Source organism: Skermanella aerolata KACC 11604 (assembly GCF_000936425.1).
GTDB lineage: Bacteria > Pseudomonadota > Alphaproteobacteria > Azospirillales > Azospirillaceae > Skermanella > Skermanella aerolata.
The window spans coordinates 1-52,047 of sequence record NZ_AVFK01000043.1 but is presented as its reverse complement, the minus strand read 5'-3'; the positions used below and the strand labels follow the sequence as shown (position 1 = coordinate 52,047).

Annotated in this window: 51 protein-coding genes and 2 pseudogenes; 34 read left to right on the top strand and 19 right to left on the bottom strand. The window is 64.2% G+C overall.

Features of this window, described 5'->3' with window-relative positions:
• Window positions 1-185 precede the first annotated feature (185 nt).
• Entirely contained in the window at window positions 186-395 is a 210-nt protein-coding gene (locus tag N826_RS31855) for a hypothetical protein (protein WP_044435704.1), read from the bottom strand.
• Window positions 396-835: 440 nt separating this feature from the next.
• Here N826_RS31855 and N826_RS31850 point away from each other — a divergent pair, with 440 nt between their 5' ends.
• Window positions 836-1,216 carry a hypothetical protein gene (locus tag N826_RS31850; RefSeq protein WP_044435702.1) on the top strand — a complete coding sequence of 127 codons (381 nt, stop codon included), beginning with the start codon at window positions 836-838 and terminating at the stop codon, window positions 1,214-1,216.
• Window positions 1,217-1,267: 51 nt separating this feature from the next.
• On the opposite strand, the gene N826_RS31845 is transcribed toward N826_RS31850, so the two are convergent.
• Complete coding sequence (locus N826_RS31845) at window positions 1,268-1,546, bottom strand: HU family DNA-binding protein (RefSeq protein WP_044435700.1); 279 nt, start codon at window positions 1,544-1,546, stop codon at window positions 1,268-1,270.
• A gap of 189 nt (window positions 1,547-1,735) precedes the next feature.
• Window positions 1,736-2,848 (bottom strand): PAS domain-containing protein, encoded by a 1,113-nt coding sequence (locus N826_RS31840; RefSeq protein ID WP_084721349.1) that lies wholly within the window; start codon window positions 2,846-2,848, stop codon window positions 1,736-1,738.
• A 693-nt stretch (window positions 2,849-3,541) separates the two neighbouring features.
• Here N826_RS31840 and N826_RS31835 point away from each other — a divergent pair.
• From N826_RS31835 to N826_RS43555, 6 genes are all read left to right on the top strand, one after another.
• Window positions 3,542-4,633 carry an IS630 family transposase gene (locus N826_RS31835; RefSeq protein ID WP_044435698.1) on the top strand — a complete coding sequence of 364 codons (1,092 nt, stop codon included), beginning with the start codon at window positions 3,542-3,544 and terminating at the stop codon, window positions 4,631-4,633.
• A 396-nt stretch (window positions 4,634-5,029) separates the two neighbouring features.
• Window positions 5,030-5,740: a YsnF/AvaK domain-containing protein gene (locus N826_RS40755; RefSeq protein WP_052832409.1), complete on the top strand. Its 711-nt coding sequence runs from the start codon at window positions 5,030-5,032 to the stop codon at window positions 5,738-5,740.
• A 136-nt stretch (window positions 5,741-5,876) separates the two neighbouring features.
• Window positions 5,877-6,551 (top strand): phasin family protein, encoded by a 675-nt coding sequence (locus N826_RS31825; RefSeq protein WP_044435696.1) that lies wholly within the window; start codon window positions 5,877-5,879, stop codon window positions 6,549-6,551.
• Between the two features lie 1,083 nt (window positions 6,552-7,634).
• Entirely contained in the window at window positions 7,635-9,935 is a 2,301-nt protein-coding gene (locus N826_RS40750) for a PAS domain-containing protein (protein WP_052832406.1), read from the top strand.
• A gap of 71 nt (window positions 9,936-10,006) precedes the next feature.
• On the top strand, window positions 10,007-10,189 hold the full coding sequence (locus tag N826_RS31815) for a BLUF domain-containing protein (RefSeq protein WP_044435694.1): 183 nt from the start codon (window positions 10,007-10,009) through the stop codon (window positions 10,187-10,189).
• Between the two features lie 257 nt (window positions 10,190-10,446).
• Window positions 10,447-10,599 carry a hypothetical protein gene (locus N826_RS43555; protein WP_157599382.1) on the top strand — a complete coding sequence of 51 codons (153 nt, stop codon included), beginning with the start codon at window positions 10,447-10,449 and terminating at the stop codon, window positions 10,597-10,599.
• 135 nt (window positions 10,600-10,734) lie between these two features.
• Here the strand turns inward: N826_RS43555 and N826_RS31810 are convergent.
• From N826_RS31810 to N826_RS31805, 3 genes and pseudogenes are all read right to left on the bottom strand, one after another.
• Window positions 10,735-11,678 (bottom strand): annotated as a pseudogene (locus N826_RS31810) (IS1595 family transposase).
• A gap of 43 nt (window positions 11,679-11,721) precedes the next feature.
• Window positions 11,722-12,000, bottom strand: a pseudogene (locus N826_RS44930) (IS66 family transposase); the annotation flags it as partial.
• A 15-nt stretch (window positions 12,001-12,015) separates the two neighbouring features.
• Entirely contained in the window at window positions 12,016-13,122 is a 1,107-nt protein-coding gene (locus tag N826_RS31805) for a hypothetical protein (protein WP_211099434.1), read from the bottom strand.
• A gap of 255 nt (window positions 13,123-13,377) precedes the next feature.
• Between N826_RS31805 and N826_RS31800 the strand changes: the two genes are divergently transcribed.
• Window positions 13,378-13,578: a hypothetical protein gene (locus tag N826_RS31800; protein ID WP_044435692.1), complete on the top strand. Its 201-nt coding sequence runs from the start codon at window positions 13,378-13,380 to the stop codon at window positions 13,576-13,578.
• Window positions 13,579-14,415: 837 nt separating this feature from the next.
• Here N826_RS31800 and N826_RS31790 read toward each other — a convergent pair.
• Together N826_RS31790 and N826_RS31785 are read right to left on the bottom strand one after the other, a co-directional pair.
• Window positions 14,416-16,971 (bottom strand): YbcC family protein, encoded by a 2,556-nt coding sequence (locus N826_RS31790; protein ID WP_084721346.1) that lies wholly within the window; start codon window positions 16,969-16,971, stop codon window positions 14,416-14,418.
• A complete protein-coding gene (locus tag N826_RS31785) occupies window positions 16,968-18,596 on the bottom strand; it encodes an NADH-quinone oxidoreductase subunit L (RefSeq protein ID WP_052832403.1) in 1,629 nt (542 codons plus the stop codon). Before N826_RS31785 ends, N826_RS31790 begins: the two co-directional genes overlap by 4 nt.
• A 101-nt stretch (window positions 18,597-18,697) precedes the next feature.
• On the opposite strand from N826_RS31785, the gene N826_RS31780 reads away from it, so the two are divergent.
• Window positions 18,698-19,585 (top strand): LysR family transcriptional regulator, encoded by an 888-nt coding sequence (locus N826_RS31780; protein ID WP_044435688.1) that lies wholly within the window; start codon window positions 18,698-18,700, stop codon window positions 19,583-19,585.
• A 46-nt stretch (window positions 19,586-19,631) separates the two neighbouring features.
• Here N826_RS31780 and N826_RS31775 read toward each other — a convergent pair whose 3' ends face one another.
• Both N826_RS31775 and N826_RS31770 read right to left on the bottom strand, forming a co-directional pair.
• Window positions 19,632-19,847 (bottom strand): hypothetical protein, encoded by a 216-nt coding sequence (locus tag N826_RS31775; protein WP_044435686.1) that lies wholly within the window; start codon window positions 19,845-19,847, stop codon window positions 19,632-19,634.
• A 459-nt stretch (window positions 19,848-20,306) separates the two neighbouring features.
• On the bottom strand, window positions 20,307-20,687 hold the full coding sequence (locus N826_RS31770; protein WP_044435684.1) for a YkvA family protein: 381 nt from the start codon (window positions 20,685-20,687) through the stop codon (window positions 20,307-20,309).
• 299 nt (window positions 20,688-20,986) lie between these two features.
• On the opposite strand from N826_RS31770, the gene N826_RS31765 reads away from it, so the two are divergent.
• The 7 genes from N826_RS31765 to N826_RS40745 all read left to right on the top strand — a co-directional run bounded on the left by N826_RS31765 (window position 20,987) and on the right by N826_RS40745 (window position 29,686).
• Window positions 20,987-22,270 carry a DUF3422 family protein gene (locus tag N826_RS31765; protein ID WP_044435683.1) on the top strand — a complete coding sequence of 428 codons (1,284 nt, stop codon included), beginning with the start codon at window positions 20,987-20,989 and terminating at the stop codon, window positions 22,268-22,270.
• A 183-nt stretch (window positions 22,271-22,453) separates the two neighbouring features.
• Window positions 22,454-23,323, top strand: a complete 870-nt coding sequence (locus N826_RS31760) for a MurR/RpiR family transcriptional regulator (protein WP_044435681.1) — start codon at window positions 22,454-22,456, stop codon at window positions 23,321-23,323.
• 295 nt (window positions 23,324-23,618) lie between these two features.
• On the top strand, window positions 23,619-25,169 hold the full coding sequence (locus tag N826_RS31755; protein WP_084721345.1) for an ABC transporter substrate-binding protein: 1,551 nt from the start codon (window positions 23,619-23,621) through the stop codon (window positions 25,167-25,169).
• Between the two features lie 62 nt (window positions 25,170-25,231).
• Window positions 25,232-26,155 carry an ABC transporter permease gene (locus tag N826_RS31750; protein WP_044435679.1) on the top strand — a complete coding sequence of 308 codons (924 nt, stop codon included), beginning with the start codon at window positions 25,232-25,234 and terminating at the stop codon, window positions 26,153-26,155.
• Window positions 26,156-26,157: 2 nt separating this feature from the next.
• Window positions 26,158-27,054 (top strand): ABC transporter permease, encoded by an 897-nt coding sequence (locus N826_RS31745; RefSeq protein WP_044435678.1) that lies wholly within the window; start codon window positions 26,158-26,160, stop codon window positions 27,052-27,054.
• The gene (locus tag N826_RS31740; protein ID WP_044435676.1) at window positions 27,054-28,751 is read left to right on the top strand and encodes a dipeptide ABC transporter ATP-binding protein; all 1,698 of its coding nucleotides are present in this window, start codon (window positions 27,054-27,056) and stop codon (window positions 28,749-28,751) included. Before N826_RS31745 ends, N826_RS31740 begins: the two co-directional genes overlap by 1 nt.
• Window positions 28,748-29,686, top strand: coding sequence for a DUF6963 family protein (locus N826_RS40745; protein WP_052832401.1), 939 nt, complete (start codon window positions 28,748-28,750; stop codon window positions 29,684-29,686). Before N826_RS31740 ends, N826_RS40745 begins: the two co-directional genes overlap by 4 nt.
• Window positions 29,687-29,870: 184 nt before the next feature.
• Here N826_RS40745 and N826_RS31730 read toward each other — a convergent pair whose 3' ends face one another.
• The 6 genes from N826_RS31730 to N826_RS31705 all read right to left on the bottom strand — a co-directional run bounded on the left by N826_RS31730 (window position 29,871) and on the right by N826_RS31705 (window position 34,352).
• Window positions 29,871-30,107: an HP1242/YdcH family protein gene (locus N826_RS31730; protein ID WP_044435674.1), complete on the bottom strand. Its 237-nt coding sequence runs from the start codon at window positions 30,105-30,107 to the stop codon at window positions 29,871-29,873.
• Between the two features lie 47 nt (window positions 30,108-30,154).
• On the bottom strand, window positions 30,155-31,159 hold the full coding sequence (locus N826_RS31725; protein ID WP_044435672.1) for a TerC family protein: 1,005 nt from the start codon (window positions 31,157-31,159) through the stop codon (window positions 30,155-30,157).
• 744 nt (window positions 31,160-31,903) lie between these two features.
• The gene (locus tag N826_RS31720) at window positions 31,904-32,137 is read right to left on the bottom strand and encodes a hypothetical protein (RefSeq protein ID WP_044435671.1); all 234 of its coding nucleotides are present in this window, start codon (window positions 32,135-32,137) and stop codon (window positions 31,904-31,906) included.
• Between the two features lie 168 nt (window positions 32,138-32,305).
• A complete protein-coding gene (locus N826_RS31715; RefSeq protein WP_044435669.1) occupies window positions 32,306-33,049 on the bottom strand; it encodes a sulfite exporter TauE/SafE family protein in 744 nt (247 codons plus the stop codon).
• A 258-nt stretch (window positions 33,050-33,307) separates the two neighbouring features.
• Complete coding sequence (locus N826_RS31710) at window positions 33,308-33,913, bottom strand: exopolysaccharide biosynthesis protein (protein ID WP_044435667.1); 606 nt, start codon at window positions 33,911-33,913, stop codon at window positions 33,308-33,310.
• Window positions 33,914-33,983: 70 nt separating this feature from the next.
• Entirely contained in the window at window positions 33,984-34,352 is a 369-nt protein-coding gene (locus N826_RS31705) for a hypothetical protein (RefSeq protein ID WP_147041193.1), read from the bottom strand.
• Window positions 34,353-34,848: 496 nt separating this feature from the next.
• Between N826_RS31705 and N826_RS31700 the strand changes: the two genes are divergently transcribed.
• From N826_RS31700 to N826_RS31645, 12 genes are all read left to right on the top strand, one after another.
• Complete coding sequence (locus tag N826_RS31700; RefSeq protein ID WP_044435663.1) at window positions 34,849-35,673, top strand: universal stress protein; 825 nt, start codon at window positions 34,849-34,851, stop codon at window positions 35,671-35,673.
• Window positions 35,674-35,779: 106 nt separating this feature from the next.
• Window positions 35,780-36,295, top strand: coding sequence for a sigma-70 family RNA polymerase sigma factor (locus N826_RS31695; RefSeq protein WP_044435662.1), 516 nt, complete (start codon window positions 35,780-35,782; stop codon window positions 36,293-36,295).
• Complete coding sequence (locus N826_RS31690; protein ID WP_044435661.1) at window positions 36,292-36,798, top strand: hypothetical protein; 507 nt, start codon at window positions 36,292-36,294, stop codon at window positions 36,796-36,798. The genes N826_RS31695 and N826_RS31690 overlap by 4 nt, the downstream gene beginning before the upstream one ends.
• Window positions 36,795-37,592 (top strand): anti-sigma factor family protein, encoded by a 798-nt coding sequence (locus N826_RS31685; protein WP_044435659.1) that lies wholly within the window; start codon window positions 36,795-36,797, stop codon window positions 37,590-37,592. Before N826_RS31690 ends, N826_RS31685 begins: the two co-directional genes overlap by 4 nt.
• Window positions 37,593-37,751: 159 nt before the next feature.
• Complete coding sequence (locus N826_RS31680) at window positions 37,752-38,237, top strand: hypothetical protein (RefSeq protein WP_044435658.1); 486 nt, start codon at window positions 37,752-37,754, stop codon at window positions 38,235-38,237.
• 180 nt (window positions 38,238-38,417) lie between these two features.
• Window positions 38,418-38,636 (top strand): hypothetical protein, encoded by a 219-nt coding sequence (locus N826_RS43550; RefSeq protein WP_147041194.1) that lies wholly within the window; start codon window positions 38,418-38,420, stop codon window positions 38,634-38,636.
• Window positions 38,637-38,838: 202 nt separating this feature from the next.
• Window positions 38,839-39,228, top strand: a complete 390-nt coding sequence (locus N826_RS31670; RefSeq protein ID WP_044435656.1) for a hypothetical protein — start codon at window positions 38,839-38,841, stop codon at window positions 39,226-39,228.
• Between the two features lie 86 nt (window positions 39,229-39,314).
• A complete protein-coding gene (locus N826_RS31665; RefSeq protein WP_052832400.1) occupies window positions 39,315-39,695 on the top strand; it encodes an SPW repeat protein in 381 nt (126 codons plus the stop codon).
• A gap of 113 nt (window positions 39,696-39,808) precedes the next feature.
• Window positions 39,809-40,783, top strand: coding sequence for a DUF2333 family protein (locus tag N826_RS31660; protein WP_052832398.1), 975 nt, complete (start codon window positions 39,809-39,811; stop codon window positions 40,781-40,783).
• Between the two features lie 17 nt (window positions 40,784-40,800).
• Window positions 40,801-41,493: a YqhA family protein gene (locus N826_RS31655; protein ID WP_169789447.1), complete on the top strand. Its 693-nt coding sequence runs from the start codon at window positions 40,801-40,803 to the stop codon at window positions 41,491-41,493.
• A complete protein-coding gene (locus N826_RS31650; RefSeq protein WP_052832396.1) occupies window positions 41,493-42,452 on the top strand; it encodes a cation-transporting P-type ATPase in 960 nt (319 codons plus the stop codon). The genes N826_RS31655 and N826_RS31650 overlap by 1 nt, the downstream gene beginning before the upstream one ends.
• 158 nt (window positions 42,453-42,610) lie before the next feature.
• Entirely contained in the window at window positions 42,611-42,949 is a 339-nt protein-coding gene (locus N826_RS31645; protein ID WP_044435654.1) for an ATPase inhibitor subunit zeta, read from the top strand.
• A gap of 365 nt (window positions 42,950-43,314) precedes the next feature.
• Here the strand turns inward: N826_RS31645 and N826_RS31640 are convergent, their stop codons facing one another.
• Entirely contained in the window at window positions 43,315-44,628 is a 1,314-nt protein-coding gene (locus tag N826_RS31640) for an IS256 family transposase (RefSeq protein ID WP_373866665.1), read from the bottom strand.
• 734 nt (window positions 44,629-45,362) lie between these two features.
• On the opposite strand from N826_RS31640, the gene N826_RS31635 reads away from it, so the two are divergent.
• The 6 genes from N826_RS31635 (at window position 45,363) to N826_RS31610 (ending at window position 49,463) form a co-directional block, all read left to right on the top strand.
• Window positions 45,363-46,253, top strand: coding sequence for a replication initiator protein A (locus N826_RS31635; RefSeq protein ID WP_244619774.1), 891 nt, complete (start codon window positions 45,363-45,365; stop codon window positions 46,251-46,253).
• Between the two features lie 489 nt (window positions 46,254-46,742).
• Window positions 46,743-47,108, top strand: coding sequence for a site-specific integrase (locus N826_RS45470; protein WP_244619775.1), 366 nt, complete (start codon window positions 46,743-46,745; stop codon window positions 47,106-47,108).
• Between the two features lie 182 nt (window positions 47,109-47,290).
• The gene (locus N826_RS31625) at window positions 47,291-47,572 is read left to right on the top strand and encodes a hypothetical protein (protein WP_044435650.1); all 282 of its coding nucleotides are present in this window, start codon (window positions 47,291-47,293) and stop codon (window positions 47,570-47,572) included.
• Window positions 47,569-48,123, top strand: a complete 555-nt coding sequence (locus tag N826_RS31620) for a hypothetical protein (protein WP_044435649.1) — start codon at window positions 47,569-47,571, stop codon at window positions 48,121-48,123. The genes N826_RS31625 and N826_RS31620 overlap by 4 nt, the downstream gene beginning before the upstream one ends.
• Before the next feature lie 566 nt (window positions 48,124-48,689).
• Window positions 48,690-49,076, top strand: coding sequence for a hypothetical protein (locus tag N826_RS42160; RefSeq protein ID WP_052832394.1), 387 nt, complete (start codon window positions 48,690-48,692; stop codon window positions 49,074-49,076).
• Between the two features lie 126 nt (window positions 49,077-49,202).
• Window positions 49,203-49,463, top strand: a complete 261-nt coding sequence (locus tag N826_RS31610) for a hypothetical protein (RefSeq protein ID WP_157599381.1) — start codon at window positions 49,203-49,205, stop codon at window positions 49,461-49,463.
• 523 nt (window positions 49,464-49,986) lie between these two features.
• Here N826_RS31610 and N826_RS31605 read toward each other — a convergent pair.
• Both N826_RS31605 and N826_RS31600 read right to left on the bottom strand, forming a co-directional pair.
• A complete protein-coding gene (locus tag N826_RS31605; protein WP_044435645.1) occupies window positions 49,987-51,159 on the bottom strand; it encodes an ISAs1 family transposase in 1,173 nt (390 codons plus the stop codon).
• A 290-nt stretch (window positions 51,160-51,449) separates the two neighbouring features.
• Window positions 51,450-51,920 (bottom strand): hypothetical protein, encoded by a 471-nt coding sequence (locus tag N826_RS31600; RefSeq protein WP_044435643.1) that lies wholly within the window; start codon window positions 51,918-51,920, stop codon window positions 51,450-51,452.
• Between the last annotated feature and the right edge of the window lie 127 nt (window positions 51,921-52,047).

Genomic DNA, 52,047 nt, shown 5'->3' with positions numbered 1-52,047 from the left:
CCCTGGTTCGGACGCTGGAGCGCTCTTTCCTCGCAACCCGGAAACAGCTAGACCAGACGTGCCGGCAGGATCCGGCCTATCCGCGCGGTGACCCCGCCGCCGCCGATCTTGGCGACTTGGCTGAGGCAGTCCGGAATGGTTCATGAACTGGGCAGCACTCTGCGGCACCTGGGGAAAGGCTGACTTCAGCGCCTGCGCATGCCCTGGCGGAGGATGCGCCTCACTTCCTCCTCCGCCCGCTGAGGCGAGCGGAAGGTTCGGCGGTCCAGACCCGCAGTGCGGGATTCCGCCGCAAAGAACCGGTATTCCCCGCCGTTCTCCCGCAGCAGGATACCGGCCGCACTTCCATCGACCTCCAGAATGCACCGATCCTGGCCGTCGTGATCCCGATCCATGTCTCTCTCCTTCTATTCCGTCGGTGCGCGCTGCAGCCGGATCAGCCTGTTGTTTTGCTCCAGTACGGGGACGCACCGTAGCGGCGGCATCCTTAACAAGGACAAAAACAAGGACGAAGCACCGGCATAATCGAGGATGGAGGTCCGTCCGGAACACCCGGCCGATCGCAGGCGGGTTCATCACCGAAGCGATAGTCAACCCCATTCCCGGGCCGACCAGGTAGATAAGAGTGAGGTAAAGTTCAGCCGTTCCACAAAGTCATTGATGATGCTCGACTGGATGGATCAGGCATGACTGGCGCTGTCCGCCATTACCGTAACAGTCGGCGTGCTGACCGCCTCGGCAACCGAGCCGCTGCGTTTCCTGATCGCGCGCCGACTGCGGGCCCTACGCCCCGCAGTCTGTACCGGATGATCGCCATCAGCGGGAGCGCCTGGTGATGAGCGACGGAAAGATTGTCGATCCGGTCCAGGTTCGGGCGCTGCGCCGGCACGAGGCGGCAGTATTGGACATCCAGACTGCCCTCGGTGTTCTGCACGAGGGTAGTACCTCTCTGCACCAGCAGGCGGAAGTAATCGTCGCCGGTCTGACGCGGGTCACCGAGACCATGCACGGGCTTGTCGCCGAGTCCGATGACACGCTGCGGTTCTGCCGTGACTGCCAGCAAGCGTGGAAGGAGACCGACCTCGACGCGCTGATCCGCAACCGCGACCGTCTGGTGCTCGAGCTGGCGGAGAAGAAGCGATCGAGTCCGGCATCCGATTGGAACACCAGTCCAGGCTCCAGGTTTTCTGAACTGTTGCCCTCGATTACCCGGTGAAGTCCTACTCCATCGCGGGCACAAGGGTTTGGAGTCGCCGTGCCCATCGGGTTAACCGCCGTTAAGAGCGTCCTTGATCGCCTTGGCAGCCGAGAACCTGGTTCCCCGGGACGCCGCGATTGTGATCGTCTCGCCGGTCTGCGGATTGCGCCCCTGCCGCTCGCTTCGTTCGGCAACGGCAAAGGTGCCGAAGCCGGCGATGCGGACCTCATCACCCCGCTTCAGGGCATCGGCCACAACGCCGATCAGGGCATTCAATGTCTTGCCGGCTGTGGCCCGGCTCAGATCCGCCCGTTCGGCCAGTGCATTGATCAGTTCCGCCTGGGTCATGCTGCTTCCCCCTCCTGTCACGACTGCCGACACCGGCAGCCCCTGTCCTGAGTGCCAGTCAGCTGGCGGAGGTGCAAGCAAAACGAGATTCCCAATGCGGATTGCTGATCCCGGTGGATTGTTCGGAGCAACCGCCAAGCAAGCACCCTCTGCCAGATTGGTCCAGACACTCCAGCCCGGTCATATGGATCATAGTGGCTTTGGCGAACCGTCCAGCCCAACTGTAAAACAGCCGGCTGGCACGGTCAGCCTGATTGTCGGGCTTCCGGTTCGATCGAGAGCCAGCTCGGCGCCGATCTGCTCGGCCAGCACGTCGACGATGTCGCTCGGATGGAGCAGGTTGGTAGCTGGTTGCCCGTTTTCCCCAGCTGCGGTGATGCTGACGGCAAGCTCAACGATGCCGGCATCCTGATGGTGCCTGAGCACAACCCTGATCAGGCACTGGTCCGCCGCGGCGCTGCCGCTGACCTGGCGGAAGCATCCGGCGATCAGCTCGTTGGCGATCAGACCCAGGGGTGCCGCTGCCTCGATGTCGCACAGCAGCGATTCGGCCTCGACCGCCACCGCGATGCGCTCCTCAAACAAGGCTGCCAGCGCGGCGCAGGTTTCCCGCAGGTGGCGGCCGAAGTCGATCGCCGTCCACCGGCCGAAACTCTCCAGCTGCTCATGGATGCCGCCCAGCACCCGAACGCGCTGGGTGATCAGGCTGAACTGCCGGCGCAGGGACGGATCGGCACGCCTGGCTTCCAGGTTGAGAAGGCCGATGACGGTCTGGAGATTGTTGCGCACCCGGTGATGAAGCTCGTAGATCAGCTGCTCGCGTTCCTCCAATCTCTCCTCCAGCGCCGCATGGGCCTGGCGCAGGCGTCGCTCGCCCTCGACCTGCTCGGTGACGTCGTGCTGGTAGCCGACGAAGTAGGCCGGCCTGCCGACCCCGTCGAGGATCGGGCTGATGTGCAGCTGGTTCCAGAAGGTCGAGCCATCCCGGCGGTAGTTCAGCAGCCTGGCGCTGACCGGTCTCACCTCCTCGATCGCGAGGCGCACCTGGTGGCTGAGCTGCCGGTCCGTTTGCGGTCCGCCAAGAAAGCGGCAGTTGCGTCCCAGGATCTCGTCACGGCTGTAGCCGGTCAGCCGCAGGAAGGCGTCGTTGGCGAAGACGATCGGATTGTCGGGCAGCTGAGGATTGGTCAGCACCGTCGGTGTGTGCGATGCCTGAACCACCGCGACAAAGGGCCAGCTTTCCAGGCTGGGCTGGTCCTGGACAATGCTGCGGCTTGAGGGTTCATTGTCACGAGTGGGCACGTTGAACCAGTTGCACTGTTGCTGCGGTCATAAGTAGCAACAGCAGATCACCAAAGTCCGTGCCGTTCCGCATTGAAAAATTATCACGATCAGATGATTGCAAACACCTGCCAGATTTCCGCTCATGGGTTTCTATGGATATCTTGCGGAATTTTGGTGAAGAGAGATAACCCAGCGACATACACGGCGCATGGTAAATCTTTACTGGCCGGGGACTGCGGGAGGGTTTCCTGCGTGCCGGAGGACGACAGCTCGATTGTGGGTGCGGCAGGCACTGCTGGTTCTGCACCATTGCTTGAAGGTTCGTTCCTGACCAAGGCTGTCGAGCGGGCGCGGGTCGGCATTGCGCTGCTGCAGGAGCGGGACCATCGGTTCATCCACGCCAACCGGGTCTGTCGGCACCTGCTGCGACGCAATAACTCCCACATCGGGCAGCCGGCCGCAACCGTGTTCCCGGAGTTCGCTATCGCGGGGCTTCGGCACCTGCCTGATCCTGGGCCTGGTCCGTCAGCTCGGCGTTGAGCTGCGCACTAAAAATTCCGCTCCCGGCGCCCGCTGGACGTGAAAACCGCGCGGTGCTGATAAACCAGGTGCTGTGTGAACTCTATGCAGTTTTGATTGCCGGCCACCTTGCTAGTGTTTTGACCGAAACAGAGGATTCCCTGTTGGTAGGATCTGTGCGAGTCTGGGTGGATGAGAACGGGAATTACCGTCGAGCTTTCACCTGAGGATCGGGCACGGCTGGACAAAGTGATAGCGGATCGGAATACGCCGCAAAAGCATGTCCGGCGGGCGCAGATCGTGGTGCTTACGGCGGATGGTGTTGGCACCATGGAGATCATGGAGCGAACCGGGCAGTCGAAGCCGACGGTGTGGCGCTGGCAGGCTCGGTTCGCCGAAGCCGGGGTTGACGGCTTGCTGCGCGACAAGACGCGGCCGCCGGGCAAGAAGCCGCTGTCGGAGGCGACGGTGCGGCAGGTCGTGACCAAGACGACGACCGAACGGCCGGCGGATGCGACGCACTGGAGCGCCCGCGCCATGGCCAAGGCTGTGGGGATCGCGGTCAGCAGCGTGCAGAAGATCTGGCGGGCTCATGGGCTGAAGCCGCATCAGGTGCGCACCTTCAAGCTGTCCAACGATCCCGACTTCGAGGCCAAGCTGGTCGATGTCGTCGGCCTCTACCTCGATCCGCCGGACCGCGCGCTGGTGCTCTCGGTGGACGAGAAGAGCCAGATCCAGGCGCTCGACCGCACCCAGCCGGGGCTGCCGCTCAAGAAGGGCCGGGCCGGCACCCTGACCCACGACTACAAGCGCCACGGCACCACGACGCTGTTCGCCGCCCTCAACCTGCTGGACGGGAGCGTGATCGGGCGCTGCATGGACAAACACCGGCATCAGGAGTTCATCAAGTTCCTCGGTACGATCGATGCCAATACGCCGGCCGATCTCGACCTCCATCTGATCGTTGACAACTATGGCACTCACAAGCATGCCAATGTCATGGCCTGGCTGGAACAGCATCCACGCTTCCATCTGCACTTCACCCCGACTGCGTCGTCCTGGCTGAACATGGTCGAGCGCTTCTTCGCCGAGATCACGCGCAAGCGCATTCGGCGCGGCGTCTTTAAAAGCCTCACCGACCTGGAAATCGCGATCTACAAATACCTCGCCGAACACAACGAACATCCCAAGCCCTTCGTCTGGACCGCAACGACCAACGACATTCTCGCAAAGGTCGATAAAGCTCGCGATGCCCTCAAGGCTGTCGTCGGTATCAAGCGTTAGAGTCGGAACACTAGGGAAAAGGCACGCTGCACCGCAACTGCAGTGCCAAGCGCTTAATTGTGCGAGAATGTTGAGAAAATACAGGGTGATCACATCCAGATGACCGCGCCCGACAGGTAAATCGCTGCTCCAGGACAGATAATCATATGTTACCGTTAAATTACACACGGAACCATAATGGGTATAACCACTGAGTAGTTATTATTCACTTCAGTCATTGCCATAAATGGGCTCACCACTTCCTGATCTTTGCTGAAACGTTGTTTTGAGGACGGAGAGAATTCCATTTACCGCAGCAAAGATCAGGAACTTTGTGCAACGCACCTCGTTTGCTGCATGTGCGAGATCAATCCCGGAAGTTCGGGACACCACTCAACCACCGCAAGGACACTGGACATGACCACCGCCATCATCGGGCTGTTTGAGACCGGCGACATCGCCGGCAAGGTACTCGGCGAGCTGACCGGAGCCGGCGTCAGGAAGAACGCGATCGAGATCCTCCAGGATGTTGCGGCGTCCAGGATCTCCGGCCGCCTGGTCGAAGTCGGCTACGACAAGGACAAGGCCGGACGTTACGGCCAGGCGATGCAGCGGGGCGGCGCCCTGGTCGTCGCCGAAGTCGCCGATGACAAGGCCGACGAGGCGCTGAGCCTCATGCGCCGCTTCGAAGTTCTGACCCCCGAAGCACTGCTGGAAAAGGTCGGCAACGGTGCACCGGAAGAGACTGAGACGGCGCAGGTGATCGAGGAGGAACTGGAGGTCGGCGTTGCCCGCACCACCGGCGGCAAGCGCCTGAAGACAGAGGTCAGTGAGCAGGAGGTTCAGGAGACCGTCACCCTGCACGAGGAAACGGTTGAGGTCGAGCGCACCCGGGCCGACCGGGTCCTGAAGCCCGAGGAGGCCGACAAGGCGTTCCGGGAGACCACGGTCGAGATGACCGAGGTTTCCGAGAAGCCGGTCGTCTCCAAGCAGGCCCACGTCGTCGAGGAAGTCTCGCTGAGCAAGAACTCGGGCGAGCGCGAGGTCACTGTCAGCGACACCGTGCGCCGTCAGGATGTCACCGTCGAGGAGATCGACGGCAAATCCAGCACCGGCAAAAAGTCCTGAAGCCCGGCATTGACGGGAATTAACGACCAGTCCGGGTGACTGTCGCGCCTGATCGAAGATGCCAGGGGATCGGCACAGTAATCCGGATCGCGGACAGCGCCCGGATGGGCTTTTCTTTACGATGGAGAAATTGTTTATGGCTACCACCACGACCAGGTCCGAGACCCGCAAGGCGGTTCAGGATGCCAGCGATGTCCTGGAGAAGACTGGCGAAGCCGGCGCCGCTGCCGGCCGGAAGAGCGTTCGGGACGCCGCCGAAGCCGGCGGTGTGGCGGTCCGTCATTCCTCCGCATCCGCAGCCAACGGCGGCGACATCAGCCGCCGGACCGCGGATGCCGCCGAGCACAACCTGCAAGCGGCCGCCGGAGCCCTGCGCGGGACGATGGAGCGCCCGGTCGAAGCAGCCGGCGAGGTTGCCGGCGCGGTTCGGGAGATGACCGGGCGGGCGGTTGAGCAACTTGGCCAGGTGGCGGCGACGCAGGACCGGGCGGTCAGGGAGGTGGCCGGCCGTACCCAGGGGAACCTGGATGTCATGATGCGGACCGGTATTGCGCTGGCCGGCGGGTTCCAGGCGGTCATGCGGGAATGGGCCGACACCACGCGGAACGTCATGCAGTGCAATGCCAGCGGCCTGAACGGCATCCTGCATGCCCGCACCCCGCAGGATCTGATCGCGGCGCAGACCGAGCTGCTCAGCGCCGAAGTCAAGGTCCTGCTGAACGGCAGCGTCAGGATTGCCGAGGCGAGTGCCCGAGCAGCCCGGAAAGCGGCGGAAAGCCTGGACAACCAGACGCGGCAGCGATACTCCTGAGGCGTAGCCCCGGCAGCGGACGGCGCCAAATGGCATGAGTATCAGCGATGGTATCTCCGGCAGCCAGGCGGAGGCGCCAGTTCGCGAAGCCGTTCAGCGATACTCGCCCACAGGATTCATCTTCCTGTTCGGCATCCTGTCGGACGGCACTCTGACAGGAGACACCAGGCAGGCACCCGAAGCGGATTCCTCCGCACCGGGTGTGGCCTTGCGCGTTGATGCTGCGGTCCGTCATCGCAGCTCAGCGTGCCGGCTCACTGGTCAGCGCGAGCACTGCCGCTGCGGTTGGAACAGCCTGTCCGGATCGTTGATCCAGATGGCCGGAATGGCGTGGGCCTCGGCATGGCGGAATGCTTCCGCGAAGGCCTGCGTCACCGGAGCCTTGCTGGAGCTGAAAGTATGTAACTATAGATTGTTCCGCCGTCCCGCAGGGTGCGATAGACTGTCAGGATGAGGAAGGGATCAGTGCCCGGTTCGGCCCGGTTGGGGGTGATCCCGATCATGGTTCCGGCCTCTGCCACATATATCATTGATTTATACCGTGTGTGGTTCCAACGGCCCAGCTGTCACAGTATCGGTTCTGAGTTCAATACTGGAATGTTCCAAGTCACAATCATTCGTGCTAATTATTACGCAAACGCATTCAGCGGCTCACAACAGGCTTGTACTTCCGGGTACAGGCGAAAGCGGCTTTTCCCTGTCCCGAAATCGTTTGTACGATGAGCCATGGCTGCGTTGCTGAAAGTTCTGCCGACTCCCTGCCTCGCCCTTCCACCGCGCCCATTCCGGCAGGTTTGCCGGGACGTGCGCGGCTGGACCCGCATCACCGACGCTCCGTGCGACACCTGCAGGCTCCTGGTTCTATGCCGGCCGGACCAGCCCAAGGATGATGCCACCTGTCGGGATGCCAATCACCCGGCGGCCGATCTCTCCCGCTCTCCGTTTTCCGCGGAAACAGGAAATGCGCCCTGGTCCGGGGGCGGAGACTCCAAAGATCAGGTTCGGTGGGAAAAGGCGATCGAGTAAAAAGAACCGCGATATGATCCTGGGCTGCCAGTTACCGACGCTTTGGAGGTCTCACCGATGACGCGGCACCACCGGCCCTTCAAGCCGTCGACCGACCGGTCCCGAATCCCGCTCAAACTACGGCAGCCGGACTCAAGCTCCATCAGCAGCGGCCCGATGCCACTGGCTCGGGACTTCGACCGGGTAAGGGCGCTGCTCGACCGGAGCGCCAGGGAGTTGACACGGCTTCAGAGCAGACTCGAACAGCACGATGCGGTTGCCGGAATGGCCTGCTGGCCGTTGGACACAAATGCCGAAGCAGCACATCCGGTTGAAGGGCAAAGGGTCGGGGACCTCCAGGCTGTCGTTGAGGAATTGCGGATTTCCAACAGCGAGCTGGTTCGGGCGAATGCTGAGCTGGAACGCCGGGTGGCCGAGCGCAGCGCCGCGATCGAGGAGAGCGAGCGCCAGCTGTCGCTGGCCCAGCTGTATGCCGGGGCCGGCACCTGGGACTGGCGGATCGACACCGATCGGGTCCACTGGTCCGACAGCTGCCGTGACCTGTACGGTCACGATCCCAACAGCACCAGCACGTGCCGCGCCGACTGGATCGCCAGCCTCCACCCGGCCGACCGTGGGATGGCTGACCGGGCCATCCAGGACTGCCTGACACGTGGCGGGACCCATTTGCACGTCCTGTACCGGATCACCCACCCGGACAAGGGACTTCGCTGGCTGGAGGGGCGCGGCCACGTCACCTATGACGAGGCGGGCCGGCCGCTCCGGGCAACCGGTCTCGCCATCGACGTGACCGAGCGCCGGCTTGCCGAGGAAGCGGTGCGCGAGAACGAGGGCCGGCTGGCGGCGATCTTCGCCCAGGCCGAGGTCGGGCTGTCCGAGATCGGGCTCGATGGCCGCTTCAGACGGGTCAACGACCGGCTCTGCGCCCTGCTGGGACGATCGCGCGACGACCTGCTCGGGCTCGGTGTCCAGGATGTTACCCATCCCGACGATCTCGCCCGCAATCTGCCGCTGTTCGCCAGCCTGGTCGAGGTCGGCGACGTGTTCAGCATCGAGAAGCGCTACCTGCGTCCCGACGGCACGCACTTCTGGGCGGTCAGCAGCGTCAGCCGGATCCTGGGTGCCGGCGGCGAACCGCTCGGCGTCATTGCCGTAACGGTCGATCTCACGGAGCGCCGGGATGCCGAGGACAGGCTGCGCGCCGCGCACGACGAGGCGGTCCGGGCGCGGGCCGGGGCCGAGGAGGCCAACCGGGCGAAGTCCCGCTTCCTGGCTGCGGCCAGCCACGACCTGCGCCAGCCGGTCACGGCGGCCAACCTGTTTATCAACCTGCTGCGCCGGCGTCCACTCGGTCCGGCGGAGATCGCGCTGGTCGAGCCGCTGGCGAGCAGTCTCGGCAATCTGACCGGGATGCTCAACGGCCTGCTGCAGGTGGCCCGGCTGGAGGCCGGCATTCTCAGCGCCGAACCGCGGGACTTCCCGCTCGACGAGCTGCTTCAGCGCCTGTTCGACGAGTTCCGGGAAGCGGCACGGCTGACCGGCCTGTGCCTGCAGGTGCCGCCGGTGAGGCTGAATGTCCGGTCCGATCCCCTGCTGGTCGAGCTGATCCTGCGCAACCTGCTCTCCAACGCGCTCAAGTACACCCGGGCCGGCAGCGTCTCGGTGCTGGCTCGGGCGGGCGATGGTCACGTGGCCGTGGCGGTGACCGATACCGGGCCGGGCATCGCACCCGGGGACCTCGAGCGTATTTTCGAGGAGTACTACCAGGGCGCCGATGTCGCGCGCGATCATTCCCGCGGCTTCGGCATCGGTCTGGCCACGGCGCGGCGGGTGGCCGCCCTGCTCGGCACCCGGATTGAGGTCAGCTCAGAGCCCGGTCGCGGCTCGACGTTCTCGCTGTGCCTGCCGTTGGGCGCCATTCCGGATGCGGCCAGTCCCGCGACCGTCCTGGATACCGCTCCCGATCTCCTGGCCGGCTGCTCGGCTCTGGTGATCGATGACGAACCGCTGGTTCTGCAGGCGATCGAGCTGATGCTGGCGTCGTGGGGAGTACGGGTGCAGGTCGCCCGCACCCTGGAACAGGTCGGGGCGGTGCTGGCCGGCCTCGACCATCCGCTCGACATCGTGGTTGCCGACTACTCGCTCGGGCATGGGCAGTGCGGTACCGACGCGGTGGCTGCCGCGCGTCGCCGGGGTGCCTGGGCCGCGGTGCTGCTGACCGGCGACACATCGCCCGAGCGTCTGGCCGAGGCCAGGCGGAGCGGTTGCCACCTGCTGCACAAACCGGTGACGGCCGAGGTTTTGGAAACGCTGCTGAGGACAGTCTGCCGGGAACGCCGGGAGGTTTCGTCGAGCTGATCGGCTGGTGGTTAATCCGGCATTATGAACCTGTCGTTAGTCCGGAACTGGTCAATTCGGGCTGCAGGGTGATGATCAGTCCGGTATACGTGAGTTCGGCAACCCGGCACTTCAGCCACGGCGAGCTGATGGGCCTTCTGGATGTCAGTCGGCGGAACAACGGGGCGGCCGGTACCGCCGGCCTGCTGCTCCACAGCGCGGGCAATTTCGGCATTATGGTGCTGTTGCCAAAGGCAACCAGTTTCGCTTGTTGATCTAATTCCGGTAGGATTTCCTCATCTTAAAGTAATCATGAGAAGACCGTGAGATCGAAGATTGCGTTATCGGCACCCGAAGCAGGAGCGGCGATTGGTCAAGCGGACTCCGTGGTTGCCGCTTTACTGGAGAAGCGCAGTGCTCTTGCTGCCGATCTGGCGGTTGCAGAGGACACGGTAACCTGCCTGCGCCGTCAGATCATGGCCCTGTCCGAGACCTTGAAGACGTTCGGGCATCTGAACCCGAGCGCGACAGGGTGCCGGCGGCGGTCAGGCATAAACGCTCCAGGGAGGGCTTCCGCAAAGGCGAGTTGACCCGCCGGGTGCTGGAGAAGATCCGCGATGCGGCGGAACCGGTCAGGTCCCTCGACGTGGCGCGGGCCATCATGGTCGAGTGCCTGATGGATTAGGGCGACCGGAAGCTCGCCGTCGCCTTCCAGCACAAGGTCCACAACGCCATCCGCCGGCAGTGGCAGCGCGGCATTGTGGAGCGGGTCGGCGCCGGGGACGGCTGGAACGCCCGGTGGAAAGTGGCCGGCTGGTGATCAGGCCGCGTGCTGCCAGCGCCGCCAGTAGCCCCGCCAGTCCACTGAATGGCCGCGGCCCAGAGTCAGGGACACCACTTCGCTGGTCAGCCGGCTGTTGTCAGTCGCCCGCCTGTCCTCGCGCCAGCTCATTTCCGCGGCGTAGCGCCGGAGGTAAAGGCCGGCGATGTGGTGATGGATCCCGACCTCGGCCCGGCGCATCCGGCTGAAGAAACTTTCGGCCTGGTTGGTGCAGGCGCCGTCCCTGGAGTAGGCTTCCTCGTGGTTGATCCGGGCCATGACGTAGCGGGCATGCAATTCGTCGAAGGCGGCACCCTCATCGGCATGGATCACGCCGCCGCGTTCGACCTTGCGCCGCACGAAGGCCGAAGCCGCTGTCTCGCTCGCGATGACGGCCGTCACTGTCCCGCCGGCGCGCTGGCGTACCACGACGACGCACTGACGCCTGCCGGTCCGGTTCTCCGTCAGCCGCAGATCGCGGCGGTTCTCCTGATGGTTGGCCGGCTTGCCGTAGCCTCCGAAGTAGGCGGTGTCAGTCTCGCACTCGGTTCCCTCACCGCCCAGGAGACGCCGGGCCTGCTCGGCCTCCAGGCATTCCCGAAGCTTGTGCAGCAGCACGAAGGCGACCTTGTAGTCGCAGCCGACTTCGCGGGACAGCTGAAGAGCCGTCAGGCCCTTGACCGCATTGACGAACAGGAAGATCGCCAGCAGCAGATCGCCGAAGCTCATGTTTCGGTCGGCCAGGATCGTTCCGGTGGTGACGCTGAACTCGTAGCCGCAGCTCTTGCAGATCCACCTGCGTCGTGACGACCGGACATAATGGAACATGCCCTGGCTTGGGGACAGACCGGATCGCCTCCAGTTACCGCCCAGCGGATCCTGCAGAAGGCTCGCCACGCCTGATCCTCACATGCGGAGCGTCGGCCAACCCCAACGATATCAATTGGGTACTGGTTTTCAGGGTACCTGGGGCAAAAGTTCGGGCGCTCAGGCAGTCGCTGAGCGGAGCCTGACGAGGTCTGGCAGGTAAGGGGCATTGGCCTTGGCGACCCCGAGGCGGTGTCCGAGGAAGTCCCAGAACGAGACGCCCAGTTTGGCACAGGTCAGCAGCAGGCCGAGGAAAGCGTCGCGGCAGTCTCGGCCCTGATCGGAGCGGGTCCCGCCGGAGATCTTGCGCTTGATCACGTGCGGCCGCAGATCGCGCTCGGAGCCGTTGGTGTGCAGCGGCACCTGCGGACGATCCAGCACCCTCAGCAACTTGTCCTTGTTGGCGTATAGCCGTTACAGCAGCCGGTCGAGCGTGGCGAACCCGGTGCGACGACGGAAGATCCGGTCGAAGCGGGCGCGCAGTGCCGCCCGCCGACGTGGGTCAGGATCGCGGCGGTAGGCCTTGAGATCGGCGTAGAACCACCAGATCAGGGCGCGCAGGCGCTGCTGAGCGGCGTGTTGCTTGTCGGTGAAGGTGTCGAGCTTGTGGATCAGGCGCTCGGCATGGACCCAGCACAAGGCGCGGTCCTCGAGCGCGAACTGCCCGGCGTCGTCGGACCGAACCACGGTGTCGGGCAGCAGCCCATGGGCCTTGATCGCGCCCCACAATGCACCTTCGGTGGCGATGCGGACCGGGTCGGGATTGGTCTTCAAGTCGGTGATGACGGGACCGGCCAGGGCACGCTGGCGCATGTAGGCCAGCGCCTCGGCATTGATCACGTAATCGGCGTAGCCGGCCCGCAGCACCTCTAGGAAGTTCAGCCGGCTCTTCGAGTTGGTGGTCGTGAAGGCGGCGAAGTGATCGTTGCCGATCTGGGTGCAGTAGCCGTTCTGGTGCCGGTGGCGGGCGCCAGTATCATCCACACTGATCCAGGGGGCCGTTTCCAGCCCGGCCCGCAGCACGGCGCGGGCCTCATCGACGAAGGGACCGGTGTCCGCGTTCAGCAAACGGACGAGTTGACGCTTGGAGATCACAATGCCGATCGCCCGGAGTTGGCTCACCAGGCGCGCCATGGTGACCTGGCCCTGGTGGTATTGCAGCAGCACGAAGCGGCGCAGCTCCGGCCCAAAGTGGCCGGCAACTTCGGCCGGCATCGGCGCGAGAACCGTCTGCCCGTCGGGCGTGATCCAGCGCTCCCGGCGGATGCGCACGACATGCGGGCGCAGCACCAGATCCTGGACGACGAAATCCTCGTATCCCTTGAAGCGCGATCCGGCCGGCACGTCGGCCTTGATGACGCGCTCCTCGTGAATGACCAGTCGCTCGGTCTTGCGCTGCTTGGCGCCGCGCTTGCCGGCCTTATCCGTCGGCTCCGTCTTCTGCTCCATGCCGCTCAGCCGGAGCACCGGACGCCCCGTCACGCCCTTGAGCTTGGCAATTTCCGCACGCAGTTCCGCCACCGCCTGCTTCAACTCGGCGTTTTACGCCAGCAGGCGTTCGGTCAGGGCCTCAAGCTCGCCACGCGACAGCCCGCAAAGGGGAATTTTCTCTGGAACCGACATGCCAGGAACAAATCGGGTCCGCAAAGAGCCGACGCAACCTCACTCAACCTCATACCTGCCCGGCTTTTTGCTCCAGGTACCCTGAAAAGAAAGCGGGGCCAAACGCCGGGAAAAGGGCTGGCCCGTTCCGGCAACGCCCGGGGCCGGCGCGGCATGATCCAGCTGGCCTGTCGCTTCCTGATCTTCCAGAAGGACAGCGCCCTGGCGCAGTGGTACCGGCGACGGACCGAAAACGCCCGCGGCACCCGCAAGACCATGATCGTGGCGCTGGCCCGGAAGCTGCTCCTTGACCTGTGGCGGTTCGCCACGATCTGGACGGTGCCGGAGGGCGTTGCGCTGCGTTCGGCGGCGTGACCGCCGACGTCGAGCCGAACAGAGAAGTTCAGCGTTCCGTCGGCATGACGTGACGGAGTGCTGGTCAGGATCCGAGGTGGCGGGGTCCCGCGTGATTGCATGGCCATAGTGCCGACCGTTGAGAATGGGTCCGCCGCCCCGGAGCTTCGCCCCCGATGCGCATGGCTGCATCATGGTTCGGGTCCCCCGAGGCCCACCGAATACAAGATTGCGGCGCGATGATCCGCGCCCGATGGCGGACTCCCCTCGGACAGACGGTAGAAAACCGCTCGCCGCGAGGCAGCTCCGAAAGCCGACAAGCTTTCGGAGCAGACAGTAACGTGTTCCGGGCCGGCGTCCGCCTCAAGAGCGCGCCGCACCACTCGGTGCTGTCGCGCCGACCGGGCGCGCTCTTGACCCGGCCACCAGCCCTGTAGCGCAACCGAACTGAAGGAGCTCGATAACGATTACCGGCTTGACACCAAAAAACCCCATACAAGCAATCATTTGCCGTTAAACCCTTCTACTATCTATTCGTCCAGCATTGCTGTAATCGTCGCCTGAGATCTCTGTCTTAACAGAAGACATAGTATCTCCAGATCATTTAGAACGTGTACAGAATCGCGGTGCTGCGCCGCCTGCAGTGCTGTCTTGAGCCACACGCTCATTCCCGAGTGCTTCAAGACCCACTCGATCCGTTGCTCAGCCTCTCTCAGTTCTTTACTGGACTGCTCGGATATACCCATCTGAGTCTCTCCCATGGCCGAACGTCGCTTCATGGATTGCACTGGCCGCAAGCTGCGCGCAGGGTATGGATCGCCTCGGATTCCAACCGCGCCGGATGCGAAAGCCGAGCAGTCATTCGACCGTCTCCCAGGTCAGACTGCGGGCATAGCGGCGGATCGTGCGGCCGTCCTCATCGATGCGGAACAGATGCACCCAGCCATTGTCGACGAGCTGGCGAACGCTCGCGTGTATCTCGATCATCTGGTTGAGTACTTCCTCGGGCGCTTCGATGAACACGTTCAGCCGCAGTGGTTCGTGGACGAAGCGCTCGCCGTCATGGACCGCCTGCCAGGGTAATCCCACCTTGAGGTCGCCGGAATTGCCCTCCAGCACCCCCAGTTGCCCGACCACATTATGAAGCACCTTGTTGCCGCTGCCGAAGGCGCGGTTGTTCACGGTCGAGCCGTAATACTGAAGGTTGATCCAGCTGGCGACGACCATTGGCGCGGTTATGATCAACGCCAGCACGCCGAACCCATCGTCCCTGCGCCAGTCATAGTCATGGAGGAAAGCGCGTCCCCCGAGGTCGAGCCCACGCGTCCGTGCCCGCGGTGCGGCGATGAACACGGCATTGCCGGCGAGCCCCCATTCGGGACGAACCTGCGCCCAATCGCGGCTCCGCGCCTTCACCGCGTGATCGACGTCGGCGGTTCTGTCGATGCCGAGCAGCAGCGCGCGCTCGGCACGCGCCAGCGACGAAGCTTGGGCGAGGACCACGCGCAGACCGGCCAGATCAGCGGCAAGGGACTTGGGGAGGTTATCGGCATCGAAGATGCGGACTTCGTCGGTGGTCGTGTCGTGCAGGCAGCCCAGGAACCGGGTGTCCTCAGGGATCACGATCCCCTTGCCAGCGAGGCCGGTGCGCACCCCGGGATCGTTGAGGATGGCGGCGGCAACGCGCGCGTTCGCCTCGCCGGTGTGCCCGCCGCACGCACCGCAATCGAGAGCCGAGGCATGCGGATTGTTGACGGTCGTACTGCCGTGCCCGGTGAGCAGAACCAGCCGCGCGAAGTCCTGCGTCATGGACATGGCGCGCAGGACGGCCTCGGCCATGGCGACGCGCTGCCCGTCGTCGAAGCCGGTGAGCCGGCCACCCACCGCACGGGGCTCGAGACTCGGACCAATCCGGCCAATGACGCCCTTGTCGAGGCCGTCGGTGGTGGGATCACTGACCGTCCGGGTCAGGCCGGCGCTGTCGCCGACGAGCTTGCCGGCGAACAGCAGTCCCGCCGTCTCGACATAGGTGAACGACGACACCGCCGAGAGCTTGAATGCCTTCCACGCCCTGGCCGCGCGGCGGCGCAGCAGGCGCAGGTTGAGGATCGCCGCCTCCTCTGGCTCGGTAGCACCGGCGACCGCCTCACGCACGACAAAAGTCGGCTTCAGCAGCACCGGACATTGCGCACCGCCGCTGTTGCGGCCGATCGGCACGTACTCGATCGGGAAGCCGAAGAAGCCGGCGAAGCCGATCGTCCCGACATCAGGACAGACCGTCTCGAGCGCGCGCCGATAGACCTCGGAGCGCACGTCGATGCAGAACGCCGCCTGGAACGCCCTGCGCGCTCCCTCAGGGACTGCCGGGGGCGCTGCGAAGTGCTGCGCGAGCCGCGCCAGCAGTTGCCGCTGGTACGATGCCTCATAGGCTTCATGCAGAATGAGATCGAGCGCGAGCTCCGGATCGTCCCCGAGCCGCTCGTCCCCGGGCAAGGTCGCCGCATCGGCCATCGCCTTCACCCATGCCGCGGTGAACGTCGGGTCGGCCCGTTCGAGGAACAGCGCGTAGCCCCACACCACCCGGATCGCGAGCAGCTGGACCAGCGTGTCGTCATCACGCCCGTAGAGTGCGTTGTCCCAGGCCCGATAGCGGGCATGGGCGGCCCAGCCACCAATGTCAATCAGAGCGCGGTGTAGATAATCCTCGACCGCACGCTCGGGGATGCCGAGAGCTGCCACGACCGCGACGATCGCCTGACGCGGATCGTCGGGCATGGCGGCGACGGCTTTGCGGAAGCCCTTGATCCCCATCGTCTCCGGGTTGCGATCGAACCGGATCGTTGCGCGCCAGGCGGCGTAAGGCGGCAGCGCCCTCAATGGCAGCTTCCACGCAGCCTGACCCTGGTCGAAATAGGCCGCGCTCCACTTCGAGATCTCGTCGATCATGAATGCCGTGCGCGAGGCTTGGCGATCCCCCGCCGCCAGGCCATCGAGAACTTCGGCAACCGTCGCGACCACCGCCTTCGGCCTCTTCGCCACCGGTTCCCGCGCTGCCGCCCGACGCAGCGCAGCGACATCGCTCATCATCGCGCGAGGGCCGGACGTTGCAGCGATCGCCGCCTCCAGATCGCGGTCCTCGATCTGGCCGTTCGCCAGCGCTTCGCGGTAGAACCGGCGCGGCATCAGCATGTCGACACCAGCGAGGCGGCGCAGCGTCGCGCATGTCGCCGAAAAGCTCTGGTCGCTGAAGCCGAGGAACGGGTTGACCGCGACGAAGTGCTTGAGCGGCCATACCGGCGCGATCCTGTTGCACGCGCGGTCGATGGCGGCGTCGATCACCGGCCGTTGGGGGCTGGTTGATCGCTGCGCGGCATGCGCCGGTTCCGGCGGCTCGATCACAGGGGCGTGGCTCATGAAGGAACTCCGCTGGCCGGGGTGGAGGCAATCATCGGCCTCGGCGGCGGCGGTGGACCGGGCCACAACCGCAGCACCAGCCGGTTGGCGAGCGTGTTGACATAGAGGCCGTTGGCGAGATGGACGTAGAGCGCCTGCCATAGCGGCGCGTCGGCCTTGCCGGGCAGGACGCTCTGGAGGACGGTCACTGCCGCGAAGGCGAGCGCGACCAGGACGACGATGATGAGGTCCAGCGGACCGCGGAGCGCCTGCACCGGCGGCAGCGACCCGGCGAGCAAATGCTCCACCGTCCATTGCAGCCCGAAATAAGCGAGCGCCACCACGACGGCGAGCGCGACGGTCCGCCCGACCACATAGACGCTTGGCCGCTCGTCGAAGGCCTGGGTGATGAGGTGCGCGAGACCCAACATCACGACCGCGCCGAGCACGAACACGCCTGGCTGCCCGGTGATCGTCGCACCGAACAGCGTGCCCGCGACCAGCGCCGCCGCCAGCACCAGGCCGACGATCATCGCCATGCGGGCCGGGTGCGGCTGGCCGCCAGGGCTCGGCGACCACGACGCCCGCGCCAGATCGATGACGCTGCCCGACGAGAGGAAGGCGTGCGCTTTGTAGAGCGAGTGGGCGACGATGTGCAGCAGCGCGGCGGCGAACGCGCCGAGGCCGCATTGCAGCATCATGAACCCCATCTGCGCGATGGTTGAGTAGGCCAGCGAAACCTTGACGCTGGTCTGGGTCAGCATGACGACCGATCCGAACAGCGCGGTCACGCCGCCAACGACAACCAGGACTTCCATTGACGGCGCCGAGAGCGAGATGATATCGGCAAAGCGCAGCACGAGGAAGCCGCCGGCATTGATCACGCCGGCATGCAGCAATGCCGACACAGGCGTCGGTGTCTCCATCACTTCGGTGAGCCAGCCATGCAGCGGGAACTGCGCGGACTTGAGCAGCGCGGCGACGGCCAGGAGCACCGCGACAGCATGGATTGCGGCCGGAACTTCCTCCCCGACGCGTATCGCCTCGGCGCCGGCGAAGAGGACCGCGTAGTCGAGACTGCCGAAGGCCTGGTGGAGCAGGACCATCGCGGCGAGCAGGCAGAGATCGCCGAGACGGCTGGCCAGGAATTTCTTGCGCGCCGCGAGCACCGCCGCCTGGCGCTCGGGATAGAAGAGCAGCAACTTGTCGAGCCCGAGGCTGGTCGCGACCCACGCCAGCGCGAACTGCAACAGATTGCCCGAGATGATCAGCAGCAGCACCGCCGCCAGCGTCAGGCAGAGCCACTTCGTGAAACGGGCCTGCCCGGGGTCGCCGTCGAGATAGTTGCGGCTATAAAGGACGACGATCAGGCCGACGAACGCGACGAGCGCGACCATGATTGCGGTCAGCGCGTCGATGTAGAACCCCACGCCGATGCCAGCGATCCCCAGGGTGGTCGTTGCCAGGGGACCATTCACCGCAACGCCGACGCCCGCGGCCACGGCCAGCACCAGCGCAGAACCAGACGCCAGCGCGGCACCCCTTCCCACCCATCGATGCCCCGACCTGGCGCTGCCAGCCGCCAGTCCGGCGACGGCGAGTGTGAGCGGTCCGAGAGCGAGGCACCAGGTCAAGTTTGGCAACATGGCTGTCTCCAGCGATTAAGCGACCTACCACTTAACGCCTTCAGCCGGTTCTTAATAATACAAAGATTGCAGGACTTCGTTCGCTTTTGTAAAAGACATCGATGGCCACCCTCAACTATCACCACCTGCGTTATTTCTGGGCGATCGCTCATGAGGGCAGCCTCACCCGCGCTGCCGAGCGGCTCAACCTGTCGCAATCGGCGCTCTCGGTGCAGCTCGGCAAGCTTGAACTGCAGCTCGGCCATCCCCTGTTCGATCGAGCCGGCAAGCGCCTCATCCTCACCGAGGCCGGACGTATCGCTCTCAACTATGCGGACACCGTATTCCAGGCCGGGGACGAGCTGGTGAGCACGATGAAAGGGCGGCCGGTGGACCGGCGGCAGGCGTTCCGAGTGGGCGCGTTGACCACACTCTCGCGGAACTTCCAGTTGGAGTTCCTGAAACCGCTCGTGGGCCGGGTCGACGTCGAACTGATCATCCGCTCGGGCACCATGCGCGACCTTCTGACCCAGCTGGAAGCGCATGCGATCGACGTCGTCCTCGCAAACAGTCCCCCGCAGCACGACGCGCGGTCCGATCTGCGCAGCCACCTGCTCGATCAGCAGCCGGTCGCACTGGTCAGACGACCCGGCGTCGAGCCTGTTCCGTTCCGCTTTCCGGAAGACCTGCGGTCGCAGCCTGTCCTGCTACCGGGTCTCGACAGCGAAATCCGGGTTGCGTTCGACCGAATTCTGGAACTTGCCGGTGTGCGCCCGATTATCTTTGCCGAAGTGGACGACATGGCCATGTTGCGGCTTCTCGCCCGTGATAGCGACGGTTTGGCGCTTGTGCCGCCAATCGTGGTGCGCGACGAGCTGGCGGCCGGCCTGCTCGTCGAGGTCTGTTCGGTTCCGAACCTCAGCGAGACGTTCTACGCGATCACACAGAAGCGCCGCTTTCCGAACCCCCTGCTTGGGGAGTTGCTCCTGCGGGCGACAGACGGAAAATGATTACGTCGCTTCCGGAGCCGATTATCCCCATGGCGCCGTCCGGCTTTCAGCTTGGCCGGGTTTCTGACTCGAACGCCAGGACCTCTTTGGCGATGCCGACGGCATCGATCTCGGCCATGGCCTGCACAAGGAGCCCCAACCGGGCGCCTTCGACGAAGCGATGCTTTCCCCAGGCTCCGGCCGCCGTGCCGATATCAACCGCCATCGGGTGGGCCTGCCGCAGGCCTGCGGTTATGATACCCTCCTGGCGGAACAGTGCCATCAGCTCATCCTGCGATGGCCCATCATTGCCGGCGGAAGGGCTGCAGACTGGAAGTGCGCGCAGTCGTAGATACCCCTGGGACGGCCGGACCGGCGGCATCGTCGGTAGTGTGGATCAATCGAGCCGCCTTCCTCCACTGGTTACGACAAATGTTCCGGCGTCATTTGCCTTTGCAAAGGAGCATTACAACAGTCATTGGCGCTGGTCCTCAGCGTCTTGATGCTGGTCCTCAGCTTCTGCCACTTTTCCTCGGATGCACTGTCCTGACAGGATGCTGCTTTGACATGGCTGATCGCTCCCTCCTACCTGCAACCTTTGGTATGCAGCAGATAGAAGCTCATGCAACAGGGCCGCCGAAGCGATGATATTGAAAAGGCCCGGCCGTTATGGTGGTAACGGTTGTTCGACCAATTGCGCCAGTCAGCCGGTAGATTTTCCATGTCATCGCATACGCGACAGTTATCGCGCGACCTGTGGCCACCACCACCAGATCAGCGCGCCTGCTCCCAGTAGCCACACTGTTACGATGAGGGCCGCGCCTGCGCGGCTGACAGGTTTCCCCTCGGCCCCGGCAGCGGCGGCGCGATGCTCAGCCATCAGATCCGGAGGCATCATCCGGACAGCCAGCATAATCGCCAGAGGCAACAGGATCACTTCATCCAGGTAGCCGATGACCGGAATGAAGTCAGGGATCAGATCGATCGGTGACAGGGCGTAAGCGGCAACCGCCAGCGCGAACGCCTTGGCATACCAGGGGATGCGCGGGTCGCGGGCGGCGAGCCAGAGGGCGTGAACATCCCGCCGGATCGCCCTTGCCCATTCCCTGATCTGTCGCAGCATCCGTTCGGTTCCACACCACTTTGCCCCTTATCCCACGCCAGCGGGTGACTATCCATCACATTGTCGGCAGCTTCGCCCTACCGGTGTTTCCTGTGCCGTCGATATTGAAAGTCAGTGAAGGTTCTTTGAAGAGGGTGGCGCCACCGCCTGCCGGCATAGCGCTCGACGGCCTGCCGCGGTCGCTGTAACGTCGTCGCGGCCAACCTGCCGAGGCGCTCCCGGCGACATCGGATCGTGTTCGGGCGTGACCGCGATGTGCCGGCTGGCAACGATTTTACCGACGGATCGGACGGGTCAGCATGAGGGTTCCCCAGGATCATCCGCATCGTCTGCAGCTTTATGACGAGGCGCATGCCCGGCCGGCCGAAGCCCTGGTCGCCCCGCTCCGGCTGTCGTACCTGGCGTTGGTCTGCGACGAGGCGCGCAGCGAACAGGCGGCACGGATGGTCGATGATCTGGCCCGCCGCTTCGGTGCCGCACCGCCACCGCCCGGCGCCAATCATTACCGCGCCGACCTCGGAGCCTTCCGGCTGAAGTGGGAGCGCCACACCGAGTTCACCCGCTACAAGTTCATCGCTCCGGACAGGGTTGGTGATCCGTTCGCGGAGCCGGCGCTCAGCGCCGTTCCCGCCGACTGGGTGGCAGCCCTTCCCGGTCAGCTGACGGTGGCGACGCATGTGGTGCTTCAGCGTGCCGACGCCGCTCCGTCCGATCTCGACCGGATCGCGGGGCAGTGGTTCGGCGGCAATGCCCTGGTCGGCGCCGGGATTGCCGGAGGAGCCGCCCTGGCGGTCACCGACTATCGCATCCACGGCGACGGTTTCGGCAGGCTGCTGGTGCGCGATCACGCCATGACGCCGGGGCAGGCCGGACGCATGATCCAGCGGCTGCTGGAGCTCGATACCTACCGTCTTCTGGCCCTGCTGGCTCTGCCGGTGGCCCGTGAGCTGGCCTCGCCGCTTTCCGGGTGCGAACGCGAGTTGGCACGTATCACGGCCGCCCTGATGAGTGTCCGCGAAGCGGATGAGCCGCTGCTGCTCGAGCAGCTGACGCGGCTGGCGGCCGGGATCGAGAACCGCCAGTCGGACAACCTGTACCGCTTCAGCGCGGCCGCCGCCTACTACGAACTGGTGCGACGGCGAATTGCCGAGTTGCGCGAGGAGCGGATCCAGGGCCTGCAGACATTCCAGGAGTTCATCGAGCGGCGCCTGGCACCGGCGATGAACACCTGCGACTGGGTCGTGGCGCGGCAGGACTCGCTGTCGCAGCGGGTGGCGCGGGCGACGCGGCTGCTGTCGATCCGTGTCGCAATTACCCAGGAGCGTCAGACCCAGGCGGTGCTGGAGTCGATGAACCGGCGGGCCCGGCTGCAGCTGCGGCTGCAGGAAACCGTCGAGGGCCTGTCGGTGGCGGCCGTGACCTACTACGTCGTTGGCCTGGTCGGCTACGCCGCCAAGGCTCTGCGGCAGGCCGGCATCGACATCGATCCCGAGCTGGCGATGGGTGTCAGCATCCCGATCGTCGCGCTCCTGACGGCGCTGGGCGTGCGCCGGATCCGCCGGATGGTCGCGCGGAGCACCTGACCAGGCAAGCAGCGTCCCGTGTCGTGATCCGACAATTCTGTATCGGCTTTCGATCCGATCAGTCTGCTCATGACAAGACATTGGTCCCGAGCTTCCCGGCTACCGCATAGTCTGCGGCTTCGGGTTGCCCGTGAAAAACCACTGAGTCATACTTCGCGAAGTTTCAGAATTGAAAAACAGAGAATGGCTTTGGATCAGTCGAAGACGTTGCCGCTCCCCCAGCGCATCCTGGAAACCTACGACGATCTGACAAGGAGTGAGCGGCGTCTGGCTGATCTGCTCCTGGAGAACGCGGACGCACTCGTGCTCTATTCGGCCTCGATGCTTTCTGTACGGGCCGGAATTTCAAAGGCAACGACGGCACGGTTTTTTCAGCGTCTCGGCTACCCGAGTTTCAAGTCCGCCCAGAAGGAAGCCAGAAAACCGGCGGCTCCGGCATCTCCTGAGACTGTCAGAATTGGGCGGTTTGCTTCGAGCAAGGCGGACCTGGGAGATCATCTCGCATCCGACATGCAGAACCTGGTACGCTCGGTCGAACAGCTGCGTTCCGACGAGATCGCCCAGGCCGTCAACCTGCTCGCCCGCGCTGAAAAGCTCTGGGTTGTCGGTTTTGGGGACAATTACGCGCTGGCGCACTTTGCCCGGGCACTGCTGATCCGCGTCAAGCCGGACATCCGCATGGTGCCGATCGGCGGCTTCTCGGTTCCGGAAGAGTTCGCTTCGATCCGTTCGACCGATGCCATGCTGGCCCTCGGCATCGGTCGGCGGACACGGAGCCTTCGCTCGATCATGGCGTCAGCGATGCGGGCTGATGCTCAGGTTCTGCTGGTCACGGACCAGGCGACGCGAGCGGCTACCGAGGTTGCGACGGTTACTCTGCGCTGCCGGACCAAGGGTTCGGGAGTCTTCGACAGCGTGGTCGCGCCGGTTTCTCTGCTGACATATCTCTGCTCCACTCTGGCACTGCGGATTGGCCAGTCGGCAATCGACCGGTTGCAGTTTATCGAACGCATCCATGAGGAATGGGGTGACATCCTGTCCGGCGATATCTGAGTGGTCCGGATCTGCTGAAATCTGACTGAAGATCAGCCATTTATTCAACACAAATGAAAATGCTCTCCCCGGTAATGAAATTTTGTTGACTCGAATTTTCACGCGCCTCAGGCTGGACATCTCAACGACTGTAAAACCTGATCCCTTTCGGCTCAGACCTCAAGCGATCAACCAAGCTGTCCGTCGTGCCGCGATAGTTCGTCAGGCCCTGGGTGCTGCGTCCCAGCCACAACCTTCGGCTGGGAGGGGATAGGCCCGAGCGCGAGCTGTTGACCAGACGGCAGGGGGAGCGAGTATGAAACAGAGCATCCGAAAAGCCCTGGTATCGGCCGCGGCGACCATCCTGCTTGGCGGCATCGCCCCGGCGGCATCGGCCAGGGATATCGTCTGGGCACGCTACGGCGACATGGACACACTTGATCCGCACCGCGCGACGAGTACGTTGTCGCTTCAGGTCTGGAGTCTCGTCTACGACACCCTGCTTGCCGTTGACGCCACCGGAAAACCGGTGCCGAATGTGGCCAGGTCCTGGACTACCAGCACCGACGGCACCGAGTACACGTTTAAGCTCAATGAGGGGGTGGTATGCCACGACGGCACACCGCTCGATGCCAACGACGTTAAGTACACTGTCGACCGGGCCTTCGATACCAGCAATCCCAGCCTGACCAAAGCGAGCTGGGGACCAGTCACGTCAGTGGAGGTGATTGATCCACTGACCGTCACGATCAAGCTCGACAAGCCGTTCGTGGCCCTGGTTCCATTTCTCGCCGACAGTTTTTCCTCAATCATCTGCGACAGCAGCAAGGACGCACCCGGGTTCGGGTCGACAGCTGCCATCGGTTCCGGACCCTGGAAATTTGTGTCATGGACCAAGGGGGACAGGATCGTCCTGACGGGAAATACCTCCTACAGGAACTTCGGAAAGCTCGCGGAGAATAAGGGCGCTCCCTATATGGAAGGTCTTGTCATCACAACGGTTCCCGAGCCACAGGCCCGTCTGGCGGGCCTGAAGACCGGCGCCATTCAGATTGCGGAACCGCCGCTCGACGATGTGCCGGCGCTTAAACAATCCGGTGACTTGAAGATCGTGATCGCCGGGAACACCGGACAGAACGTGTTCTGGGAATTCGCCGTCCACCGTCCGCCGTTCAACGATCCCCGTGCCCGCCGGGCTGTGGCGCACGCGACCGACGCCGCTGCTGCGATCGACCTGATCTACGGCGATCTCTCGCTGCCGGAAAAGTGCCCGATCTCGCGCGGCGTGTTTGGCAATGATCAGGAATTCTGCGCCCGGCACGGCCAGTCCTACGATCCGGAGAAAGCGAGGGCGCTCCTTGCGGAACTGGGCTACGGTCCGGACAAACCGCTTGAGGTCACGATGATCGCCTGGACCGGCGGCAAGCGCGACAAGCTCGCCGAAGTGTTCCAGAGCCAGCTTGCGGAGGTGGGGATCACGGCCAGGATTGAGATCATGGACATCGGAACCATGAATGCCCGGGTCCGGCAGGAGAATGAGAAGCGCGACGGGATCGGCAGCCTGGATATGATGACTTGGTCCTGGTTCGACCCGGATATCCTCTACGCCCTCTGGCATTCACCGGGTGCCTATCGCGGCTACACTTCGTCCGAACTGGACGCAATGCTCGAGAAGACCCGTGTGCTGAGCGATCAGGCCGAGCGCGAGGCCGCCGTGCGTGACGTCATGGCCTATCTGCTCGAGAACGCCATCCACGTGCCCCTCTACACACCCGGCTGGGAATGGGTCTTCGCGGTGCGTCCCGAGGTGACGGGTTTCAAGGTGGCGCCGTTCGTCTACCCCGTCTTCAACGACGTCAGGTTCTGAACCGGTCGGGTCTCCCCGGGCGGGACCCGGCCGTCTTTACCATATCCGCGAGGGGTTGCCGCATGTGGCAATTTATCGGCCGGCGCGTCGCACTGGGCGTTCTGACGATCTTCATCACCACGGTTGCCGTGACGCTCCTGATCCATCTGGTGCCGGGAGATCCCGTTCAGATCATGTATGCCCAGAGTCAGGGCACGACGCCGGAGCAGATCGAGCAGATCCGGACATCCCTGGGTCTCGACCGTTCGATCCCGGAACAGTATGTCCGCTTTGTCGGGCGCTTGCTGGAAGGCGATCTTGGGGTGACCGTGCGCGGCCGGCAGCCGGTACTCGACCTGCTGCTTCAGCGGCTTCCAAACACGCTGGCGCTTGCCTTCTCGGCCATGGCCGTGGCCGCGGTTCTCGGTCTTCCCCTGGGATTTCTGGCCGCTTACCGGCGCGGAACCATGCTCGACACGGCGCTCATGACGCTGGCCATAGCGGGCGTGTCAGTTCCCCACTTCTGGCTGGGGCTGCTGCTGCTTTTCGCCTTTGCGGTGGAACTCCAGTGGCTGCCTGTTGCGGGCACCGGGCCGCTGAACCTCGTGCTTCCGGCCCTGACGCTGGGTCTATCCAACGCGGCGATCGTCGCCCGCATGACCCGCTCCTCAATGATTGACGTGATGAGTCAGGATTTCGTCCGCACCGCCCACGCGAAGGGCCTGCCGAAGGCCATGGTGCTCGAACGCCATGTCCTCAGGGCCGGGCTCGTTCCGATCATCACGATGGCGGGCCTGCAGTTCGCCGCCATGATGGGCGGTGCCATCGTGGTCGAGAACATCTTTGCCTGGAACGGCGTCGGCCGGTTGGCGATCGAGGCGATCTTCCAGCGTGATTATCCGATGATCCAGGGCTTCATCCTGGTCTTCGCCACGGTCGTGGTCGTCATGTCCATCCTGCTGGATGTCGTCTATGCCCTGGTCGACCCGCGTATCCGGAGAGGATGACAATGCTCGCGGACCAAACGACAGCCGACCTCGCTTCATCGCCTCTGGAAACGGGCCGGCCCGAAGCCCGCAGCGGTTTTGCCGCACGCCTGTTCCGGTCGCCGGGTGGCATCATCGGCCTGGCCATCATTGCCCTGCTGGTCATTCTGGCCGTGTTCGCGGACAGCCTCGCCCCCTTCTCACCGACCAGGATGGGAGCCGGCCGGCGCCTGCTGGAGCCGTCCTGGCGGCATCTCGCCGGCACCGACGAATTCGGCCGCGACATGTTCTCCCGCATCGTGCACGGAGCCCGTCTGACACTGAAGATCGGGGCGATCGCCGTCGGCATTTCCCTGGCTGCCGGCCTGACCATCGGGCTGATTGCCGCCTACGCCCGGGGCATCGTGGAAGCCGTGCTGATGCGGCTGTCGGATGTCCTGTTCTCCTTCACTGAAACCCTGATCGCTCTGGCCTGTGTCGCCGTCCTGGGACCGAGCCTGGAGAACGCCATGGTCGCCGTCGGACTGGCGGGCATTCCCTATTATGCCCGCACCGCCTACGCCTCGGCCCTGGTGGAGGTATCGAAACCCTACTTCGAAGCGGCAATCGCCGCCGGCGCGGGTCCGGTCCGCCTCGTGCTGCTCCACCTCCTGCCCAACATCCTGCCGACCATGGTCGTGGTCGCGACTCTCGGCCTGTCCTCAGCAATTTTGGCGGCGGCGGGTCTCAGCTTTCTCGGTCTCGGCGCTCAGCCGCCCGCGCCGGAATGGGGCGCCATGCTCTCGGCCGGGCGCGACTTCTTCAACCGGGCACCCTGGCTGATGCTTTATCCCGGTTTGTCGATTGCACTCGTCGTCCTGGCCTTCAACCTGCTGGGCGACGCCATGCGCGAAGCTCTTGATCCGCGGGGAGCCGACTGATGAGCAACTCTCTGCTTGACGTTTCATCCCTGTCGGTTGCATTCGGCAGTCGGACGCCGCGGACCGTAGTCGATCAGGTGAGCTTTAGCGTAGCACCCGGAGAGACCGTCGCGCTTGTCGGCGAGAGCGGCTCCGGCAAAAGCGTGACGGCGCTGGCGATCATGGGGCTGCTGCCTACGCCTGTGGCGCGCCAGAGTTCCGGACGCATCCTGTTCGAGAACCGCGACCTGGGTGGTTTGTCCGACGGGGAGAGGCGGCGGTTGCGCGGTGGCAGGATCGGCATGATCTTCCAGGAACCGATGACGTCGCTGAACCCGGTGCTGTCGATCGGCCGCCAGATGACCGAGGCGCTGGAGGTTCATCGCGGTCTCAGCCGGGCTGCAGCGAAGCGACGTGCCGCCGGGATGCTCGACCGGGTCGGGATCGCTGATCCGGAACGGCGGCTGCGGCAGTTTCCGCACGAGTTTTCCGGTGGCATGCGCCAGCGCGTGATGATCGCCGCCGTCATGGCCTTGGAGCCGCTTCTCGTCATTGCTGACGAGCCGACCACCGCGCTCGACGTCACGATCCAGGCTCAGATCCTCGACCTGATGCGTGCTGTTACGCACGAGGCCGGGACCAGCCTCCTTCTGATCACGCATGACATGGGCGTCGTGGCGGAGATGGCCGACCGCGTGGTCGTCATGCGACGCGGGCGCGTCGTCGAAATGAAGACCGCCCAGCGGCTGTTCCGGGAACCGGAAGAGGATTACACGCGCCACCTTCTCGCGGCAGTCCCCCGGATCGACGGCGTGACCCGTGAGCCATCTGCAGCGGGCACAACCCAGGCCGCGCTGTCCCTGTCCGGTGTCACAAAGAGCTTTGACCGGGGATCGTGGTTCAGGAGAACTCCACGCGCTTTGGCGGTCGCCGACGTGTCGCTCCGCATTGCCGCCGGCGAAACCCTGGCGCTGGTTGGCGAGAGCGGATCGGGCAAGTCGACGCTCGGCCGGATCGCCGCCCGGCTGATCGATGCCGATTCCGGCCATATCGAGGTTTGCGGCACGGATCTGACGGCGCTCTCGGGCGCACCCCTTCGCCGTGCCCGGCGCGCGGTTCAGATGGTGTTTCAGGATCCTTACGCGTCGCTTGATCCCCGTTTCACAGTGGCCCGGACACTGGCGGAACCGATGCTGATCGCGGGCACCATGGACCGCTCGGGCATCCGCCGGGACGTTTATCGCCTACTCGACCGGGTTGGGCTGCCTGCCACCGCGGCTGAGCGCCTGCCGCACCAGTTTTCCGGGGGTCAGCGTCAGCGCATCGCGATCGCGCGGGCGCTCGCGGCCAGACCCGCCATTATCATCGCCGACGAACCCACATCGGCGCTGGATGTATCGATCCAGGCGCAGATCCTCGAGCTTCTCGCCGAAGTCCAGTGCGAACGGGGGCTCGCCTTCCTGTTCATTACGCATGATCTGGCGGTTGTCCGTAAAGTCGCGCACCGGGTTGCCGTCATGCGGGCCGGCAGGATCGTCGAAATGGGTTTGACCGGCACTGTACTCGATACTCCGGCGCACCCCTATACCGCCGCCCTTCTCTCGGCGGTGCCGGTTCCCGATCCGACCGTTCGGCAGAGAACCAGGCTTCTCTGCCCACCCGATGTTCCCAGCGGACCGCTCCGCGCCCTCTCGCCATCACACTGGGTCGCATCATGACGATCGGTATCGCCGCACACGGGCCCCTGGCCGGTCGTGCCATCCTTGATGGGCTCGCTCTGGCTGAGCGGATCGGCAAGGGCGCCGTTGGAGGCTTCGTCAGTCTTGTTGTCATTGGTGTAGATGGCCGTCTGCACCGGGCCGAGACCCAGCAGGGCGGCACGACGTCCCTTTTTGGCGGCGGGACCATTCCTGTGGTCATCGCCGAAGCACAGTTCGCCGCACTGATGTCGAGCGGACCCGACCGTCCCGCTCCCCTGTCGCAGTTTACCCCCGCTGATGCTGGTATCGGCCTGGTGACAGGGCACCGCCTGCCCAATACGGTCGGGTCCAACGGGATTGCGCTCAACGTCGAAGTCCTGGCCCTGATGCGGAGCGGACTCGGACCCGCAGAGGCGGTCGAGCAGGTTTTGGCCGAAAATCCAACAGTAGACGGGGGCATCATAGCCATCTCGGTCGATGGCAGGATCCACGCGGCCGACACCGCCTATGTGGCGATGTTCCACGATGCTGGCAAGGCTGTTCTCCATTCAGCCTTTGATCCTGGGATCACCGTGGCTGTCCTTCACAACGCGATCCGGCCGTGGCGCGGTCTGGGGCTCGTCGTCGCCGAGACCGTTCTCGATGTGATGGATCCACCGGATGCAGCCGACCGGGAGGTCCACCTGGTATCGGGCATTCCCGTTGTTTCCGGTCCTGGGAACTCCATCCACGTCGATGAGAGCGGCGCTGCCATCCGGCTGACCGTGTCGAATCGCAAATTCCTTACCGGCGAATGGCATCTGGGACTGGGGCCACATGCAAGCATCGTCGTTGCCAACAGAAATGTCGGCGTCGCTCTTTACGAGCCGTACCTGGTGCTCTCCGACGGGTACTTACGGAGCGTCGATGGAGTTGATGAATTCGAATTACCGGTGCGATGCCGTCGACAATGATGGCAGCCTGTATAGGGGATCCAACTCTGCCAGTGGCAAAAACCGAAGTGCCGCAGCGTGATCCAGCAGGCAGGCCGCGACGTTTCAGTCACCCTGTTGTGCGAAATTGTTCCATCCGCTTGCTTGTCCCAGGAGAATTGTCGTTAATATAGTCCGATGAAGTAGCTGTTTTGTGGGGCGGGATTTATCCGACCGGAATGCTCCTGCCGGTTCCCGGTGCGGCTGCTGATGTCAGTCGCCTCTCGAGTGCGACGATCTCGTCCCTGACCGCGAGGCGCGCCACCTTCAGGCGCTTGAGCAGCAGTCCATCGGGGTACCGGCGACCGGCCTCGGTGTCGGCGGCCTGGTCGTAGCGCCGGTGGAGATCACGCAATGCCTGCAGGCGGGTGCCGATCTGATCGAGGGGGAACAGTCTGGTCATCACGAATAGCCTCCCTTGGCGTGGTGGATGGTGAGCATGGGGTGGGGTCAGGTTGGTTCCTCGTTGCCGACGCCCGGGGTCTGCTCGCCGCGCGTCTTCCACAGCGAGTAGAGGACGCCGGCGGCCAGCAGCCCGAAGGTCACCGACAGTGAGATGGCGGGATCCAGCTTGCCGTAGAGCTGGTTCCAGAAGATCTTGCCGCCGATGAAGATCAGCACCGCCGACAGCGCGATCTTGAGATACTTGAACCGGTGTACCATCGCGGCCAGGGCGAAGTAGAGGGCGCGCAGGCCGAGGATGGCGAAGATGTTGGAGGTGTAGACGATGAAGGGATCGGTCGTGATCGCGAAGATCGCCGGCACCGAGTCGACGGCGAACACCAGGTCGGCGAACTCGATCAGCAGCAGGGCCAGCAGCAGCGGTGTTGCATGGCGCGCCAGCCGCCCGGTCGCCGGATCGGGCAGGGTGACCCAGAAGCGGTTGCCGTGCAGCTCGGCGGTGACCCGCAGGTGCCGGCGCAGGAAGCGCAGCAGCGGGTTGTCCTCGACGGCCGGCATGCTGTCGCCGACCGCCAGCATCTTGATGCCGGTGACGATCAGGAAGGCGCCGAAGATGTAGAGCACCCAGGAGAATTCGGTGACCAGCGCCGCACCCAGCCCGATCATCAGGCCACGCAGCACGATCACGCCCAGGATGCCCCAGAACAGCACCCGGTGCTGGTAGAGCCGCGGCACCGCGAAGTAGCTGAAGATCAGGCCGATGACGAAGACGTTGTCCATCGCCAGCGCCTTTTCCAGGGCGAAGCCGGTAAAGTACTCCATGCCGGAACCGGGGCCGAAATACCACCAGACCCAGCCGCCGAAGCCGGCGGCGATGGCGATGTAGAAGGCCGAGAGCCACAGGCTTTCGGCGATGCCGATCTCGTGGTCCTTTTTGTTGAGGACGCCGAGATCGAAGGCCAGTAGGGCCATGACGATGCCGATGAACAGCAGCCAGATCCAGGTGGGCTTGCCCAGGAACGGGTCGGCGAGAACGGCCGCAATGAGTTCCATGTCATCCTCTGCGGCAACGGCGGCGGCTCACCCTAGAGCCGCCGCGGCGCGTCCGACATCGCAACCGGGGAAGGTTGCCAGAGGGGCCCGGACGATTGATGCTTCAGGTCGGGAGCAGCATTGCTGGCAGTTGGTGGCGCATCAACCTAGCGGGATAGGCGCCGGCCGAGCCGACCGTTTGCTGCTCCGGTTTGCCGGTCAGGCTGGTGACGGCTTCCCGTGCAGTCCAACCTGCCAAGCCGCAGGAACCCGGAATAGTAAGGAAGTACGGACCAGATGCCTGGTCAGGGAGTTGCCCCGCCGGCCACGGCGTGTGGCGGCGAGAGGATGGCAAAACCTGAGGGTGTGCATGACAGGGTCCTCCTCGATCGAGCTGGAAAGCTGCGTCGCAAGGAGTCCGACATCGCGGAAGCTTGATCGCTGCCGCCAGAGGGGCCCGGACCCGAGACATCCCAGCAGATGTGAAAGGTATTCCTCATTGCAAGGGGTGACCTGCAAGAAACTTCTTCGTCGCTGAAGACAACGGTGCTGAGGGTAGGACGCGGGAGGATCATCGCCGGCTCGGGAGTGGTTTCCTGACGTGATCGTGGGGGTGTTGTCGGGATCCCTCAGGCGGTACCGGCCAACTCCACTCCATGTTCATTCAAGCCGGTTTGCTATCGTGCGGTAGGCCCAAGGGGCGACGCATGAAACGGACCGTCACATCCCATAAGCCCATTTGATGCGTCGCTCCTGGATCGTGGTTCAATCGGTTTGTTTCTTCTGCACGGCGGCATCGGCGCACCGATCACATTCATCGGCGAGATGCCGGAACACCCTGGCCAGTTCCCTGGCCCCACTATATTGGGTACACCCGGCAATCGCGACACCCAGCATGGTTTCCAGAATGTAGACCTCCTGGTGCCCATCCTCGGTCAGCTTGGCGATCGTATCGGTCAGTGTGGCCTCAATAGCTTCAACCTGCATTTGCGTCTTCATGGCTGCTCCCCCTCAGTCTGCCAGCTGTAACGGGCTCAGCCGGTAATCATTGCAGACCATTCAGTTCGCGGGTTCACCCATATTACCGCTGGATATAGTTCCAGTACATTGAGACTAAATTTTTCACGCGTCGCTCCGGATGTACCCCGAGGACGGTTGGAGCAAAGCTCATGACAGCGCCTGCACCAGCCCGCGCAGGCTGAGCAGGACGATCACCACCCCGACCAGGATCATCAGCGGCCGGTCGGGAACCCGGCAGGTCAGGTACGCCGCGAACGGTGCCGCCAGCACACCGCCGAGCACCAGACCGAGGATGATCGGCCACAGGTCCAGCCCGATGGTCAGGAAGAACGTCGCCGAAATCGCCGTGGTGACGAAGAACTCCGACAGGTTGACCGATCCGATGGCCAGGCGCGGCGTTGTGCCCTGACCGATCAGGGTCGAGGTAACGGTGGCGCCCCAGCCGCCACCGCCGATGGCGTCGAGAAAGCCGCCGACTAGTCCGAGGGCGGTCAGGTGGCGGGGTGGGTCGGACCGCGGCAGAGCGGGACGCACGGCCTTCCACAGGATCAGACCACCCATCAGAAGCAGGTAGAGGCTGACCACCAGGCGGACGATGCCGCCCGGCAGGCCAACCAGGACAACAGCGCCCAGGACGCCGCCGATCACGCCCGGTACCGCGAGGCGGCGCAGCAGGGTCACGCAGACATTGCCGCGCCGCCAGTGAGCCAGGCCCGAGGCGCCGGTGGTGAAGACCTCGGCGGCGTGGACGCTGGCGCTGGCCGTCGCCGGCGGCACGCCCAGTCCGAGCAGCACGCTGGTTGCGGTCACGCCGTAGGCCATGCCCAGCGCCCCATCGACAATTTGCGCCGCGAAGCCGACGGCGATAAAGAGCAGGAGGTCCGTTCCCATCGCGCTCACCCTCAGGACAGCAGGGGCAGCAGGTGTGCGGTCGGCTCCGTGGGTTCAACCCCCAACATGATCATGAGCACGGTTCGGTCGGAACAGTGCACGATTTCGTTATGGCGCATGCCTCGAAACGCCGTGACGGAAGCGTCGTTGCCGCTTTCGGGAGTGGCAGGAGCAACAGGCAGAGCTTGGCGGCTTGCGGTGAGAGCAATGAGCCGAACGGCACGCTGCTCTCACCGGTCAGGAGCCCCGGGATTGTACTCAGAAGGCGACACCGATCGCCCCGAACAGCCCGAAGATCAGGGCAAGCAGCAGCACGGCGGCGAGCAGTCCGAGACCATGGCCAACCAGCACGTAAACACCGTCCCGCCCCAACAGGCCCAGCGCCAGAACCACGATCGCGGCACCGGGGAAGGCGTTGCCGAAGGGGACCGGAAACGCCAGGATCACGCCCTGGGCAACGATCATGAGACCGGCTGCCGTCGCCCCGGCTCCTGAGCTGAAGCGCACCAGCCGCGGCCGCATGCGCTTTTCGGTCCGGCGCAGAAACGGGATGGCGCGCCGAAGCACCGCGTCGAGCAGTGCCCGCGGCAGCCGCCGGGAAGCGACGAAGGCGGGCGGAGCGATGTCGCCGCCGCTGATCAGCATCCGGGTGACGATCACCGCGACCGTGCTGCCGAGAACAAGACCAACCGGCAGTCCGGGGGAGGGGACCAGCGCCAGCAGTCCAAACAACAGGACCGTCACCATCGTGGCGCCGCTGCCGAAGTGGGCCATGGTCTGGCCGACGGTCGGTCCCATGTCCCCCGCCAGCCTGCGGATGCCGATCAGCTGACGGGCCAGTGACTGCGTGCTCAGGCTACTCATCGCGTCTTCCCCGGTCAGGCAGCGTGCTGCATCGTGATCGGCAGCCCGGTCAGGGCGATCCCGGAACGGGTCAGGCCGGCTCGACCCGCTCCCGGGCCGTGTGGGAAATGGCTCCTCCGGCAGGCGGCTCCTGCGGCGGCGGCAACCAGGCCAGGGATGGCAGGGACTGACTGCCCCAGGTCACCAGGGCGTGGCTGCGCACGAGACGATGAACATCCTCGATCAGCCAGGCGCGCCGGCATCCGATCAGATCGAGCTGACGATCCGACAACTGCTCAAATACAGTGTGGATCTTCCAGACATCGCGGTCGAAGCGCCAGTCGCGGTAGCGCTCCAGTGCCGCCTCTTTCACGTGCAGGCACCAGCCGCCGGCACGCCGTGCCAGGGTCATTGGCGATGCTGGGGGGGGCTCCGGCTGGAAGTCAAAGGTCGAGACCATGGCAAGCTCCTTTCGATCCGGTCAGAAGTTGCCAACAAACGCCCCAGCCCGGCCTTTCATTCAGGGGCCGGTAAAAATATCCAGGTTGGGCGCTGATGCCCGACGGTTCACGACAGGGCGGAACCGCCCGCAACCGGGATCCGGCGACACCCCGCAGCGGATGCTGCCGGCACAGCCACGCCGCAGGACCACGCAGCTTCAGGAACGTCGTGGATCGATCCTCCGCGAACCCGCCGCGAGCGCGGCGCCGGGCAGCGGAAGGGAGCGTGACGGTGACGACGGATGTAAACAGGAGTTCAGGCGTTCTTTCCCGCTCAGCAGGCAGCTTCCAGCAAGGGGGCTGGAAGCGTGAGCCCCGCGGTTCACCCGCCGCCTGCCGGTCGGAAAACAGGCGCTGCTGCCGGGAGATCGCTCATCCAGCGACAGCGATGGCCGATATCCCGACCGGTATTCCGGGGTGCGGGAGTTCCGTGTCACAGACGCGAGGAGAGTGACGATGACGATCCGGGAAATGCTTGTCCATGTTCCGGCCACCGGCGAGACCGGACCGGTGATCGATTTGGCGATAGGTCTGGCGGGCAGGCTCGGGGCGCGCCTGTCGGCCCTGTACACGATCCGCCGGTTGATGATGGTGAGCGCCCTGTTCGGCAGGCACTCGCCCATACTGGCGGACGCGGCGCGGCAGGAGTATGCCCGGGCGCAGGATGTGGAAAGAGCGTTTCGCGCGCGGGTCGACACCGCGGACCTCGCGGTTCGCTGGTCCGTCGGCGAGGGTGATGCGGCGGCGCTGGTCCGCTGGGCAGGCCGCCTGCACGACCTGATCGTCGTGCCGCAGAGCAGCCCGGCGACCGATGAGATCGGCTTCGACGTGCCGGAGCATGCCGTCTACCGCAGCGGCTGCCCGACCCTGATCGTGCCGAGGACCCCCCCGGTCACCAGCGTTGCCGAGCACGTCGCGGTGTTGTGGGATGGCCGGCGCGACACCGCCCTGGCCGTGCGCGGTGCTGTGTCCGTGCTCGCCATCGCCCGCCAAGTGACCGTCCTTGCCGCTCCGGAAAGGGGCTCGCCGGACATCCTCAGGCCGGCGCCGTTCAGCATCCAGGATTACCTGTCCGGGCACGGCATCCAGGCCGAGCTGAAGCGGCTTGATCCGGAAGCAACGCTCGGCTTCGGAGCCGTTCTTGACAGTGTGGTTGGGCACGGGGCCGATCTCCTGGTTGCCGGAGCCCCTGAGCACGCCCTGGTTCCCGTGCATCTGGGCCGTCCCAACCGGCTGGACCTGCTGCACCGGAGCCCTGTTCCCGTTCTCCTTGCCCACTAAAGTCAGCCGGCAAGATCCCTCTGCCCGTCCGAAAATCATGACAGGCACGGATGAAGACCGGAGCTCGCGCGTTGTTTCGCCAAGCTTGCGTTACAGGAGATCGTGCATGGCCCGCCCGTCTGTTGTCGAAACGCTTCACGAGCACATCGTCAGCCTGCGCCGCTTCGCCCTGGTCCTGACGCGCAACCGCGATGACGCGGAGGACCTCGTGCAGGAAACCCTGACCCGTGCGATCGCCGCCGTCGACAGCTTCCAGCCGGGTACCGACCTACGGGTCTGGCTGTTCCGGATCATGAGCAACACCCACGTCAACACGCTGCGCAAACGGCAGGTGCGCGACGCCGCCCGCGCCAGTTTGCCCGATCCGGTGGTCGAGGCGACGCAGTCGCTGCATGTCGAGGTCCGGCAGCTGCTCGCCGCCCTCGACGAACTCCCGGATGCTCAACGCGAAGCCATCGTCCTGATGGCACTCGGGGACCTGAAGTACAAGGACGCCGCACAGGTGCTTGGCGTACCGCTCGGCACCTTCATGTCACGCATCGCGCGCGGCCGCGAAGCTCTGCGTTGCGCCATGGAGGGGATAAAAAGCATCAGGTTCCGGATAGTTGGAGGCAGCCTATGAAATCCGCAGTCAGCGAAACCGAGCTGAACGCCTACCTCGACGGTCAGCTCCCGCCCGGGCAGGCGGCGCGCCTGGAGGTGCTCTTGGCCGAAGATCCGGATGGGTCGAGCCGGCTGAAGGCCATGGCCGAGCACAAGCAGCTGCTGCGCTTTGTCCTGACAGCACTGCCGAACGGAGAAGATGAGCCGCGACAGCAGCCCCTCCATACTATTCTGCAGACACACGGAGCGGCTCCGACAGCGGCAGCGACGCAGTCCCTGACCACCAGGGTCCGGCAGCTGCTCGCCGCCCTTGATCGGCTGCCCGACAGGCAGTGCGAAGCTCTCGTTCTGCTGGCATTCTGGAACATGAAGTACGGCGATGCCGCGCGGGTTCTCGATATTCCGCCGGAAGCCTTCCTGTCCCATGTTGTCTGCGGTCGAAAAGCTCTCCTCCGCACCCTGGGTAGTAAGGATCGTGTAAACAGCGTCAAGTTCCAGATCGTTGAGGGAGACCAGCCATGAAGTCCGCGCTCAGCGAGACGGATCTGGCCGCCTATATCGACGGTGAGCTTTCGGTCGAGCAGGCGGTTTGCCTCGAGGCGCTGCTCGCCGGCGATCCGGAGGCGCGCAGCCGCCTGGACGCCATGACCGGGCAGAAGCAGATGCTGCGCGCAGCCCTCCTGACCCTGCCGGCCGACGAGGGTGCACCGCGCACCCTCGAGCTCGAGCACCGTCTGGCCAGCCGGCTGCGGCAGCGGGAGCAGGTTTCCCGCGGTGACTGGATGGTGGGCGACTGGCTGCGCCGGGCAGCCGCCGCGGTCCTCCTCGTCGCCGCCGGCTGGGGCGGCCACATGACCTATGCCGACCTGTCGCACCCGCTGCCGGAGTACGTGGCGGAGGCGGCCGGAGCCCATCTGGTGTTCGCCGATAATCCGCTGCGTCCGGCCGACGTCGATCCGACCCAGCCGCTTCAGATGGCAACCTGGCTGTCGAGCCGGCTCGGCAAGGCGATCACGGTGCCGTCGCTGGAGCCGCTGAACATCACGTTCGTCAGCGCCCGCCTGCTCGGCACCAAGGAGGGGCCGCTCGCCCAGGTGGTTTACGAGGACCAGAACAGGCACCGCATGACGCTGTCGATCGCGCCGCACGGCTACCAGGGCAACACCGCGATCCTCCACGCCGAGCGTGACGGCATCAATCTCGCCTACTGGAGCGACCCCGAGCTCAGCTACGTTCTAGCCGCCAGAACCACTGCCACCCAGATCGAGGCGATCGCGGCGGAGATCATGACCGCCGGCGAGGATGCGGCGGAATGAACCGGGCACTCTGCTGACAGGCTGTCGCCGCGCCAGGTCGAGGGAAGGAGCGTTTCGGAGGAAACGCTCCTTGTTTTTTGCCCGGTAACCGTCCTGCGGCGGGATGAAACGGAACCGGAGCGCGTTCTTCGCGTCTCCCCTGTCGAGGATGTACCGATCATGGCCAGCCCGTTGACCGCCTTTCCCGCTCTTTCAATGCGCCTCGGCGCGGCACTGCTCGCCGTCGCTGCGGGCTTTGCGGGTGGTTACGGGTATGGACGCAACAACGCTCCGGAGACAACGCGCATCGTCACGACCGCGTGCGGTGTCGCACCAGCGGCGGCTCCCTTTTTTCTGCCGATCGGAGTGCTGGGGGAGCACGCGCCGGACCTGCCGGTGATGGTCGGTCCGGTCAAAGTCGATGGTGGCACCACCGTGCTCCTCCGCTTCGATCCCGCCGTGGACGGAACGGGCGACACGGTTGTCAGGGTGGGCGACGTCCTGCATCTGCCAGGATCCTTCGGCGAGCGTCCTGCGCCACCGACGGAGATCCGGTTGAACTGCCGAAACGGTGTTCTGGCGGCCGTGCAGTACCATCTCGACGACGTCGCCGCCCGCTTCACGGTGGTGCACCGCGCCGATGACGGTGCGGCACCGGGCTCCTGAGCGCTGCAGCAGCACGGCAGATATTGAGATAAAGAATGACCCTTCACTGGTTATACCTGCTGCTGCGGCAGGTATAACCCCCCGCCAAACCGTAATCATCAAATATAACAACATTGCTGGATGAAACGTCGATGTGCCGCGTTCTTGTGACGACCGCAATGATCACGGAGCGAGGCCAACATGACAAGTAACCCGGTCTCTGAACACGGTTCAATACTGACGCCGCCGGCATCGATCCCGGCAGAGCCGACGCAGGCTGCGCTTTACCCGGTGCGGCAGGGCTGGTTCAGCAAACGGTTCGGGCTGACGCCCCTTGCCCGCAGCCCCATGATCCTGCCAGCACCCCGGTACAATGCGTTGCTCAGGATGACGGCCGGCCTGTTGCGGCTGAGACCGTGACGGATCTGGCCGATTGGCACCGCTGCGCCCCCGGCGTCCTTAGGCAACTCGAACGCTCGGCGACCTGGCAGGACGTAATCGCCCGTCGCGCTAACCGAGACAAGCTCCGCCATTGCCCGGTGCGCGGCCGCTCGTGCTAGGCCGGTGGACGCTGCCAGAACAGCACCAGTTCGTAACAGCACCAGTCTGCAGGAGGAGTGGAATGACCAGTTCCATGACGGTGAGTCGAAAAGTGGTTCGGTTTGGCGACTTTGTTGAAGCGCCGCCGGAACTCCAGCGGCGGGCTGGCAAAGCTTGGCCGGAAACATCAAGGCTGCCGGCGATCCTGCACCGGGAAGGAGCCGGTTTCCTCGAGCGCAGCGGCTTCGCGCCCATGGCTGCCGTCCTGATTCGCCATCCATCCCTGGCGCTGTGCCTCGCGATCCCGCTGCTGGGCTGCCTGATTCTCGGCTTCGCCGCCGGCGGGCTACCGGGACTGGTGGTCGGCCTCTACCTTGCCGGTCTCGCCGCCCTGCTCGGACGGGACAGCTTCGCCGAACTGGCCCGGAACTGTGGAAACCGGGACAGTTCCGCCTCAGTCGCCCCGCCCTGACGCAGTGCCGCGTCCGTCAGCTTAGCCTCGCCACCACCGGGAAAAACAACTCTCTCGTCATCATCATCATTACCCAGGAGGTTATCATGACTGACAGATATCTCGACCGGGTCTCTTTCACCGGCCGGTTGCCCGACGACGTTGTGGCGCTGGTTGCCGGCGTCATCCTGTTCTTCTCGCCGCTCGTCCTCGACTTCGGCGGCAGCGCCGCCTGGAGCGCCGCCGTCGCTGGTGTCGTGATCGCCGCGGTGGCGGTCAGGCTGCTGATCACGCCGGCCGACTGGGGCCGCTGGGCCTATCTCGGGCTCGGCCTGTTCACCCTGGCGGCTCCCTGGATCCTCGGCTTCGGTGCGACCACCGCCGCCGTGTGGACCCACCTCATCCTCGGGGTCGTCGTGGCCGCCGCCGGCATCCGGCGCCTGTTCGTCCCCTCGCAGCCGGTCGGGCCGGACAGCCACGCCACCTAGATGAACTCCGGGAGGGTGGGCCGCCATGGCCCGCTCCCCCGGGGCCACCCCGCGCGTCTTGCAGTGCCCCGCACAGCCAGCTCCTCCCCTTGACAGAAAGGGATCTTCTCATCATGTTCAGTGGCTTGTCCCGGTCCTCGCCGCGCCGGTGGACCCGCGCCCTGCTCGGAACCCGCTGGCAACAGGGGCTGCGCCGCGCCCTGCTGCTCACCACCGCCGTCGTCGTCGCTTACGTCGGCATCGGCAGCGTCGCCTACCACCGGATCGACGACGACACCGGCTTCATCGCTCCGGCACCGACCGCCGGCGGCAGCTACACGATCGACATGGCGGCGGCCCTGATCGAGCGCGAGGTCGTGCTCCACGAGTGGCAGCCCAACGACCCCTGGTTCACGCCGGACGGGCTGCTCGACAACACGCCCAACTTCCAGCAGGGCATCGTCAGCGCCGTCGGCCGGCTGTCGTTCGAGATGCTCGACCAACTCGGCCGCGCGCGCGGCTCGTCCCAAGCCGACCCCGACCTCGAGCGCGCTGCCGGCCTGCTCCAGTTCCCCGGCAACATCTGGATCTTCGACTTCAGCAAGTCGACCATGCCGACCATCCCCAGCGAGGACCAGTACCGCGCCGCCCTCAGCGCGCTCCAGTCCTACAATCTCCGGCTGGCGGCCGGCGAGGCGGTGTTCGACCGCCGGGCCGACAGCCTAGCCGCGACGGTCCTCCGGGTCGCCGCCGATCTCGGCTCCCAGTCGGCGCAGATCGACGCCCATCTCGAACACTCCAGCGGCTTCATCCTCAACATCTCGTCCGACGACCTGTTCTACCAGACCAAGGGCAAGCTCTACGCCTACTACCTGCTGCTCCGCGAGATCGGCCACGACTTCGAGCGCGTCATCCAGGAGCGCAACCTGCAGGCCGTCTGGGGCCAGGCCATGGTCAGCCTGCGCGAGGCGGCCGAGCTGCGTCCCACCGTCGTCCTCGACGCCCCGCCCGACAGCCGTCTGTTCGCCAGTCACCTGAGCAGCCAGGGCTTCTATCTCCTGCGCGCCCTGGTTCAGCTCAACGAAGTCGCCAAGGTCCTGGCGGTCTGACAATGGAACACCGGCTCATGCACCGGCCGCCGACGCTTCACGACCGGATCGATTTGGAGCCGGTGAGGCACCGCCATGCGCCGACCCTGCCGATCCCGGCGATGGAGCTCCGCGACAGGGCGGCTCCCGGCATCGACCGCCTGATCGGGCGCGTCATCGTGCTCAGCCGCTACATCCTGGTCGTCTTCTATCTCGGGCTGATCGTGGCACTCGGCATCTACGCCGCCGTCTACGCCCGGATGATCTACGCCATGGCGCTGAGCTACGACGAGATGTCCGGCGTCGAGGCGCTGGCCACCATGCTGTCGCTGATCGACTTCGCCCTGGTCGCGAGCCTGGCCGTCATGGTGATCATCAGCAACTACGAGAACTTCGTCGGTCCAATCGTCTCGGACAGCAACATGGCGATCTCCTGGCTGGCCCACCTCGACCCTGGGGCGCTCAAGATCAAGATCGGCGCCACCATCATCACGATCTCGTCGATCTACCTGCTCAAGGTGCTGATCGACGTCGAGCAGTACCGCAGCCAGGATCTGCTGTGGAAGCTCGCCATCTTCGTCACCTTCATCCTGGCGGCCCTGGCACTGGTATGGATCGACCGCATCGGCGTGGTCTACCGCGATGCCACCGGCCGCAGCCGCATTGGTCACGATGCCCATGGCCCGACGACCAAGCCACCCCGACACTCCCATGACGCGGAGCCGCCCTGATGGACCGCCACAGCGACGCACCCTGGCACACCCTGACCCCGGAAGAAGCGATCGAGCGGCAGGCGACCGACCCCGAGCACGGCCTGCTGGAAGTCACCGCCCATGCCCGGCGGGCGCGCTACGGTCCCAATGAGCTGGTCGAGCACGGCGGCCGGTCGCTGTGGCGGATCCTGTGGGACCAGGTCGCCTCGGTGATGATCCTGGTCCTGCTGGTCGCCGCCGGCTTTGCCGCGGCACTCGGCAAGCCGGTCGACGCCGGCGCCATTCTGGCGATCGTCGCGCTGTTCGTCGTGCTCGGTGCCGTTCAGGAATATCGGGCCCGGAGCGCTATCACCGCCCTGCGGCGGATGGCGGCACCCAGTGTCCGGGTCATCCGCGGCGGGGTCGTGCGCAAGCTGCCGGCACGCGACCTGGTGCCGGGCGATCTGCTTCAGCTGGAAACCGGCGACGTCGTGCCGGCCGACGCCCGCATTGTCGACAGCATCGGCCTGCGCCTCCAGGAGGCGGCGCTGACCGGCGAGTCCGAGCCGGTGGAGAAGATCGCCGACGCTCTGCCGGAGTACGACCTGCCGCTCGGAGACCGGGTCAAACATGGTCTACAGCGGCACCTCGGTGACCTTCGGGCATGGCCGGGCCATCGTGGTGGCCACCGGCATGGGCACCGAGTTCGGCCGCATATCACTCTGATCGAGGGCGTGCGTCGCGCTGCCACACCGCTGCAGCGCCGCCTCGATACCCTGAGCCGAACCTTTGCCGCGGTAACCCTGGTGATTGCACTGGCGGTTGCCGGCAGCGGTCTCTGGCGCGGCGAAGACCTCACCCTGATGCTGCTGGTCGGCGTCAGCCTCGCCGTCGCGATCGTGCCCGAGGGGCTGCCGGCGGTGCTCACCGCCACCCTGGCGCTGGGCGGCCGGCGCATGCTGCGGCGGCGGACGCTGATCTGTACCTGCCACGGCTGAGCCACAGCGAGCGGAGCGCGGCAAACCGGGTGTTCCGTTCATCGCCGGCAAGCATTCCGAAATCAGTTCCGGATGAAGACGCTGGTCACCGCGTTATTGCAGGTACCCTTGAAGTCGCTGGATCCGAAATGGTTCAACACTGTGCCGGGAGTCCTGTCATGAGAGCGTTCACCGAGCTGAGAAATAGCCGCGAGGCAACGTATTCGCGCGATCAGGAGATGTGGTTCCGGATCCAGGTGCGCCGGACCAGACTGCTGGCCGGGTGGGCCGCCGCGCGGCGCGGCCTCACCCCGGCGCAAACCGAGGCCTATGCCGCGGGTCTGGTCGCGCTGCAGCTGGAACCCGCCGGCTACCTCCGCGTCATCGACCGCGTGCAGTATGACCTGAGCGGCCACGGCGACGATCTACCGCGCGCAGCGATCGAGTGGGAAGCCGAGCGCCTGCTGGGGATTGCCGGCAGCGAGATCCGCGCGGCCGAGGCTGCTGCATCGGCATGACGGCGCAGCAAGGTCGTGGCAGGGGAGAAGTACCCGTCATGCATCAGATCATGCTCACCGCAGGCGGGTGATCCGCAGAGGCAGCGTCCGTGGCGCAAGAGGGCGGATTGCCACGGGTCAGAGACCGGTCGCCCTGGTCGGTTGATACGGAACCAGTCGCGCCGACGCTCACAACACCGGGCAGACCGCCTCGGTCGAGCTGCGGCCGACCTCGACCTCGCACCCGTCGGTCCCGCCCCTGACGTGAAGCAGCAGGCCGGCGTCCGTCGCACTGTCAGGAAGGTTCTAATCGTTGGTCAGCGACGTTCCATCTGCGGGGATGTCCCGGCCCATGTTGCAAATGGGCGGGCGCTGCTGATTAACAATTACGCCGCCTCGCCCTTGCAGGCAAGGCCGCCGTCACTGGTGGCGGGTGTCAAGCGTGCCGCTTGATGAGCCAGCAGGGCGGCTTTGAGCGTCGGCAGCTGCTTATAGGCCATCAGCCGTCGGAAGCCTTTCTTGGCTTCCATCATGCCGGCAGCAGTCCAGCGCAAAGCCATCGAGGCATCCCGCCAGCGCTTGACGTTGCGGGTGACCTGCCGAATGGTGCCGTTCATGTTCTCGATGATGTTGGTGCAGGCCAAAGAGCGACGTAATTCCCTGGGCAGGCCCAGGCGGACGACACACAGGATCTCATCCATGCCCTCCAGGATGGTGGCGGCGATGCCGGGCCACTCCTTGTCCAGCCGGCGCGCCAGGTTCCGGATCAGCTGCTCGGCCTTGGCGGCATCCTCCATCTCCCAGGCCTGCCGGAGAGCCTTGCGCATCGTCGCGTGCGCCTCCTTGGGCAGACGCTCGGCGATGTTCCGGGCCTTGTGAACCTGGCAGCGCTGGATCGGCGTGTTCCTGCCAAAGGTGCGGCGGATCGCCTTGGACAGCGCCTTGGCGCCGTCGATGATGAACAGCCGCACCACCGCCGGGTCGAGGCCGCGCTCGACCAGGTTGTCGAGCAGCGCCTGAACCGTGGCGGCATTTTCGGTGGCTCCCTCGACCAGTCCCAGCGGGCTCTTCTCGCCCATGGCGTCGATGCCGACCGCCGCGACCAGGATCAGGTCCTCCTGGACGTGCAGGCCGTCGATCTGGATCGCCAGCAGATCCAGAGACGACAGATCGCTTGCCAGCCAATCCTTCAGTTTCGCGCTCGACAGCGCCACGAACTTGCGCGACACCGCCGACTTCGAGGTGCCGTCACCCTTGATCGAGGCGACATCGCCGTCGGGCAGGCGAACCGAGCGCCGAAACCGCCGGGTCGAGACGTTGATCAGCATCTGGTTCATCGCCCAGCGGCCCAGCCAATCCTCGCGCTGGCCGGCGGCAAGGCTGGGAAGTTCCAGTTCCTGCTGGCCGTCAGGCGTCCGAACCCGTGGCCGCTCGATGTCGATCCGACCGCCATGAAAGGCCACCGGGCTCCGGGCCTTTCCCCAGCGGCGACCGCGCCGGTCCTCATGGCGCTGGTGGCGCTCGCCGCACAAGTCGGCGGCCTCTTCCTCCAGAAGATCCTGGAATGCTTCGATCCCCGCCAGCAGACAGAAGGTCTCAAAGCTGCTCTGAACCTCTTGGAAAGCCGCTTTCACAGCGTCAAGCTCCTCACTGGCCGAACCAGGCGCTATCACCGAAGCCGTTTCACGGATATTCTTCATCACGGGCGTTGCTCCTCTACGTGGATTCAGCACCCCGAGCCTACCGGCTCAGGGGAGCAGCGCCCAACTCAGATTTGCAACATCAAGCGGGACATCCCCCTCCGCAGCCTGAGCACTGCCAGCCTTCATTTTTCCAAGTTCCGCTAACTGCTAACGACACGTCTGATCGACTGCCGCCGGAAGGCCTCGTCAGCCCGGACAAGAAATTCCAGTAAGTTATAAAGTTCGGCAGTTAAACGGCTACGCCGTTACGGTTCCAAATCTGCTTTTCAAATCAGAAGGTTACAATCTGAAATGTGGATGTGATGACGAATCTGCGTGGATGTAACGACGAGTCTCGGTGGACGTGATGCCGAGCCCATGTGGATCAAATGACGAGCTGGCGTGGACGTCGCGACATCCACGTTTTGGATGTGGATCAAATGACGACCGCCTGTTTGTGGATAAGTGCCGGCTTTCGACGGCAACGTGGACGTAATGACGAGGACCGTGGATCTAATGACGAACATTGTGGGCGAAATGACGAGACACGCTGTCCTGAGCCGCCCGCACTTGGCCTCCAACCTCTAAAAACTCGTCATTTGATCCACGTCTTGACGTTTGTCCGTGCCGCGACGGAGTATCCAAGGCATGATGCGAGACGCTTTAGTCTATTATCGTCATTTGATCCACATTGCCGGTGAGACATGCAGCCTGACCAGCTCGCCCTTAATTTACATCTCGACAGCCCATTGATGGGCAAAGCGAAGAACGACCGTAACCTGATGGTCTATGCTTGGTTCGGCCTCAATCGGGAGAAACAGACCGAACTGTCGGTCTATGATGATGGAAAGGTCCGTATAGAGGTCACCGGCACCAAGCATGGGGTGGCCAATATCTGGGACGCCGAGCTTCTGATCTATCTGGCTTCCATCATCCAGGAGCGGATCAACCTCGGCATGGTGCCGGAACCGTTGGTGAGTTTCGCCGCGCACGACTTCTTCCGCATCACCGAGACGAAGCCGGGAGGCAGCTCCTACGACCGACTCGATGAGGGGCTGGCGCGTCTGCGGGGCACGCTTATCCGCACCAACATCGAGACGGGTGGCGAGGGTGAGACGGAGGGCTTCGGTTGGATCGACAGTTACAAGATCCAGTATCGCCGCGGTCGGGAAGGCGAGAAGATAATGAAGGCTGTCCAAGTCAGGATCTGCGACTGGCTGTTCCGGGCGATCGTCAAGGACCGGCGCATGCTGACCTACGACCCGCGCTACTTCAAGCTCAGCCCGTTGGAGAAGCGCCTCTACGAGATCGCGCGGGCGCACTGTGGCAACCAAAACGGCTTCAAGATCAACCTGCTCAAGCTGCACCGCCGGATCGGCACGGCGATGGAGCCGCGCTACTTCAAGGCCGAGCTGGTTAAGATGGCCAAGCGCAAGAACCCGCTGCCCGAGTACGGCTTCATGCTGGTCGACCCGCGCCTCAAGCTCTCGCTCGACAAGAAGGTGCCGCCGCCGCCCGGCCGCACTCCGCTCAAGTCTTGGATGGTCTTTTTCTTCCGGACCGACCGGCTCGCGAACATGCCGCCTTTCGCGATGGCCCGGGAAGTAGACAACGACTTCCCAACGTCGGAGCTGCCGGGCTGACCCCCAGTCTTGGAGGCGTGGTGCCGGCGCGTTGAGGCCCGTCTCCGCGTTCTGATACCCCTTCAGCCGCTCCGGACAGCGTCTCCCGGCAACTCGACACCTAATCATAATTAGGTGTCGAGTTGGCGAATTGGCGCACCCGCGAAAAAACGTGCGATTCCAGCAGCTTAACTCGCTTGACGACAGGGGCGGGGAAGACGATCATGAGGATGCATTCTGAATTGGGAATGTGGTCACAGGGATTATCAGATGGCAGGCAAGCAGGCGAAGATCCTGACCGACACCGCAGTCGCTGCGCTGGTGCGACGAGCGCCGGCGCTATCCCCACCGCGACAAGGTCGTGGTCCTGCTCTCGGTCAAGGCTGGCCTGCGCGCCATGGAGATCGCCGGCCTGCGCCGCTGGCACGTCATGGACGCCGGCGGCGCCATCGACGACACCATCCACCTCGAGGACGCGATCTGCAGAAGGGCTCGGGCCGCGCCATCCCGATGGCACCTGTCCTGCTCGACCACGTCGCCGCCCTGTTCCACGCCGTGCCCGGCCGGCCGCGCGACCCGCTGATCCTGTCCGAGCGGGCGTTGCGTGAGGATCCCGACGAGCCCGGCACCGATAAGGTCCAGTGCATGACGCCGCGCTCGATCGTCCATCTGTTCGGCCTGATGTACGGCGAGCTCGGCTTAGTCGGCTGCTCGTCACACTCCGGCCGCCGCACGTTTGGCACCCGCGCCGCCCGTAGGGTTGTCGAAGCCGGTGGCTCCCTGCGCGACGTCCAGCAGCTGCTCGGCCACAGGAACCTCTCGACCACCCAGAAGTACATCGACGGCTCAGAGGACGCCAAGCGCCGGCTCGTCTGATTAATCTGAAGACATTGTGCAAGGGAGGCCAGCATGGTCGGCACGGTGAAAACGCCGATCCGGGCACCGTCCGAATTGATGACGCCGGTGAGCAAAACGTCGGCACCAACTTGACAATGCCGCCTCTATTGCCGTCGAACACATGCGCTTGGTAGAATGCGCGATGAACTGAGGACAGGCAGATGAGCATTGCAATCGGCAAAATTCGGGCGGCAGCCAAGAACCTGAAAGACCATATCGGCGGGGATCCCGGCAAGGCGCGCGATGTCCTGCAAGCCGAAGGCGTGCTCACCGCAAATGGTAAGCTTACGAAGCGGTACAGCAAGGGCACGCAGCAGATGGCCGAGTACCTCTACACGGCGGCCAACGGTGTCACGGTCGTCGTGTCGAAGCGGCCAACGCTCAAGAGGGCGGCGGCACGGATTGCGAAGCGGACCTCGATTGGGGGCGCCAAGGATAAATGAGCCGTCTCCGACCGTCATTCGTGTTGGGCTATCACGGCTGCGACAAGGAGGTCGGCGAGCGGATCCTGGGCGGGGAGCCCATGGTTGCGTCGGTCGAAAAGTACGATTGGCTCGGTGGTGGGATCTACTTCTGGGAGTCCGACCCAACCCGTGCGCGCGAGTGGGCTGAGTGGAAGGTCGGGAAAGGCGATTACAAGTCAGCATTCGTTGTCGGCGCCGTCATCGACCTCGGCAACTGCTTGGACGCGACCACGCGCGATGGCGCAGAGGCCATCGAGGTCGCCTACACGTCATTCATCGACGCCTCGACCACCGCCGGATCGCCGATCCCCAAGAACGTGAAAGCCAAGCGGTATCTCGACTGTGCCGTCATCAACCACCTACATAAGCTCGTGCTGGACAGCGGCGAGTCTCTGTACGACACCGTTCGCGGCTTGTTCCCGCAGGGAGAGCGGATCTATCTTACCTCGGGTTTTTGGCGTCAGACCCACATCCAGATCGCTGTCGTCAACCCCGAGAACATCAAGGGCACTTTTCGGGTCAGGATTTGACAGTATGTTTGCAGAAGAGGTGCCTCGGCCGGTTTAGCGCCCGCAGCATGGCACGCCCCGACACCTCGAAGACGTCGTGCCATGGCAAGGATCCCGGAAATAAAGGTATAATTTCTAACCCAATACACTGGTATCCTTATCATACCTCGCAGAAGCATTTTCCATCATTGTTAAGGGGTCAAGACCACCTCACGAGGCGAAATCCGGCTACAACTCAGATCCCCATTCACGAACCTACCGGTTTATAAACGCCCGGAACGGCGAATCCGGTTTCGATGATTCCAAAGGTTTGGCCGATGCCTGTGTAAGAGGGTTTAGTGAACACCCGCGACGGCCAAAAACGGTTCCCGCGTCAGTTCCTCCCGAAGTATACCTTCAGTGTCGGAGTCGTTGCCATGGCCCGGTAGCGGTTGCACCGACACCGCACCAGGGAATGCAGCGAAAGGACCTGGGATGACGTTGCATTGACACGTATACAGCGCCTGTTCATAAAGGTGTGAAAAACCAGGGCAGGTCACGTACCAGCATGTCAATTTTCCCGCCCGCTGATCATCCGGAGAAATGCCATGACCCCTCGTCAAGGACAGGGCAACCCCGCGGCGAAGAAACAAGATCCCCTGGAGATGAAAGCTTCGGTTGTTGAGCCGTCCATCGGGCTGGTTTCCAGCGACAAGCCTGTAACTGGAGCGCTTTCAAACAGGCAAATCAACGATCACCGGGCGATCCGCCGCAGCCAGCTGCCAGCCAGGGTCATGTCCGCAGTCGGGGAGCATAAGTACCAGGTCGGCCAGGTTGTAGATTTTTCACCCGGCACAGTATCGCTTGGCCTCTATAAGATTGTCCGCCAGTTGCCGCCGCAGGGTCCGGAGAACCAGTACCGGGTCAGGAATGTGCGGAATGGTCATGACCGGGTCGTTCGAGAGAACCAGCTGACTCATTTGCCGGAGACATGATGAGGAAGCGATCAGCCGACAACGCTACGGGGCAAGCGATGCGGAAGGAGCTCCCGCCTGCCTTAAACCAGTCAGCCTTGAGGCAGAGCAATTTTTTGAAGGTGCAGCTACCTGGGATTGGGGCCATTGCCTGAGGCAATGCGGGCGGCCATCCTAATTGTCGTTACAAACGTGGAACTTGAAGAGGGTATGCCGGTAGACGGCATCTGTCTTTATCCGGTTGCGGATTATCCAGGCTGGAGCAATGGGCGGCACTGCAAGGTGGGGCTTCTGGGTTTTCCCGATAAGGTCAGCCGGCGACCGGTTCATACCCCGCTGGCTGATGAGCTGCTGCGCCAGCAGGTTCGGTTCGACAGGCTTCGAAGCGGTGCGAACGATGACAGGTGATCCCGCATAGGACCGGACGGCGGCGATGACAGGCCCTGCCACGCTTTATGCGATGCGTTTTATCCCTGTCGAATACCACTGCCGATGATACATCGCTTGAATGTCGTGATTAAATCAAATCACAGTAGTTAAGGAACTGCACAGGCAGCACCGCTGCTCACGCGGAAGCTTCAGGGACATTCTATCAGCCCTGCGACTTCGTCGTTCCGACCATCACAGTCCTATGGCTCGCTATGAAATCCTTCCTCGTGACCCTGTGCGGCATCTGTTTCAATAGGGTGCATTTCCCAGGTGATCTCGGAAGAGCTGCGCCGGCGCAGCCGATGGCGTCACCGGTCTGCACCTCCGCCGATCTGCCACAGGGTTATGGATGCGTTTCCTCGTGGAACGGGCCGCCATGCCCCAGCAACAGATATCCAGCACCGGAAGGGCCTTAAGACCAGGACTTGGACTTACCCAATTTTCTGTCGGTTCAGTGTGATCGCTACGGAGGCACCTCACGGCTCGGAATTCAGGTTAACGCTCATTTAATCTGAAGCAGCTTGAGCAGGAACTCGGGATCCCAACTTGCGGATTTCCGTCGGGTTTTGACGCTTCCCTTTGTCTTGTCGGCGCGAACGAGACCAAGGGCGAAGCGTCGAACGACAGCCATGTTCTTGGCGCCGTGGCCGGCACGATAGCGCGACAGATCGTCCTTGAATTCGACATCGAGCAGCCAATGCATGCTTTCGACGCCCCAGTGTGCGCGAACCCCGTGGGCGAGGCGCTCGATATCGAGATTGGCGGAGGAGATGAAGAACCGCTCGTCGACGGTGCAGCGATCCTTGAGTTCGGTTCGGTTGACGACACGGATGATCGTCTTGATGTGGTTGAACTTCGGCTGCCCTGGATAACTCTTATCCGAGGTGATCCAGTCCACGACGCTGGAGGCTGTGTAGATGCGCGTCTCGATGCGGCCGTGCTCCTTCTCGACGGTGGTTTTGGTGACCAGTTCGTCGGCGGGCGCGGTTCCGAAGTAGTCCGCGACCTCCGTCTCCAGGGTCAGCTGATTGCCTTTCAGGGCGAGCAGGAAATCGGCTTCGTGTGAGACGATCCTGTCCGCGACCGCGACCTGGCAGCCCATGGCATCGATGGTCACCAGGGCGCCCTCGAGATGCCCGGTCCCGGCCAAGTGGTCGAGAAGCTCCGGAATGGCGGTAATCTCGTTGGTCTTCTCCGGGACGCTGAGCTGGGCCAGCGTCAGCCGGGCATTGGTTGCGTAGGCGCTGAGCGTGTGAAGCGCCTTCAGGCCCTTGCCCTTGTCATGCGTGCGGCGCGCGGTCTTGCCATCGATCGCGATCAGGTCGTGCCGGCCCGGCCACAGCGCCTTGATCCACTCGTCGAAACAGCGCCCGAACAGGATCGGATCGACACGGTTGACCAGGGCGCGCAGCCACCGTTCGCTGGGAATGCCGAAATGAAAGGGCGCCAGCCGCCGCAGGAAATCGAGGTGGTGCCGGCCCCACGCGGCGATGTCGTCGAAATCGTCACACGATGCTATGGTGGCGCAGGTCAGAACCAGCAACACCTCGGACAGCGGATACATCACCCGCCACGATTCCCGCTCGTCGTCGAGACGGGAAAAATGCTCCAGCAGCAGGCTCAGCCGCGCACGAGGCACCGCCTCATCACCTGTCAGATCGCTCACGTCGTCCATGACTTTACTCCGCCGACCCGGAGCGCATCTTGAATCACATCACGTCTGTCAAGGCAAAGCTTCTGTTAACCTGACTTCCGAACCGTGGGAGGCACCTGTAGGCAGCTTGCCAAAGCGGTTTCCTGAGATCAATGTCGACGGGCCAGCTCTGATATTCTGGTCGTCGTCCTGTTGGCTGGCTCGACTACCAGAACGCTAATGACCCTGAAGAAGCGTTGTAATGCGTCCGTCTTCGCAATGGGAACGAGTTGCGTAACGCGGGGCCTGGAGGACGGAAAATTTCCTTTCCGTCATAGGTCTCTCAGCACCCGGACGGCGCCGACAACCTCACGCGGTTCGCGGATACCGGCGACAGTGAGGCTGGAACCGTCCGGAAAGAGCAGCCGGAGAGAGCCGACTGCCTTGAGCTGATCCCAGGTCAGCGGTCTTCCCCAATAATCCACCGGCTCAACCTGCTGAATGGTGTTCAGCGGGATCAGGATGGTGGGTGTGAAAGCACCGGCCTGGAACCACAGGTGGGTCGCGGTCAACTCGAAGCGGAATGCCCGGTGCTGCCACAGGACGAGACCCAGAGCGCTCAGCAGCACGGTGGGAATGGCCTCGGGCAGAGCCAGCAGGAACGGCAGCCAGAGCAGCAGGGGCAGCCCCTGCGTCGCAGCGCTCGCGCGGAATGAGCGCTCGGCGTAGAACAGCACCGGATCGTCGGGATCCCGCCCCGAAGCGCGTCTGTCCTGATCTCGTGTCGATACTTCGGGTATCATGGCTGCATTTCTCCAAAGGCAGCAGGAGTGCTCTGTAGGGATGCATCTGAGAGCAGCATCAAGGTCGTTGACCAGGCTGCGATTTTCCGTGGCCTGGTCGACGGCCGGTTGCCGGTAACGGGGATAA

Excerpts from the sequence above, each read along its gene's own strand:
- N826_RS31635 (WP_244619774.1), top strand. The coding sequence starts at position 45,363 with ATGGGCAAAGCGAAGAACGACCGTAACCTGATGGTCTATGCTTGGTTC.
- N826_RS31710 (WP_044435667.1), bottom strand. The coding sequence starts at position 33,913 with ATGAGTAGCCTGAGCACGCAGTCACTGGCCCGTCAGCTGATCGGCATC.
- N826_RS40745 (WP_052832401.1), top strand. The coding sequence starts at position 28,748 with ATGACGATCGGTATCGCCGCACACGGGCCCCTGGCCGGTCGTGCCATC.
- N826_RS31730 (WP_044435674.1), bottom strand. The coding sequence starts at position 30,107 with ATGACCAGACTGTTCCCCCTCGATCAGATCGGCACCCGCCTGCAGGCA.
- N826_RS31660 (WP_052832398.1), top strand. The coding sequence starts at position 39,809 with ATGTTCAGTGGCTTGTCCCGGTCCTCGCCGCGCCGGTGGACCCGCGCC.
- N826_RS31665 (WP_052832400.1), top strand. The coding sequence starts at position 39,315 with ATGACTGACAGATATCTCGACCGGGTCTCTTTCACCGGCCGGTTGCCC.
- N826_RS31655 (WP_169789447.1), top strand. The coding sequence starts at position 40,801 with ATGCACCGGCCGCCGACGCTTCACGACCGGATCGATTTGGAGCCGGTG.
- N826_RS31785 (WP_052832403.1), bottom strand. The coding sequence starts at position 18,596 with ATGTTGCCAAACTTGACCTGGTGCCTCGCTCTCGGACCGCTCACACTC.
- N826_RS31625 (WP_044435650.1), top strand. The coding sequence starts at position 47,291 with ATGAGCATTGCAATCGGCAAAATTCGGGCGGCAGCCAAGAACCTGAAA.
- N826_RS31740 (WP_044435676.1), top strand. The coding sequence starts at position 27,054 with ATGAGCAACTCTCTGCTTGACGTTTCATCCCTGTCGGTTGCATTCGGC.
- N826_RS31855 (WP_044435704.1), bottom strand. The coding sequence starts at position 395 with ATGGATCGGGATCACGACGGCCAGGATCGGTGCATTCTGGAGGTCGAT.
- N826_RS31720 (WP_044435671.1), bottom strand. The coding sequence starts at position 32,137 with ATGAAGACGCAAATGCAGGTTGAAGCTATTGAGGCCACACTGACCGAT.
- N826_RS31640 (WP_373866665.1), bottom strand. The coding sequence starts at position 44,628 with ATGAAGAATATCCGTGAAACGGCTTCGGTGATAGCGCCTGGTTCGGCC.
- N826_RS31685 (WP_044435659.1), top strand. The coding sequence starts at position 36,795 with ATGAAGTCCGCGCTCAGCGAGACGGATCTGGCCGCCTATATCGACGGT.
- N826_RS31695 (WP_044435662.1), top strand. The coding sequence starts at position 35,780 with ATGGCCCGCCCGTCTGTTGTCGAAACGCTTCACGAGCACATCGTCAGC.
- N826_RS31765 (WP_044435683.1), top strand. The coding sequence starts at position 20,987 with ATGAGGGTTCCCCAGGATCATCCGCATCGTCTGCAGCTTTATGACGAG.
- N826_RS31680 (WP_044435658.1), top strand. The coding sequence starts at position 37,752 with ATGGCCAGCCCGTTGACCGCCTTTCCCGCTCTTTCAATGCGCCTCGGC.
- N826_RS31600 (WP_044435643.1), bottom strand. The coding sequence starts at position 51,920 with ATGATACCCGAAGTATCGACACGAGATCAGGACAGACGCGCTTCGGGG.
- N826_RS31850 (WP_044435702.1), top strand. The coding sequence starts at position 836 with ATGAGCGACGGAAAGATTGTCGATCCGGTCCAGGTTCGGGCGCTGCGC.
- N826_RS40755 (WP_052832409.1), top strand. The coding sequence starts at position 5,030 with ATGACCACCGCCATCATCGGGCTGTTTGAGACCGGCGACATCGCCGGC.
- N826_RS31690 (WP_044435661.1), top strand. The coding sequence starts at position 36,292 with ATGAAATCCGCAGTCAGCGAAACCGAGCTGAACGCCTACCTCGACGGT.
- N826_RS31800 (WP_044435692.1), top strand. The coding sequence starts at position 13,378 with ATGATCCAGCTGGCCTGTCGCTTCCTGATCTTCCAGAAGGACAGCGCC.
- N826_RS31775 (WP_044435686.1), bottom strand. The coding sequence starts at position 19,847 with ATGGCACTGTTCCGCCAGGAGGGTATCATAACCGCAGGCCTGCGGCAG.
- N826_RS31770 (WP_044435684.1), bottom strand. The coding sequence starts at position 20,687 with ATGCTGCGACAGATCAGGGAATGGGCAAGGGCGATCCGGCGGGATGTT.
- N826_RS31845 (WP_044435700.1), bottom strand. The coding sequence starts at position 1,546 with ATGACCCAGGCGGAACTGATCAATGCACTGGCCGAACGGGCGGATCTG.
- N826_RS31645 (WP_044435654.1), top strand. The coding sequence starts at position 42,611 with ATGAGAGCGTTCACCGAGCTGAGAAATAGCCGCGAGGCAACGTATTCG.
- N826_RS42160 (WP_052832394.1), top strand. The coding sequence starts at position 48,690 with ATGACCCCTCGTCAAGGACAGGGCAACCCCGCGGCGAAGAAACAAGAT.
- N826_RS31790 (WP_084721346.1), bottom strand. The coding sequence starts at position 16,971 with ATGAGCCACGCCCCTGTGATCGAGCCGCCGGAACCGGCGCATGCCGCG.
- N826_RS31715 (WP_044435669.1), bottom strand. The coding sequence starts at position 33,049 with ATGGGAACGGACCTCCTGCTCTTTATCGCCGTCGGCTTCGCGGCGCAA.
- N826_RS31650 (WP_052832396.1), top strand. The coding sequence starts at position 41,493 with ATGGACCGCCACAGCGACGCACCCTGGCACACCCTGACCCCGGAAGAA.
- N826_RS31755 (WP_084721345.1), top strand. The coding sequence starts at position 23,619 with ATGAAACAGAGCATCCGAAAAGCCCTGGTATCGGCCGCGGCGACCATC.
- N826_RS31620 (WP_044435649.1), top strand. The coding sequence starts at position 47,569 with ATGAGCCGTCTCCGACCGTCATTCGTGTTGGGCTATCACGGCTGCGAC.
- N826_RS43550 (WP_147041194.1), top strand. The coding sequence starts at position 38,418 with ATGACAAGTAACCCGGTCTCTGAACACGGTTCAATACTGACGCCGCCG.
- N826_RS31815 (WP_044435694.1), top strand. The coding sequence starts at position 10,007 with ATGATCAGTCCGGTATACGTGAGTTCGGCAACCCGGCACTTCAGCCAC.
- N826_RS31670 (WP_044435656.1), top strand. The coding sequence starts at position 38,839 with ATGACCAGTTCCATGACGGTGAGTCGAAAAGTGGTTCGGTTTGGCGAC.
- N826_RS31760 (WP_044435681.1), top strand. The coding sequence starts at position 22,454 with ATGGCTTTGGATCAGTCGAAGACGTTGCCGCTCCCCCAGCGCATCCTG.
- N826_RS31705 (WP_147041193.1), bottom strand. The coding sequence starts at position 34,352 with ATGGTCTCGACCTTTGACTTCCAGCCGGAGCCCCCCCCAGCATCGCCA.
- N826_RS31605 (WP_044435645.1), bottom strand. The coding sequence starts at position 51,159 with ATGGACGACGTGAGCGATCTGACAGGTGATGAGGCGGTGCCTCGTGCG.
- N826_RS31700 (WP_044435663.1), top strand. The coding sequence starts at position 34,849 with ATGACGATCCGGGAAATGCTTGTCCATGTTCCGGCCACCGGCGAGACC.
- N826_RS40750 (WP_052832406.1), top strand. The coding sequence starts at position 7,635 with ATGACGCGGCACCACCGGCCCTTCAAGCCGTCGACCGACCGGTCCCGA.
- N826_RS31825 (WP_044435696.1), top strand. The coding sequence starts at position 5,877 with ATGGCTACCACCACGACCAGGTCCGAGACCCGCAAGGCGGTTCAGGAT.
- N826_RS31745 (WP_044435678.1), top strand. The coding sequence starts at position 26,158 with ATGCTCGCGGACCAAACGACAGCCGACCTCGCTTCATCGCCTCTGGAA.
- N826_RS31835 (WP_044435698.1), top strand. The coding sequence starts at position 3,542 with ATGAGAACGGGAATTACCGTCGAGCTTTCACCTGAGGATCGGGCACGG.
- N826_RS45470 (WP_244619775.1), top strand. The coding sequence starts at position 46,743 with ATGGCACCTGTCCTGCTCGACCACGTCGCCGCCCTGTTCCACGCCGTG.
- N826_RS31780 (WP_044435688.1), top strand. The coding sequence starts at position 18,698 with ATGGCCACCCTCAACTATCACCACCTGCGTTATTTCTGGGCGATCGCT.
- N826_RS31725 (WP_044435672.1), bottom strand. The coding sequence starts at position 31,159 with ATGGAACTCATTGCGGCCGTTCTCGCCGACCCGTTCCTGGGCAAGCCC.
- N826_RS31750 (WP_044435679.1), top strand. The coding sequence starts at position 25,232 with ATGTGGCAATTTATCGGCCGGCGCGTCGCACTGGGCGTTCTGACGATC.